At 71.9% G+C, this 53,881-nt stretch carries 62 protein-coding genes and 1 pseudogene (1 of these 63 cut by a window edge); 22 read left to right on the top strand and 41 right to left on the bottom strand.

Annotated features, from left to right (window positions below; genetic code table 11):
• Positions 1-894, top strand: an 894-nt coding sequence (locus AC07EG_RS27875; protein WP_478256159.1) for an MFS transporter, incomplete at its 5' end; no start/stop codon positions are given.
• A 37-nt stretch (positions 895-931) separates the two neighbouring features.
• On the opposite strand, the gene AC07EG_RS27880 is transcribed toward AC07EG_RS27875, so the two are convergent.
• The 4 genes from AC07EG_RS27880 to AC07EG_RS27895 form a co-directional block, all read right to left on the bottom strand.
• Positions 932-1,300, bottom strand: a complete 369-nt coding sequence (locus AC07EG_RS27880; RefSeq protein ID WP_478256160.1) for a hypothetical protein — start codon at positions 1,298-1,300, stop codon at positions 932-934.
• Positions 1,301-1,411: 111 nt separating this feature from the next.
• The gene (locus AC07EG_RS27885; protein WP_478256161.1) at positions 1,412-1,984 is read right to left on the bottom strand and encodes a serine hydrolase; all 573 of its coding nucleotides are present in this window, start codon (positions 1,982-1,984) and stop codon (positions 1,412-1,414) included.
• Positions 1,951-2,631, bottom strand: a complete 681-nt coding sequence (locus AC07EG_RS27890) for a serine hydrolase domain-containing protein (RefSeq protein ID WP_478256162.1) — start codon at positions 2,629-2,631, stop codon at positions 1,951-1,953. Before AC07EG_RS27890 ends, AC07EG_RS27885 begins: the two co-directional genes overlap by 34 nt.
• Before the next feature lie 28 nt (positions 2,632-2,659).
• Positions 2,660-3,484 carry a DUF4097 family beta strand repeat-containing protein gene (locus AC07EG_RS27895; RefSeq protein WP_478256163.1) on the bottom strand — a complete coding sequence of 275 codons (825 nt, stop codon included), beginning with the start codon at positions 3,482-3,484 and terminating at the stop codon, positions 2,660-2,662.
• A gap of 271 nt (positions 3,485-3,755) precedes the next feature.
• On the opposite strand from AC07EG_RS27895, the pseudogene AC07EG_RS27900 reads away from it, so the two are divergent.
• The 5 genes and pseudogenes from AC07EG_RS27900 to AC07EG_RS27920 all read left to right on the top strand — a co-directional run.
• Positions 3,756-4,715: pseudogene (locus AC07EG_RS27900) on the top strand (D-isomer specific 2-hydroxyacid dehydrogenase family protein); the annotation flags it as partial.
• Positions 4,712-5,740 carry a D-alanine--(R)-lactate ligase gene (gene vanA / locus AC07EG_RS27905; protein ID WP_478256164.1) on the top strand — a complete coding sequence of 343 codons (1,029 nt, stop codon included), beginning with the start codon at positions 4,712-4,714 and terminating at the stop codon, positions 5,738-5,740. The pseudogene AC07EG_RS27900 and the gene vanA, both read left to right, overlap by 4 nt.
• Positions 5,737-6,345, top strand: a complete 609-nt coding sequence (gene vanX, locus AC07EG_RS27910; protein ID WP_478256165.1) for a D-Ala-D-Ala dipeptidase VanX — start codon at positions 5,737-5,739, stop codon at positions 6,343-6,345. Before vanA ends, vanX begins: the two co-directional genes overlap by 4 nt.
• Before the next feature lie 22 nt (positions 6,346-6,367).
• Positions 6,368-6,832, top strand: coding sequence for a GNAT family N-acetyltransferase (locus tag AC07EG_RS27915; RefSeq protein WP_478256166.1), 465 nt, complete (start codon positions 6,368-6,370; stop codon positions 6,830-6,832).
• The gene (locus AC07EG_RS27920) at positions 6,829-7,941 is read left to right on the top strand and encodes a UDP-N-acetylglucosamine--N-acetylmuramyl-(pentapeptide) pyrophosphoryl-undecaprenol N-acetylglucosamine transferase (RefSeq protein WP_478256167.1); all 1,113 of its coding nucleotides are present in this window, start codon (positions 6,829-6,831) and stop codon (positions 7,939-7,941) included. The genes AC07EG_RS27915 and AC07EG_RS27920 overlap by 4 nt, the downstream gene beginning before the upstream one ends.
• Here the strand turns inward: AC07EG_RS27920 and AC07EG_RS27925 are convergent.
• Positions 7,921-9,039, bottom strand: a complete 1,119-nt coding sequence (locus tag AC07EG_RS27925; protein WP_478256168.1) for a sensor histidine kinase — start codon at positions 9,037-9,039, stop codon at positions 7,921-7,923. The two genes, AC07EG_RS27920 and AC07EG_RS27925, sit on opposite strands and share 21 nt — an antisense overlap.
• Positions 9,032-9,712 (bottom strand): response regulator transcription factor, encoded by a 681-nt coding sequence (locus tag AC07EG_RS27930; protein WP_478256169.1) that lies wholly within the window; start codon positions 9,710-9,712, stop codon positions 9,032-9,034. Before AC07EG_RS27930 ends, AC07EG_RS27925 begins: the two co-directional genes overlap by 8 nt.
• Positions 9,713-9,798: 86 nt before the next feature.
• Between AC07EG_RS27930 and AC07EG_RS27935 the strand changes: the two genes are divergently transcribed.
• From AC07EG_RS27935 to AC07EG_RS27955, 5 genes are all read left to right on the top strand, one after another.
• On the top strand, positions 9,799-10,281 hold the full coding sequence (locus tag AC07EG_RS27935) for a M15 family metallopeptidase (protein ID WP_478256170.1): 483 nt from the start codon (positions 9,799-9,801) through the stop codon (positions 10,279-10,281).
• Between the two features lie 53 nt (positions 10,282-10,334).
• Complete coding sequence (locus AC07EG_RS27940) at positions 10,335-10,745, top strand: YciI family protein (protein WP_478256171.1); 411 nt, start codon at positions 10,335-10,337, stop codon at positions 10,743-10,745.
• Positions 10,746-10,751: 6 nt separating this feature from the next.
• Complete coding sequence (locus AC07EG_RS27945; protein ID WP_478256172.1) at positions 10,752-11,936, top strand: RNA polymerase sigma factor; 1,185 nt, start codon at positions 10,752-10,754, stop codon at positions 11,934-11,936.
• 311 nt (positions 11,937-12,247) lie between these two features.
• On the top strand, positions 12,248-13,087 hold the full coding sequence (locus tag AC07EG_RS27950; protein ID WP_478256173.1) for a DUF4097 family beta strand repeat-containing protein: 840 nt from the start codon (positions 12,248-12,250) through the stop codon (positions 13,085-13,087).
• A gap of 20 nt (positions 13,088-13,107) precedes the next feature.
• Positions 13,108-14,331 carry a cytochrome P450 gene (locus AC07EG_RS27955; RefSeq protein WP_478256174.1) on the top strand — a complete coding sequence of 408 codons (1,224 nt, stop codon included), beginning with the start codon at positions 13,108-13,110 and terminating at the stop codon, positions 14,329-14,331.
• 54 nt (positions 14,332-14,385) lie between these two features.
• On the opposite strand, the gene AC07EG_RS27960 is transcribed toward AC07EG_RS27955, so the two are convergent.
• From AC07EG_RS27960 to AC07EG_RS27980, 5 genes are all read right to left on the bottom strand, one after another.
• Positions 14,386-14,775 carry a hypothetical protein gene (locus AC07EG_RS27960; RefSeq protein WP_478256175.1) on the bottom strand — a complete coding sequence of 130 codons (390 nt, stop codon included), beginning with the start codon at positions 14,773-14,775 and terminating at the stop codon, positions 14,386-14,388.
• A gap of 62 nt (positions 14,776-14,837) precedes the next feature.
• Positions 14,838-16,292 carry an alpha/beta hydrolase gene (locus tag AC07EG_RS27965; RefSeq protein ID WP_478256176.1) on the bottom strand — a complete coding sequence of 485 codons (1,455 nt, stop codon included), beginning with the start codon at positions 16,290-16,292 and terminating at the stop codon, positions 14,838-14,840.
• 127 nt (positions 16,293-16,419) lie between these two features.
• The gene (katG, locus tag AC07EG_RS27970; RefSeq protein ID WP_478256177.1) at positions 16,420-18,696 is read right to left on the bottom strand and encodes a catalase/peroxidase HPI; all 2,277 of its coding nucleotides are present in this window, start codon (positions 18,694-18,696) and stop codon (positions 16,420-16,422) included.
• A 23-nt stretch (positions 18,697-18,719) separates the two neighbouring features.
• On the bottom strand, positions 18,720-19,145 hold the full coding sequence (locus AC07EG_RS27975) for a Fur family transcriptional regulator (RefSeq protein ID WP_478256178.1): 426 nt from the start codon (positions 19,143-19,145) through the stop codon (positions 18,720-18,722).
• A gap of 65 nt (positions 19,146-19,210) precedes the next feature.
• Positions 19,211-19,816 (bottom strand): TetR/AcrR family transcriptional regulator, encoded by a 606-nt coding sequence (locus AC07EG_RS27980; protein WP_478256179.1) that lies wholly within the window; start codon positions 19,814-19,816, stop codon positions 19,211-19,213.
• 22 nt (positions 19,817-19,838) lie between these two features.
• On the opposite strand from AC07EG_RS27980, the gene AC07EG_RS27985 reads away from it, so the two are divergent.
• Complete coding sequence (locus tag AC07EG_RS27985) at positions 19,839-20,315, top strand: SRPBCC family protein (RefSeq protein ID WP_478256180.1); 477 nt, start codon at positions 19,839-19,841, stop codon at positions 20,313-20,315.
• Here AC07EG_RS27985 and AC07EG_RS27990 read toward each other — a convergent pair.
• From AC07EG_RS27990 to AC07EG_RS28010, 5 genes are all read right to left on the bottom strand, one after another.
• Positions 20,297-21,145, bottom strand: coding sequence for an alpha/beta fold hydrolase (locus AC07EG_RS27990; RefSeq protein ID WP_478256181.1), 849 nt, complete (start codon positions 21,143-21,145; stop codon positions 20,297-20,299). The two genes, AC07EG_RS27985 and AC07EG_RS27990, sit on opposite strands and share 19 nt — an antisense overlap.
• 8 nt (positions 21,146-21,153) lie before the next feature.
• Complete coding sequence (locus tag AC07EG_RS27995; RefSeq protein WP_478256182.1) at positions 21,154-22,386, bottom strand: beta-ketoacyl-[acyl-carrier-protein] synthase family protein; 1,233 nt, start codon at positions 22,384-22,386, stop codon at positions 21,154-21,156.
• Positions 22,383-22,616, bottom strand: coding sequence for an acyl carrier protein (locus tag AC07EG_RS28000; RefSeq protein WP_478256183.1), 234 nt, complete (start codon positions 22,614-22,616; stop codon positions 22,383-22,385). Before AC07EG_RS28000 ends, AC07EG_RS27995 begins: the two co-directional genes overlap by 4 nt.
• 201 nt (positions 22,617-22,817) lie before the next feature.
• Positions 22,818-23,366 (bottom strand): dihydrofolate reductase family protein, encoded by a 549-nt coding sequence (locus tag AC07EG_RS28005; RefSeq protein WP_478256184.1) that lies wholly within the window; start codon positions 23,364-23,366, stop codon positions 22,818-22,820.
• 31 nt (positions 23,367-23,397) lie between these two features.
• Positions 23,398-24,129, bottom strand: coding sequence for a helix-turn-helix domain-containing protein (locus tag AC07EG_RS28010; RefSeq protein ID WP_478256185.1), 732 nt, complete (start codon positions 24,127-24,129; stop codon positions 23,398-23,400).
• 221 nt (positions 24,130-24,350) lie between these two features.
• On the opposite strand from AC07EG_RS28010, the gene AC07EG_RS28015 reads away from it, so the two are divergent.
• Positions 24,351-25,013, top strand: coding sequence for a DUF4097 family beta strand repeat-containing protein (locus AC07EG_RS28015; protein ID WP_478256186.1), 663 nt, complete (start codon positions 24,351-24,353; stop codon positions 25,011-25,013).
• Here the strand turns inward: AC07EG_RS28015 and AC07EG_RS28020 are convergent.
• Positions 24,994-25,101: a hypothetical protein gene (locus tag AC07EG_RS28020; protein ID WP_478256187.1), complete on the bottom strand. Its 108-nt coding sequence runs from the start codon at positions 25,099-25,101 to the stop codon at positions 24,994-24,996. The two genes, AC07EG_RS28015 and AC07EG_RS28020, sit on opposite strands and share 20 nt — an antisense overlap.
• 183 nt (positions 25,102-25,284) lie before the next feature.
• Between AC07EG_RS28020 and AC07EG_RS28025 the strand changes: the two genes are divergently transcribed.
• The gene (locus AC07EG_RS28025) at positions 25,285-25,734 is read left to right on the top strand and encodes an RDD family protein (RefSeq protein WP_478256188.1); all 450 of its coding nucleotides are present in this window, start codon (positions 25,285-25,287) and stop codon (positions 25,732-25,734) included.
• Here the strand turns inward: AC07EG_RS28025 and AC07EG_RS28030 are convergent, their stop codons facing one another.
• The 9 genes from AC07EG_RS28030 to AC07EG_RS28070 form a co-directional block, all read right to left on the bottom strand.
• Positions 25,735-26,385 (bottom strand): response regulator, encoded by a 651-nt coding sequence (locus AC07EG_RS28030; protein ID WP_478256189.1) that lies wholly within the window; start codon positions 26,383-26,385, stop codon positions 25,735-25,737.
• Positions 26,385-27,572: a sensor histidine kinase gene (locus AC07EG_RS28035; protein ID WP_478256190.1), complete on the bottom strand. Its 1,188-nt coding sequence runs from the start codon at positions 27,570-27,572 to the stop codon at positions 26,385-26,387. The genes AC07EG_RS28030 and AC07EG_RS28035 overlap by 1 nt, the downstream gene beginning before the upstream one ends.
• A gap of 7 nt (positions 27,573-27,579) precedes the next feature.
• On the bottom strand, positions 27,580-28,029 hold the full coding sequence (locus AC07EG_RS28040; RefSeq protein ID WP_478256191.1) for a hypothetical protein: 450 nt from the start codon (positions 28,027-28,029) through the stop codon (positions 27,580-27,582).
• Positions 28,030-28,081: 52 nt separating this feature from the next.
• Entirely contained in the window at positions 28,082-28,621 is a 540-nt protein-coding gene (locus AC07EG_RS28045; protein WP_478256192.1) for a hypothetical protein, read from the bottom strand.
• The gene (locus tag AC07EG_RS28050; protein WP_478256193.1) at positions 28,618-29,190 is read right to left on the bottom strand and encodes a TetR/AcrR family transcriptional regulator; all 573 of its coding nucleotides are present in this window, start codon (positions 29,188-29,190) and stop codon (positions 28,618-28,620) included. Before AC07EG_RS28050 ends, AC07EG_RS28045 begins: the two co-directional genes overlap by 4 nt.
• A 39-nt stretch (positions 29,191-29,229) precedes the next feature.
• Positions 29,230-29,778: a hypothetical protein gene (locus AC07EG_RS28055; RefSeq protein ID WP_478256194.1), complete on the bottom strand. Its 549-nt coding sequence runs from the start codon at positions 29,776-29,778 to the stop codon at positions 29,230-29,232.
• Between the two features lie 157 nt (positions 29,779-29,935).
• Positions 29,936-30,178 (bottom strand): hypothetical protein, encoded by a 243-nt coding sequence (locus AC07EG_RS28060; RefSeq protein ID WP_478256195.1) that lies wholly within the window; start codon positions 30,176-30,178, stop codon positions 29,936-29,938.
• Positions 30,175-31,254: a terpene synthase family protein gene (locus tag AC07EG_RS28065; RefSeq protein WP_478256196.1), complete on the bottom strand. Its 1,080-nt coding sequence runs from the start codon at positions 31,252-31,254 to the stop codon at positions 30,175-30,177. Before AC07EG_RS28065 ends, AC07EG_RS28060 begins: the two co-directional genes overlap by 4 nt.
• On the bottom strand, positions 31,251-33,023 hold the full coding sequence (locus AC07EG_RS28070) for a 1-deoxy-D-xylulose-5-phosphate synthase (RefSeq protein ID WP_478256197.1): 1,773 nt from the start codon (positions 33,021-33,023) through the stop codon (positions 31,251-31,253). The genes AC07EG_RS28065 and AC07EG_RS28070 overlap by 4 nt, the downstream gene beginning before the upstream one ends.
• Positions 33,024-33,343: 320 nt before the next feature.
• Here AC07EG_RS28070 and AC07EG_RS28075 point away from each other — a divergent pair, with 320 nt between their 5' ends.
• Genes AC07EG_RS28075 through AC07EG_RS28085 form a run of 3 tightly spaced genes read left to right on the top strand, consistent with a single transcriptional unit; the run spans position 33,344 to position 36,089 of the window.
• Positions 33,344-34,441 carry a polyprenyl synthetase family protein gene (locus AC07EG_RS28075; protein ID WP_478256198.1) on the top strand — a complete coding sequence of 366 codons (1,098 nt, stop codon included), beginning with the start codon at positions 33,344-33,346 and terminating at the stop codon, positions 34,439-34,441.
• Positions 34,442-34,449: 8 nt separating this feature from the next.
• Positions 34,450-35,115 (top strand): ABC transporter ATP-binding protein, encoded by a 666-nt coding sequence (locus tag AC07EG_RS28080; RefSeq protein WP_478256199.1) that lies wholly within the window; start codon positions 34,450-34,452, stop codon positions 35,113-35,115.
• Positions 35,112-36,089, top strand: coding sequence for an ABC transporter permease (locus tag AC07EG_RS28085; protein ID WP_478256200.1), 978 nt, complete (start codon positions 35,112-35,114; stop codon positions 36,087-36,089). Before AC07EG_RS28080 ends, AC07EG_RS28085 begins: the two co-directional genes overlap by 4 nt.
• Before the next feature lie 5 nt (positions 36,090-36,094).
• Here AC07EG_RS28085 and AC07EG_RS28090 read toward each other — a convergent pair whose 3' ends face one another.
• The 11 genes from AC07EG_RS28090 to AC07EG_RS28140 form a co-directional block, all read right to left on the bottom strand.
• Positions 36,095-36,598 (bottom strand): bifunctional nuclease family protein, encoded by a 504-nt coding sequence (locus tag AC07EG_RS28090; protein ID WP_478256201.1) that lies wholly within the window; start codon positions 36,596-36,598, stop codon positions 36,095-36,097.
• A 138-nt stretch (positions 36,599-36,736) separates the two neighbouring features.
• On the bottom strand, positions 36,737-37,618 hold the full coding sequence (locus tag AC07EG_RS28095; protein ID WP_478256202.1) for a hypothetical protein: 882 nt from the start codon (positions 37,616-37,618) through the stop codon (positions 36,737-36,739).
• 9 nt (positions 37,619-37,627) lie between these two features.
• Positions 37,628-38,980, bottom strand: a complete 1,353-nt coding sequence (locus tag AC07EG_RS28100; protein ID WP_478256203.1) for a DJ-1/PfpI family protein — start codon at positions 38,978-38,980, stop codon at positions 37,628-37,630.
• A 4-nt stretch (positions 38,981-38,984) separates the two neighbouring features.
• Complete coding sequence (locus AC07EG_RS28105; RefSeq protein ID WP_478256204.1) at positions 38,985-39,380, bottom strand: hypothetical protein; 396 nt, start codon at positions 39,378-39,380, stop codon at positions 38,985-38,987.
• Positions 39,381-39,486: 106 nt separating this feature from the next.
• Positions 39,487-40,143 carry a response regulator gene (locus AC07EG_RS28110; protein ID WP_478256205.1) on the bottom strand — a complete coding sequence of 219 codons (657 nt, stop codon included), beginning with the start codon at positions 40,141-40,143 and terminating at the stop codon, positions 39,487-39,489.
• Entirely contained in the window at positions 40,140-41,231 is a 1,092-nt protein-coding gene (locus AC07EG_RS28115) for a sensor histidine kinase (RefSeq protein ID WP_478256206.1), read from the bottom strand. The genes AC07EG_RS28110 and AC07EG_RS28115 overlap by 4 nt, the downstream gene beginning before the upstream one ends.
• 66 nt (positions 41,232-41,297) lie before the next feature.
• Positions 41,298-41,837, bottom strand: coding sequence for a helix-turn-helix transcriptional regulator (locus AC07EG_RS28120; protein WP_478256207.1), 540 nt, complete (start codon positions 41,835-41,837; stop codon positions 41,298-41,300).
• A 422-nt stretch (positions 41,838-42,259) separates the two neighbouring features.
• Complete coding sequence (locus AC07EG_RS28125; protein ID WP_478256208.1) at positions 42,260-43,945, bottom strand: DUF885 domain-containing protein; 1,686 nt, start codon at positions 43,943-43,945, stop codon at positions 42,260-42,262.
• A 346-nt stretch (positions 43,946-44,291) separates the two neighbouring features.
• Positions 44,292-44,945, bottom strand: a complete 654-nt coding sequence (locus AC07EG_RS28130; protein WP_478256209.1) for a hypothetical protein — start codon at positions 44,943-44,945, stop codon at positions 44,292-44,294.
• Positions 44,942-45,295, bottom strand: coding sequence for a PadR family transcriptional regulator (locus AC07EG_RS28135; RefSeq protein ID WP_478256210.1), 354 nt, complete (start codon positions 45,293-45,295; stop codon positions 44,942-44,944). Before AC07EG_RS28135 ends, AC07EG_RS28130 begins: the two co-directional genes overlap by 4 nt.
• A 33-nt stretch (positions 45,296-45,328) precedes the next feature.
• Entirely contained in the window at positions 45,329-45,946 is a 618-nt protein-coding gene (locus tag AC07EG_RS28140; protein WP_478256211.1) for a response regulator transcription factor, read from the bottom strand.
• A 23-nt stretch (positions 45,947-45,969) separates the two neighbouring features.
• On the opposite strand from AC07EG_RS28140, the gene AC07EG_RS28145 reads away from it, so the two are divergent.
• Positions 45,970-47,052: a sensor histidine kinase gene (locus tag AC07EG_RS28145; RefSeq protein WP_478256212.1), complete on the top strand. Its 1,083-nt coding sequence runs from the start codon at positions 45,970-45,972 to the stop codon at positions 47,050-47,052.
• Here the strand turns inward: AC07EG_RS28145 and AC07EG_RS28150 are convergent.
• Together AC07EG_RS28150 and AC07EG_RS28155 are read right to left on the bottom strand one after the other, a co-directional pair.
• Positions 47,015-47,761, bottom strand: coding sequence for a polysaccharide deacetylase family protein (locus AC07EG_RS28150; protein WP_478256213.1), 747 nt, complete (start codon positions 47,759-47,761; stop codon positions 47,015-47,017). The genes AC07EG_RS28145 and AC07EG_RS28150 overlap by 38 nt on opposite strands.
• Before the next feature lie 47 nt (positions 47,762-47,808).
• The gene (locus AC07EG_RS28155; RefSeq protein WP_478256214.1) at positions 47,809-48,372 is read right to left on the bottom strand and encodes a helix-turn-helix domain-containing protein; all 564 of its coding nucleotides are present in this window, start codon (positions 48,370-48,372) and stop codon (positions 47,809-47,811) included.
• A gap of 20 nt (positions 48,373-48,392) precedes the next feature.
• Between AC07EG_RS28155 and AC07EG_RS28160 the strand changes: the two genes are divergently transcribed.
• Both AC07EG_RS28160 and AC07EG_RS28165 read left to right on the top strand, forming a co-directional pair.
• The gene (locus tag AC07EG_RS28160) at positions 48,393-48,920 is read left to right on the top strand and encodes an N-acetyltransferase family protein (RefSeq protein ID WP_478256215.1); all 528 of its coding nucleotides are present in this window, start codon (positions 48,393-48,395) and stop codon (positions 48,918-48,920) included.
• Between the two features lie 47 nt (positions 48,921-48,967).
• The gene (locus tag AC07EG_RS28165) at positions 48,968-49,393 is read left to right on the top strand and encodes an SRPBCC family protein (protein ID WP_478256216.1); all 426 of its coding nucleotides are present in this window, start codon (positions 48,968-48,970) and stop codon (positions 49,391-49,393) included.
• On the opposite strand, the gene AC07EG_RS28170 is transcribed toward AC07EG_RS28165, so the two are convergent.
• Positions 49,390-51,042: a RecQ family ATP-dependent DNA helicase gene (locus AC07EG_RS28170; RefSeq protein ID WP_478256379.1), complete on the bottom strand. Its 1,653-nt coding sequence runs from the start codon at positions 51,040-51,042 to the stop codon at positions 49,390-49,392. The two genes, AC07EG_RS28165 and AC07EG_RS28170, sit on opposite strands and share 4 nt — an antisense overlap.
• A 104-nt stretch (positions 51,043-51,146) precedes the next feature.
• On the opposite strand from AC07EG_RS28170, the gene AC07EG_RS28175 reads away from it, so the two are divergent.
• Together AC07EG_RS28175 and AC07EG_RS28180 are read left to right on the top strand one after the other, a co-directional pair.
• Positions 51,147-52,202, top strand: a complete 1,056-nt coding sequence (locus AC07EG_RS28175) for a carboxylate-amine ligase (RefSeq protein ID WP_478256217.1) — start codon at positions 51,147-51,149, stop codon at positions 52,200-52,202.
• A 2-nt stretch (positions 52,203-52,204) separates the two neighbouring features.
• Entirely contained in the window at positions 52,205-53,179 is a 975-nt protein-coding gene (locus tag AC07EG_RS28180; RefSeq protein ID WP_478256218.1) for an iron-containing redox enzyme family protein, read from the top strand.
• Here AC07EG_RS28180 and AC07EG_RS28185 read toward each other — a convergent pair.
• On the bottom strand, positions 53,172-53,881 hold the 3' portion of the coding sequence (locus AC07EG_RS28185) for a HemK2/MTQ2 family protein methyltransferase (RefSeq protein ID WP_478256219.1). It continues 13 nt past the right edge of the window; 710 of the gene's 723 nt are visible here — the last part of the coding sequence; its start codon lies beyond the right edge, outside the window; it ends in the stop codon at positions 53,172-53,174. The genes AC07EG_RS28180 and AC07EG_RS28185 overlap by 8 nt on opposite strands.

Raw genomic sequence — 53,881 nt, forward strand, 5'->3', positions numbered from 1 at the left:
GCCATCGCGTTCGCGGTGGGCACGACCGAGACGGTCCACGACACCTGCGCGCAGTCGATCGTGCCGCAGCTGGTCGGCCGTGAGCAGCTGGCCAGTGCGAACGGGCGCCTGTTCGCCGCCGAACTGACCGCCAGCGACTTCCTCGGCCCGCCGCTGGCCGGACTGCTGGTGACCGCGGGCGCGCTGACCGCCTTCGCCACCCCGGCCGGGCTGTGGCTGGCGGCGCTCGGGGCGTTGTTCCTGGTGCGCGGTTCGTTCCGGCCACCGAGGCAACGGCCGTCGACCCTGCGTGCCGACATCGCCGAAGGACTGCGCTTCCTGTTCCGCGACCGGGTGTTGCGCACGATCTCGGTGATGGTGGGCGTGTTCAACTTCGCCGACAAGGCGGTGTTCGCCGTGCTCGTGCTGCACGCGGTCGGCCCCGGTTCGGCGATGGGGCTGTCCGAGCGGGCGTTCGGGTTGCTGCTGACCGGCATCGCCGCGGGCGGGCTGCTCGGCTCGTTCGCCGCCGCCTGGGCCGAGCGCGTGCTGGGGCGGGTGTGGTCGCTCGGGCTCGGGTTCGCCGCGAGCGCGGTCATGCTCGGAATGCCCGCGGTGAGCACGAACCCGTACGTCGTCGGCGCCGCGTTCGTGCTCGGCGGTACCGGGCTGGTGATCTCCAACGTGGTGCTGGTGTCGCTGCGCCAGCGCCTGACCCCGGACCACCTGCTCGGCCGGGTCAGCAGCGTGCACCGGCTGCTGGCCTGGGGCACCATGCCGCTCGGCGCCGCCGCGGGTGGCCTGCTCGCCCAGTGGGCCGGGCTGCCCGCGACGTTCGCGGTGATGGCGGCGCTGACCCTGTTGCTGCTGCCCGGTGTCGCGCGCCTCCGCCGAACCGGCACGGGAACGCCCTGATCGGCGAGCACGGTGACGTGCTCGCCGATCAGGGGGATCAGCCGACGAAGACGAACGACGAGGCGCGGTCGCCCCAGCCGCGTTCGTGCAGGTTCCGGTGCTCACCCACCCCGAAGACCTGGGCACTGCCCTTGCCGGCGAGGCCGTCCCACAGCTGGATCGGGTGCTCGAGCCGCATGGACGACATGATGTTGTCGAAGCCGATCAGGTTGATGCAGCCCGTGTGGTGGGCGTCGTAGGAGAACTGGCCACCGCTCGGGTCGAGGTTGATGTGGTTGAAGCCGTGGAACTTGGGCGCGGCCGGCGAGACGTCGCCCGCCGTCGCGGGCGTCGCCATGGCGGTGACGGCGAGCGCCGCGCCGCCGAGCGCCATCAGCGACTTCCTGAACGCTTTTTTGGTGGACATGGGCGTGCATCCCTCCAGCGGAAGGGTCACCGGTGCCTGTGGGCACCCGGCTGGCGCGAAACTACCCATGCCCGGTGGCGTCGCGACGGTTACAGCGGCGGCTGAACCGCGTCACCCGAGGCAGTCGCGGACGGCTCGGGTCAGGTTGTTCGCTCGTGGGTCGTCCGGCCGGAAGTTCCAGAGGTTGGTGGCGTAGCCGAAGCCGACACGGGCGTCGACATCGGCGAAGCCGACCGAGCCGCCGGAGCCCGGGTGGCCGAACGAGGCCGGGCTGAGCATGGGGTAGGGCGGGCAGGCCCGCCAGAAGCCCAGTGACATGTTGAACGAGCGGTCGGCGGGCACGGCCACCCCTTCCGGGAGGCCGTGCATGGGCGTGCCGGCGGTCTGGACCTCCGTCGCCGTGGTCACGGTTTCCGGGGTGAGCAGCCGGTGCCCGTCGACGTCGCTGACGGTGGCGGCGTACACGCGGGCGATCGAGTGCGCGTCGGCGACCATGTTGGCGGCCGGGAACTCCGCGGCCCGCCATGCGCGGGTGGTGAAGTAGTCGGCGCTGGTGAAGGCGCCGCCGAGTTCACCGGCGCGCATCGCGACCGAGCCGGGGCTGTACAGGGCGGTGACCCAGGCGGTGACCGTGTCCTCGTCCAGCCCGGTCACCGCGACCATCCCGGCCAGCAGCTCCTCCACGCTGAACGGCGCGTCGGAGTGGATGGTGGCACCCGGTCCTCGTGCTGCTCGGGCAGCCCGATCCAGGCGCTGAGCCCGAGCGGGCGGGCCACCTCCTCGGCGAAGAACGTGCCGAGCGACCGGCCGGTGATCCGGCGCACGAGTTCGCCGGCCAGGAACCCGTAGGTGTTGGCGTGGTAGCCGTGCTCGGTGCCCGGCTCCCACAGCGGCTCCTGCGCCTCGAGGGCGCGGATGACCGGGTCCCAGGCACACGCCTGCTCGAAGGTCAGCGGCCCGTCGACGACCGGCAGACCGGCCTGGTGCGAGAGCAGCCAGCGCACCGGGATGTCCTCCTTGCCGGCGGCGCCGAACTCCGGCCAGTAGCGGGCCACCGGGGCGTCCAGGTCCAGGTCACCGCGCTGCACCAGCAGATGGGCGCAGATCGCGGTGGCGCCCTTGGTGGTGGACGCGACCTGCGTGACGGTGTCCCGGCGCCACGGCCGGTTCGCCTCCTGATCGGCCAAGCCGTCCCACAGGTCGACCACCAGGCGGCCGTCCGCGTAGACACTGCACGCCGCGCCGACCTCGCCGGGGCCGTCGAAGTTCGCCCGGAAGGCGTCGGCAACCCTTTCCCAGCCCGGCGCGACACCGCTTTCTTGAGTCGTCATGGTCAATCCTTTCGGGAATTCCGGTGCATCAGGCAGCGGGCTGGATGACGATGTCGTCGAGCCGGGTACGGGCACAGATGACTGCTTTCTCGCCGGATTCGTCCGTCGCGGGCAGGGAATTGCGCACGACACCCTTCTTGCTGCCGGCGTCGACCGAAGCGGCGGTGCCCGCGCTGACGCCCACCTCGATGCCGCCGGAGGCGTTGGTCAGCTCCACCCGGCCGCGGGTGATCCGGCCGATCCGGATCGGGCAGTCGGCTGCTTCGGCGGTGACCCCGCCGTCGGCGCGGCCGATGTCGAAGCGGCCGCTGGAACCGCCCAGTTCGACGTCCGACCGGGCGTGGCCGATCCAGACCTCGCCGCGGCCACCCGCATACCGGACCGCGCCCTCGGCCTCGCCGATCCGCAGCCCGGCCGCACCGCCGTCGATGTCGGCGGGCCCGGCGATGTGGCCGACCTCGACGCCACCGGCCGAGAGGTTCCCGCGAAGCGCGGCGATGCGGTCCAGCTGGATCCGCCCCGACGCGAGGTTCAGCTCGCAAGCCCCGAACGCGCCCTCGGCGTGCACGTCGGTCCACGCCGTGTTGAGCACCAGGCCGGAACCGGCAGGCAGCTCGATCGTGATCACGACAGAACCGTCCTTTCGGCCCGGCTTGGTGGTCTTGACCGACAGCTCCCCGGCGGCGAAGCCGACCTCGGTCTTCTCGGCCACCTTGACGTCCGACTTGTCCGTGCTGTCGACGGGCTCGACGTGCACCACGGTGTCCGGCCGCTCGCTCGCGACGACCCGCACCCGGGCACCCGCGGTGGTCAGGGTGGCGGTGATCGGCTCCGGCGTGGCGAAAGCACCCATGATTTCTTCCCCTTGCTGCGTGGTGTGGTTCGTTGGTGCGACTACGTTCGCCGCCCGGGCGGACACGGGGCTGACACGGCTCGGACACCGGCGGGACGGGCGGGCACCGCCGGTGTCAGCCGGGTTCCTACTGGTCGGTAACTTATTGGGGGCATATCGGAAACCGCATACGGAGCGGCAACGCCGGGGCGTTTTGACTGGCGGCATGAGCTACCGCGAACCGGCACGCACGGCGCCGGAGTCCTGGTCCTTCGCCACCGTGCCGGGCACGGGGATCACGGTCTACGGGTGCGAACCGGACGAGGCCGCCCTGTTCCGGGAGCTGGCCCCCCGCTTCGGGGTGCGGCCGACCGTCGTCGAGGACGCGGTGTCCGAGGCCAACGCCGCGCTGGCGGCCGGGAACCGGTGCGTCAGCGTGGGGCACAAGGCACGGATCACCGACGGCACCCTGCTCGCGCTCAGCCGGGCCGGCGTGCAGTACCTCTCCACCAGGAGCGTCGGGTGCAACCACCTCGACGTGGAGTACGCGAGGAGCGTCGGCATCTCCGTGGGGACCGTCGCCTATTCGCCGGACAGCGTGGCCGACTACACGCTGATGCTGATGCTGATGGCGGTGCGCGACGCCAAGGCCACCATCAGGCGCACGGACGCCCACGACTACCGGCTCGGCGACGAACGCGGCAAGGAGCTGCGCGACCTGACCGTCGGGGTCGTCGGAACGGGACGCATCGGCGCGGCGGTCGTGGACCGGCTGCGGGGCTTCGGCCCCCGCGTCCTGGCCTACGACATCCGCCCCGGGATCGACGCCGACTACGTTCCCCTCGACGAACTGCTGCGGCGGAGCGACATCGTCACGCTCCACACCCCGCTCAACGCCGGCACCCACCACCTCCTCGACCGCCGGCGCATCGGAAAGCTGAAGCGCGGCGCGTATGTGATCAACACCGGGCGCGGTCCGCTGCTGGACACCGAAGCCCTGGTGGCAGCGCTGGAAAACGGCACCTTGGGCGGTGCGGCGCTCGACGTGCTCGAAGGCGAGGACGGCATCTTCTACGCGGACCACCGGAACGAGCCCGTCGGGAGCGAGCTGCTGCTGCGGCTGCAGGAGCTGCCGAACGTGATCATCAGCCCGCACACCGCCTACTACACCGACCACGCACTGGCCGACACGGTCGAGAACTCCATCGTCAACTGCCTGGAATTCGCGAGCAGAAAGCAGCACTGGATATGAAGATCGGCATCATCTTCGGCGGGAGTTCCGAGGAGCACCCCGTCTCCGTCAAATCCGCGCGGGAGGTCGCCAAGCACCTCGACACCGACAAGTACGAACCGTTCTGGATCGGCATCACCAGGAACGGCGCGTGGCTGCTGTGCGACGGGCCGGACGAGGGCTGGGAGAACGACGGCCGCCCGGTCGTGCTCTCGCCGGACCGGACCGTGCGCGGGCTGCTCGCACTGGGGCACGGGAAGTTCGAAGCGCTCAGCCTGGACGTCGTACTGCCCGTGCTGCACGGCAAGCTCGGCGAGGACGGGGCGGTGCAGGGGCTGCTGGAACTGTCCGGCATTCCCTACGTCGGCTGCGACGTGCAGAGTTCCGCGCTGTGCATGGACAAGTCGCTGGCGTACGTGGTCACCGGCGCCGCGGGGATTCCGACGCCGGAGTTCCGGGTCGTCCCGGCGAACGAGAACGTCGACCCCGCATCGCTCACCTATCCCGTCTACGTGAAACCGGCCCGATCGGGTTCGTCGTTCGGGGTCAGCAAGGTGACCAGCGAGGAGGAACTGCCGAGCGCGGTGGAAACCGCGAGGCAGTACGACTCGAAGGTGCTGATCGAAGAAGCGGTCGCCGGCAGCGAGGTCGGGTGCGCCGTCCTGGGCAACGAGCTGGAGCTGATCGCGGGGGAGGTCGACCAGATCACGCTGTCCCACGGATTCTTCAAGATCCACCAGGAAAGCGATCCCGAAAGCGGTTCCGAGAACTCGACGATCACCGTTCCCGCGGACCTGCCGGCGCAGACCCGATCGCTGGTCCGGGAAACGGCCAAGGCCATCTACCGCGCCCTGGGCTGCTCCGGCCTGGCCAGGGTGGACCTGTTCCTGACCGAGGACGGCACGGTGGTGCTCAACGAGGTCAACACCTTCCCCGGCATGACCTCCTACAGCCGTTACCCGCGGATGATGGCGGCCGCCGGGCTGCCGCTCGGTGAAGTGCTCGACCGGTTGGTGTCGCTGACCCTGACGGGGAAATTCCGGTGAACGGGGATTTCGCCTTCGTGGACGAACTGGTGCCCGGAATACGCTGGGACGCCAAATACGCCACCTGGGACAACTTCGTCGGCAAACCGGTGGACGGGTACGCGGCGAATCGCATCGTCGGCACCAGAGCGTTGTGCGCGGCGCTGGAAGGCGTGCGGGACAAGGCCGCATCCCTCGGCTTCGGCCTGCTGCTCTGGGACGGCTACCGCCCGCAACGGGCCGTGGACCACTTCCTGCACTGGTCGCGGCAACCGGAGGACGGCCGGACGAAGCTGCGGCACTACCCGCACCTCGACAAGGCCGAGATGTTCGAAAAGGGTTACGTGGCGAGGAAATCGGGCCACAGCCGGGGCAGCACCGTCGACCTGACGCTGTACCACCTGGCCACCGGTGAACTCGCGCAGATGGGCGGCGACCACGACCTGATGGATGCGATCTCGCACCACGGCGCACCCGGGGTGACGCGGGCCGAAGCGGAGAACCGCCGTCACCTGCGTTCGATCATGGAGGACTGCGGGTTCCGCGCCTACGAGCGCGAGTGGTGGCACTACACGCTGGAGGACGAACCCTATCCGGACTCCTACTTCGATTTCCCGATCGCGTAGCCGAACTCCGGTGAGGAAGGGCATGCAGATACGACCGGCTCACCCCGCCGACGCCGCGGCCGTGAACGAGCTGCTGGACCAGCTGGGCTATCCCCAGCAGAGCACCGCGGGCACGGCGGCCCGGATCCGGGAGTGGGACGGAGATCGCACCGGCGCGGTCTACGTGGCCGACGCCGGTGGTGAGCTCCTGGGCCTGATCGCGGTGCACACCTGCCCGTTCTTCGAGCGCGCCGGCTCCTGGGGGCGGATCGTGGCGCTGGTCGTCGCCGGGCGGTTCCGCGGCCGGGGCGTCGGCGGGCAGCTGGTGACCGCGGCGGAACTGTTCGCCGCCAGCCGCGGCTGCCTGCGCATGGAGGTCACCAGCGCGGACCGCCGCCAGGACGCCCACGGGTTCTACCGGCGCCGCGGTTACCTCGACCAGGGCGGGAGTTCCTCGCGGTTCCTGCGTGAACTGGCCGAGCCCGCACGGCGGGGGGAGCGGGCGTGACGGCACCACGCGTCGTGGTCGCCGGTGGTCATTCCGCCGGGCACATCGAGCCGGCGATGAACTTCGCCGACGCGCTGCGCCGCCTCGACCCCACCGCCGAGGTCACCGCCCTCGGCACCGTCCGCGGCCTGGACACCACGCTGGTCCCGGCCCGCGGCTACCCGCTCGAACTCATCCCGCCGGTGCCGCTGCCGCGACGGCTGGACCGGGCCCTGCTGGAGACACCGGGCAGGCTGCGCGACGCGGTGCTGGCGGCCGGGGCGGTGCTCGACCGCGTGCGGGCCGAGGCCGTGGTGGGGTTCGGCGGTTACGTGGCCGCCCCGGCCTACCTCGCCGCCCGGCGGCGGAACCTGCCGATCGTGGTCCACGAGGCGAACGCCCGGCCGGGGGCGGCCAACCGGCTGGCGGCCCGGATGACCCGGCACGTGTTCACCGCCACGCCGGGGGTCCGGCTGGCGAACGCCTCCGCCATCGGGATCCCGCTGCGGCCGTCGATCACCGGCCTGGACCGGGCCGCGCTGCGCGGTCCCGCCCGGCAGCGGTTCGGCCTGCGCCCCGGCGGGCCGGTGCTGCTGGTCACCGGCGGTTCGCAGGGGGCGGGCACGATCAACGCCGCGGTCTCCGGTGCGGCCGCGGCGTTGCGGGCGGCCGGTGTGCAGGTGCTGCACATCACCGGTCCGCGGCACACGGTCGAGGTGCCCGGCGGCGAGCCGCCGTACGTGGTCGTGCCCTACGTCGACGAGATGCGCTACGCCTACGCCGCGGCCGACTTCGCGCTCTGCCGCTCGGGGGCGATGACCTGCGCCGAACTGGCCGCCGTCGGCCTGCCGGCGGCTTTCGCCCCGTTGCCGTTACGCGGCGGGGAGCAGCGGCTGAACGCCGAGCCGGTCGTCGCGGCCGGTGGGGCGTTGCTGGTCGACGACGGCGACCTCGATCCGGCCTGGGTGGAGACGGTGCTGCTGCCGGTGCTGACCGATGCGGAGCGGGTGGCGGCGATGTCGGCTCGTGCGCTGGCGGCCGGTGCTCCTGACGCGGGTGACGTGCTGGCTCGGCACGTGCTCACCGCGGTCACCCGGAAGCGCTGGGCGTCATCGGCTGGTGCGCGGTGACGCGATGGGCAGTTCGACCGTGACGCGGAGCCCGCCGGCGGCTCGGTGCGAGAGGGTGAGGGTGCCGTCGTGGGCCTTGGCGATGCTCCGGACGATCGCCAGGCCGAGGCCGACCCCCGCGTGGTCGTCGCGGACGCGCCGGGTGCCGCGCTGGAAGGGCTCGACGAGCGTGGAAACCAGCTGCGGTGAGAGCTTCTGGCCGGTGTTCTCGACGGTGAGCACCACGGTCCTGGCGTGGACGCGGGTGGTCACCCACACGGTCCCCCGTTCAGGCAGGTTGTGCACGATCGCGTTGTGCACGAGGTTCGTCGTCAGCTGCAGCAGGAGCGCGGGTGAACCCGTGGCCGGGGCGATGTCGCCGGAGGTTTCGATGGTGACGCCGCTCTTCTCGGCCAGCGGGAGCAGCGTTTCCGCGGCTTCTTCGGCGATCAGGGACAGGTCGACCCGTTCCCGGGTGAACGAACCCTGGTCGGCGCGGCTGAGCAGCAGCAGCGCTTCGGTGAGGTCGATCGCCCGGGTGTTGACGAAGTGGAGCCGTTCGACGAGTTCGCCGGCGTCCCGGTCCGGGTCGTTGCGGGCCACGTCGAGCAGGGTCTGCGTGATCGCCAGGGGAGTGCGCAGTTCGTGCGAGGCGTTGGCCGCGAACCGCTGCTGTTCGGCGTTGTGCGAGTCGAGCCGCGCGAGCATGGTGTCGAAGGCGTCGGCGAGTTCCCGGAACTCGTCCTGGCGCCCTTCCAGCTGGATCCGGTGGGACAGCGAACCGTTCGCGGCCAGCCGGGTGGCGTTGGTGATGCGCGTGAGGGGCGCGAGCATGCTGCCCGCCAGGATCCAGCCGCCGACCAGGCCGAACAGCAGCAGCACGACCAGCACCACGGCGACCTTCGGGCCGAAGGCGCGCACCAGGTCGGTGCGGTCGGGCACGTGCGGTGTGCCCGGCCTGCTCCAGTCACCGCCCTGGGGGAGGTAGATCTGCTCGGGCACGTACCGCAGCAGGTACACCCACACCACGGCGAGCAGCAGGGCACCGGCGACCATGAGGAACCCGGCGTAGCTGAGGGTGAGCTTGAGGCGGACGCTGAGACCGGGCGCCCTATCCACGGTCCCCGCCGGGGGCGGTGCCGATGCGGTAGCCGACGCCGGGCACGGTGGCGATGAGCCACGGTTCGCCGAGGCGTTTGCGCAGGGCCGAGACGGTGATGCGCACGGCGTTGGTGAACGGGTCGGCGTTCTCGTCCCACGCCCGCGCCAGCAGTTCCTCGGCGCTGATCACCCCGCCCTCGGCGGCGACGAGGACTTCGAGCACGGCGAACTGCTTCCTGGTGAGCGCGATGTAGCGCCCGTCGCGGAAGACCTCGCGGCGGAACGGGTCCAGCCGCAGGCCCGCGATCTCCCGCACCGGCGGCCTGCTGTGGGCGCGCCTGCGGTCGAGCGCCCGGAGCCGGAGCACGAGTTCCCGGAGTTCGAACGGCTTGGTGAGGTAGTCGTCGGCGCCGATGCCGAACCCGGAGGCCTTGTCGTCGATCCGGTCGGCGGCGGTGAGCATCAGGATCGGCATGCCGTCGCCGGAAGCGACGATGCTCTCGGCGATCTCGTCCCCGGACGGCCCGGGGATGTCGCGGTCGAGCACGGCGATGTCGTAGGCGTTGACGCTCAGCAGTTCCAGCGCGGTGTCGCCGTCACCGGCGATGTCGGCCGCGATGGCCTCCAGCCGCAACCCGTCACGGATGGCCTCGGCCATGTAGGGCTCGTCCTCGACCACCAGCACACGCATGCCCCGATGCTACGAGCGGGCGCATATCGGCGGCATATCGAAAACCGCGTACGGGACGGCAACACCGCACCGTCTTCTGTGGAGCCATGCTCAACAGCGAACGAATCCGCGTCCCCGGCAAGGCACACGGCGCTGTTCCCGATCCCGTGCCGGTCTTCGACGACCACACCCCGGCCGTGGTCAACCTCGATCCCGCGCTGCTCGGTGCGCTGCGCCGGGCGGCGGCCGACGCCGCGGCCGACGGCGTGCGGTTCTTCGTCAACGGCGGCTGGCGCTCCCCGGAGTACCAGGCGCACCTGCTCGAACGGGCCATCTCGAGGTACGGCTCGCCGGAGGAAGCCGCCCGCTGGGTGGCCACCCCCGGCACCTCCGCGCACGTGTCGGGGCAGGCGGTCGACATCGGCCGCGCCGAGGCCAGGGCGTGGCTGTCCGCGCACGGCGCCCGGTACGGGCTCTGCCAGATCTACCGCAACGAACCCTGGCACTACGAACTGCGCCCCGAAGCCGTCCACGGCGGCTGCCCGCCCATGTACGCCGACCCCTCGCAGGACCCGCGGAGGTGGCGGTGACCCGCCCTTGAGGATTTCTCCGCCGGTGGTGTCGAATGGCGGCGAGGCCGTTCGTGGCCAAGGTGGGAGACCGGCAACGGGCCGGCCGCCGCTCACCGGAGGAGAACACCGTGAAGCAGTACCTGCTCGCCGTCCAGCTCGACGAAACGGTGCCGGAGCCCGAGGACGAGCTGCGGGAGCAGCTGGCGCGGACCACGAAGGTCACCGAGGAAATGCAGGCCGCGGGCAAGTGGGTGTTCGCCGGTGGCCTGCTGCCCTCGCACGCCAGCACGGTCGTGCGGCCCGGCAACGGCACCACCACGATGACCGACGGCCCGTTCGCCGAGACCAAGGAACAGCTCGGCGGGTTCTGGGTGATCCAGTGCGAAGACCTCGACGAAGCGCTGGCCTGGGCAGGCAAGTGCGCGCTGGCCTGCGCGCGCCCGATCGAGGTGCGGCCGTTCGACGGCATCGTCGAGGGCTGAGCGCGGATGGATCTCGACGCCGTCTACCGGGCCGAGTACGGCAAGTGCGTGGCCACGCTGACCCGCCTGCTCGGCGACCTCGGCCTCGCCGAGGAGGCGGTGCAGGACGCGTTCGCGGTGGCGGTCGGAAAGTGGGCGCAGGACCCGCCCGCCAATCCCGGCGGCTGGATCGTGACCACCGCCCGCAACCGCGCGATCGACCGCCTGCGCCGGGAGTCCACCCGGGAAGCCCGCCACGCGCAGGCGTTGCTGCTGCACCAGCCCGGCGAGCAGGAGGAGGCGGGACCGGTGCGCGACGACCAGCTCCGCCTGATCTTCACCTGCTGCCACCCGGCGCTCTCGCCGCTGGCGCAGACCGCGCTCACCCTGCGCCTGCTCGGCGGGCTGGAGGTGCCCGAGATCGCGCGGGCCTACCTGGTGCCGGAGGCGACGATCTCCCAGCGCATCGTCCGCGCGAAGAAGAAGATCCGGGACGCCGGCATCCCCTACCGGGTGCCCGGCGCGGCGGAACTGCCCGATCGGCTGCCGCCGGTGCTGACCGTGCTGTACCTGGTCTTCAACGAGGGCTACACCTCGACCTCGGGGGAGCTGCTGCGGACGGACCTGTGCCTGGAGGCGGTGCGCCTGGCGCGGGCGCTGGCCGGGCTGATGCCGGACGAGCCGGAGGTGCTCGGGCTGCTGGCGCTGCTGCTGCTCACCGAAGCGCGGCGGCCCGCGCGGGTGGGGCCGTCGGGTGAGCTGGTGGTGCTCGCCGAGCAGGACCGGTCGCGCTGGAACGCGGAGCTGATCGCCGAGGGGCACGAGCTGGTGCGCCGGTGCCTGCGGCGGGGACAGCCGGGCCCGTACCAGCTGCAGGCGGCGATCAACGCCGTGCACACCGACGGGCCCGCCACCGACTGGGTGCAGGTGCTCGCGCTCTACGACCAGCTCCTGCAGCACACGCCGACGCCGATCGTGGCGCTCAACCGCGCGGTCGCGGTGGCCGAGGTGCACGGCCCGGCGGCGGCACTGGCCGTCGTCGGCGAACTGGACCTGCCGGGGTACCACCTGCTGCCGGCCACCCGGGCGGACCTGCTGTCGCGCCTGGGCCGCACGGCGGAGGCCGTCGCCGCGTACGACGAGGCGATCGCGCTGGCCACCAACGAAACCGAGCGGGCGTTCCTCCAGGCTCGGCGCGCCGGCTCGCTCTAGCCGCCCAGTCCGCGGGCGAATCCAGGGCGCAGTCCGGGTCCTCGGTCTCGCCGGGCTCCGGGTGGCGGTCAGCCGGTTGTGCATTTCGGACCGCTTCCCGGCTCCGACCCCCTCGGCGCCAGTTCTGTGCCACATTGGCACCAGCCTGATGCTCGTGATCTCTACCCCGCTGGCCAGCGGAAACGACCCTTTCGGAAGGCTATGGCTCATTTGACATCGTCGTGGCACTTGAAGTGGTGCCAAGACAGTGCCATGATGGCGTCATGCGGGCCGGGGAGGTGACCCCCGGCCTCAGGCCGAAAGGACAGGACATGCCCTCCTACGACACCCCCGGGCCGATCGTCGCCCACCTCGAACCCGGTGTCGGCAACGTGCGCGTCGTCGCCGGCGAGCGCGCCGACACCGTCGTCGACGTGCGGCCGAGCGACGAGAGCAACGCCTCCGACGTGCAGGCCGCCCAGGACACCCGAGTGGCGTTCTCCGGCGGAAGGCTCACGGTCAAGGGCCCGCGGGCGCACCCGCTGGACTTCTCCGGTGAATCGAGGTCGATCGAGGTGGTCGTCGAACTGCCGGCGGGGTCCCGCGTGGAAGGCAGCACCGGCCTCGGCAACCTGCACGCCACCGGCGAACTCGGCGCCTGCCGCTACCGGTCCGGCACCGGGCACATCCAGCTGGAGCGCACCGGTGAGCTGCGTGCCCGCACCGCGGCGGGCAACGTGCTCGCCGAGCGGGTGACGGGCGACGCCGAGGTCGACACCAGCTCCGGGCAGGTGCGGCTCGGTGCGGTCGGCGGCGCCACCGTGGTGAAGAACGCCAACGGTGCCACCACGATCGCCTCCGCCGGTGGCCCGGCGCGGGTGCGCAACGCCAACGGCGACATCACCGTCGAGCAGGCGGGCGCCGGGGTCGATGCCAAGTCCGGACTGGGTTCGGTCCGCGTGCTCGACGCCGTGCGCGGCACCCTCACCCTCGAAACCTCGCTGGGGGAGATCGAGATCGGCATCCGCGAGAGCAGCAGGGCGAGCACCGACACCAAGACCGGCTTCGGCCGCGTCCGCGACAGCGTGGGCGGCGGGGCGGCGACCGGTTCCGACGCCGTCGACGCGCACGCCCGCACCACCTGCGGCGACATCACCATCCGCCCCAGCTGAAACCCCGGAAAGGGAAATCGATGACTGAAGCGGTGCCCATCCCGAACGGCCTGCCCGTCGAACGGGACGTCAGCCCGTTCGAACCACCCAGCGGAATCAGCGAGCTGCGGGAAACCCGGCCGGTCTGCCCGCTCGTTTTCCCCGACGGCCACGAAGGCTGGCTGGTCACCGGCTACGACGCCGCGCGGCAGATGCTGGCCGACACCCGGTTCAGCTCCCGGCAGGACCTCGGCATCATCCACGTGCCGTACCAAACCCCCGGTATGCCCGAGCAGACCGAACCGTCGCCGACGGAACCGGGGCTGTTCATCGCGATGGACCCGCCGGAACACGGCCGGTTGCGCAAGCGGCTCACCGGCGCGTTCACCGTCAAGCGGATGAAGCAGCTCGAAGCGCACATCGTGGAGATCACCGAGCGGCAGCTGGACCACCTGGCGAGCCTGACCCCGCCTGCCGACCTGGTCGCCGAGTTCGCGCTGCCGGTGCCGTCGCTGGTGATCTGCGAACTGCTCGGGGTGCCCTACGCCGAGCGGGACAGCTTCCAGGCCCATTCCGCCCAGTTCATGGTCCGCGACCAGACGCTGGAGGAGAAGATGGCCGCGGTCGGCGGCATGATGGGTTACCTGAACGAGCTGGTCACCCGCAAGCGCGCCGAACCAGCCGACGACATCCTGTCGGACCTGGCCCGCCAGGACGACCTCAGCATCCAGGAACTCGTCGGTGTCGCCTTCCTGCTGCTGCTCGCGGGCCACGAAACCACGGCGAACACGCTGGCGCTGGGCACCTTCGCGTTGCTGGAGCACCCGGACCAGCTGGCCGAACTGCGGGCGGACCCGGAGTTGCTGCCCAACGCCGTCGAGGAACTCCTGCGCTACCTGTCCGTCGCGGACGTCTTCCTCCGCTACGCCGCCGAGGACCTGGAACTGGGCGGGGAGACCATCCCGGCGGGCTCGACCGTGGTGGTTTCGCTGCTGGCCGCCAACCACGATCCCCGGCGCTTCGACAACCCCGGCACGCTGGACATCCACCGTCCGGCCCGCGGGTTGCTGTCCTTCGGCCACGGCGTGCACCAGTGCCTCGGCCAGCAGTTGGCCCGCATCGAAATGCGGGCCGGGCTCGAGGCGTTGCTGCGCCGCTTCCCGGATCTCGAACTCGCCGTTCCCGCGGGCGAGGTGAAGCTCAAGACCGACATGAACATCTACGGGGTGCACGAGTTGCCGGTCCGCTGGACGAAGACCGCCTGACCCGCGGGTGCGCGGCACCACCCGGCACCGTGCGGTGCCGGGTGGTCCACGGGCTCACCGGGTGCGGGTGACCACCCAGATGTCCGCGTTGTAGTTGAACGGCTGGCAGGTCCGCCGCGGCGCGGTCTGCGAGTACATGTAGGGGTCGTTGGGCAGCTTGTACTGGATCAGCGAGTCGTGGTCACCCGCGCAGTAGGAGTGCACGTTCCGGCCGACCGGACTGTTGTAAGTGCCGCCGTCGACGTAGCAGATGCCACCGATGCTGTTGGTGCCGTGCCAGGCGTTGGCGAGTTCGGTGGGGTTCATGCTCGCGCACGAAACGGGCCGGGTCATGGTGCCGACGTCACTCGCCGAAGCCACGAAGCCCGAACCGCCGATCGCCGCCACCGAGGCGGCCAGCACACCGGCCGTGCGCAGTGCTCGTTTTCTGGTCAAAGTGGTCATGTGGATGGACATTAACCGTCGAAATTGTCACACTGCCGGACTTTCACGAGCGGTTGAAGGGCTCAGGCCGGTTCCGCGGCGCAGAAGAGATCACGGGCCGGGCGTTCGCCCTTGGTCAGGAAAACCGTGACGGTCTCCTCGGCGCACTTGTTCCCGCCGAGCACGTAGGTCCCGTGACCGCCCTGGTCGGCGGTGACCATCCTGGCCCGGTCGCCGAGGGCCCGCCGCATCCGCTCGGCCCCGGCCAGGGGGGTCGCCGGGTCGCGGGTGTTCTGCGCCAGCAGCACGTTCGACGGGCCGCGGTCACCGACCCGCACCGGCGGTTCCGCGGGCTCGGAACGCCAGAACGCACACGGCCGGATGTTGGCCGCCGCCGCGCCGAACTTCGGGTGGCGGTGCCGGTCCACCTCGACGTCGACCAGGTACGAGCCGATCGAGCGCGACCAGCGGGAATCGTTGCAGATGGTGTAGAGGTGGCTGGACAGGTAGTTGTCCAGGTCCTGCGCCGCGGCCGGGATCGGGGGCAGCGGCTGGCCGGTGTCCAGTGCCCGCCAGTACTCGGCCAGCAGCGGGAACTGGCCGTCGCCGTAGGTGAGGCCGAAGCTCAGCAGGCGGAACGTGGCGCCGTCGACGCCCTGCACCGCGGCCCGGTCCAGCCGGGCGGCCAGGTCGAAGTACTTGGCCTCCACCTGCTGCTCGGTGCCGCCGAGGCCGTATTCGGGACGGGCGGCGGCGAACCTGGCGAAGTCCGGGAACCGCTTTTCGAAGCCTTGGCCGAACAGGCGGCTGGCCGTGGTGTCCAGTCCGGCGGGCACCACGTTGCTGTCGAGCACGATCCGGTCGCTGCGCTCCGGGAACAGCGTGGTGTAGACCGCGCCGAGGTGGGTGCCGTAGGAGTAGCCGAGGTAGGACAGCTTCTCCTCGCCCAGCGCCTCCCGCAGCCGGTCCAGGTCACGGGCGGCGTTCGCGGTGCTGGTGTGCGGCAGCATGAACGCCGTCTCCGACGCCGCGCACTGCTCGGCGACCTTCTTCGCGTTCTGGGCCTGTTCCAGCACATCGCCCGGGTGGCGGGCGTACGGCGGGATGTTGCCCCGCAGTTGCTGTTCCGGCGTCAGGTCGCAGGTCACCGGCGTGCTGCGGCCGACCCCGCGCGGGTCCAGCCCGATGATGTCGTAGCTGTCCAGCACGTCCTGCGGCAGTCCGAGGGTGGCGAGCAACGCCGGGAAGTCCAGCCCCGCCCCGCCCGGACCGCCGGGATTGGTCAGCAGCACCCCCCGGCGCTTCTCCGGATTTCCGCTCGCCAGGCGGGAAACGGCGATTTCGATCCGCCGCCCGTCCGGATCGCGGTAGTCGAGCGGCACCTCGAGCGTCGTGCACTGCAACGACAGGGCGCCGGCCTCCTCGGGGCAGGCGCTCCACCGGAGGCCGGTGGTCTCCTCGGCGAGCGCCGGTGTCAGTGCCAAGGCCGGTGCCGCGGTCACCAGCACGGCGACGGCGGCGGCGAGGGCTTTCCGCATGTTCCCTCCTGGGTTTCGGTACCCGCCCGAGTAGAAACCGTGCCGGTGCGGCACGGTCAAGGGGAAACAGGGGGAACACCGGACGAGCCCGGCCGGAAGGACCGGCCGGGCTCGTCGCGCGGAGGGATCAGGCGAGGTCGAAGCGGTCGAGCTCCATCACCTTGGTCCACGCCGCGACGAAGTCGGCCACGAACTTCTCGCGGGCGTCTTCGCTGGCGTAGACCTCGGCGAGGGCCCGCAGCTGCGAGTTGGCGCCGAAGATGAGGTCGACCGCGGTGGCGGTCCACTTCACCTCGTCGGTCGCCGCGTCGCGGATCTCGTACACGTGCTCCTCGGACTCCGAACCCTTCCACCGGGTGCCCGGCGAAAGCAGGTTGGTGAAGAAGTCGTTGGTGAGCACACCGGGCCGGTCGGTGAGCACCCCGTGCGAGGTGCCACCGGTGTTGGCCCCGAGCGAGCGCAGCCCGCCGACCAGCACGGTCATCTCGGGCGCGGTCAGGTTCAGCATGTAGGCGCGGTCGACCAGCAGGACCTCGGGCTGCAGCTTCTCCCCGGCCCGCAGGTAGTTGCGGAAGCCGTCGGCACGCGGCTCCATCACCTTGAACGACTCGACGTCGGTCTGCTCCTGCGACGCGTCGGTGCGACCCGGGTGGAACGGCACGGTGGTCTCGACGCCGGCGTCACGCGCCGCCTTCTCGACCGCGGCCGAACCGGCCAGCACGATCAGGTCCGCCAGCGAGATCTTGGCCCCACCCGCGTTGTTGAACTCCTGCTGGATGCCCTCGAGCTTCTCCAGCACCACCGCGAGCTGCTCCGGCTGGTTGACCTCCCAGTTGCGCTGCGGCTCCAGGCGGATCCGGGCGCCGTTGGCCCCACCGCGCTTGTCGGTGGACCGGAAGGAGGCCGCCGCGGCCCAGGCGGTGGAGACCAGCTGGGCGGTGGTCAGCCCGGAGTCGAGCACCTTCGCCTTGAGCGCGGCGATGTCCTCGGCGCCGACCAGCTCGTGGTCGACCGCGGGCACCGGGTCCTGCCACAGCTGCGGCTCGGCCACCCACGGGCCGAGGAAGCGGCTGACCGGGCCCATGTCGCGGTGCAGCAGCTTGTACCACGCCTTGGCGAAGGCCAGCGCGAACTCGTCCGGGTGCTCCAGGAAGCGGCGCGAGATCTTCTCGTACGCCGGGTCCACGCGCAGCGCCAGGTCGGTGGTGAGCATGGTCGGCCGGTGCTTCTTCTCCGGGTCGTGCGCGTCCGGGATGATCGCGTCGGCGTCCTTGGCGACGTACTGCTTCGCGCCACCGGGGCTGGTGGTCAGCTCCCACTCGTAGCCGAACAGGATCTCGAAGAAGCGGTTGCTCCACTGCGTGGGCACGTCGGTCCACGTCACCTCGAGCCCGCTGGTGATGGTGTCGGCGCCCTTGCCGCTGCCGTGGGTGCTCAGCCAGCCGAGGCCCTGCGCCTCCAGCGGGGCGGCCTCCGGCTCCGGGCCCACGTGGTCGTCGGCGACACCGGCGCCGTGGGTCTTGCCGAAGGTGTGCCCACCGGCGATGAGGGCGACGGTCTCCTCGTCGTTCATCGCCATCCGGCCGAAGGTCTCCCGGATGAAGTGGGCGGCCGCGGCCGGGTCCGCGTTGCCGCGCGGGCCCTCCGGGTTGACGTAGATCAGGCCCATCTCGGTGGCGCCGACGTCGGCCACCATCTCGGTGTCGCTGACGTAGCGCTCGTCACCGAGCCAGGTGTCCTCGGGACCCCAGAAGATCTCCTCGGGCTCCCAGACGTCCTCGCGGCCGAAGCCGAAGCCGAAGGTCTTGAAGCCCATGTCCTCCAGCGCCACGTTGCCGGCCAGCACCAGCAGGTCGGCCCAGGAGATCTTCTGGCCGTACTTCTGCTTGACCGGCCACAGCAGGCGGCGGGCCTTGTCCAGGTTGGCGTTGTCCGGCCAGCTGTTCAGCGGGGCGAACCGCTGGCCGCCGTCACCGGCGCCACCGCGGCCGTCGTGGATGCGGTAGGTGCCGGCGGAGTGCCAGCTCATGCGGATCATCAGGCCGCCGTAGTGGCCGAAGTCGGCGGGCCACCAGTCCTGCGAGGTGTGGAGCACCTCGGCGATGTCCCGCTTGAGGGCCTCGACGTCGAGCTTCTGGAACTCCTTGGCGTAGCTGAAGTCCTCGCCGAGCGGGTTGCTCTTCGACGAGTGGGCGTGCAGCACCGACAGGTCGAGCTGGTTCGGCCACCAGTCGCGGTTCGAGCGGGGACGGCCGCCCGTCTTCGGGGTCGGCGAGCTGATCGCGGGGTTCTCGCTCTCGCTGCCGTGCGCCGTCACCGAGTCGTGGGCGACCGGGCAACCGGCCGCCGCCTTCTGGTCCACGCCCTGTGCGCTGGCGGGGGCGTTGTCCTGGGTGGCGCTCATCTACTTCCTTCCGAACTGGCGGATCATTGGGCAGTGCGATCGGCCGCGCAGTCGGGGCAGGTGCCCCAGAACACGACCTCCGCCTCGTCGATCGCGAAACCGTGATCGTGCGAAGCGGTGAGACAGGGTGCCTGTCCGACGGTGCAGTCCACGTCCTCGATGGCACCGCAGGAACGGCACACGACGTGGTGGTGGTTGTCACCCACCCGGCACTCGTAGCGGGCGGTCGCGCCGGCCGGCTGGATGCGCCGCACCAGCCCGGCGTCGGTGAGCGCCCGCAGCACGTCGTAGACCGTCTGGTGCGAAACCGTGGGGTGCTCGGCCCGCACCAGCGCGATCGCCGTTTCGGTGTCGACGTGCGGGTGGTCGCGCAGCGCGGCGAGCACCGCCAGCCGGGGGCGGGTCACGCGCAACGAGACGGCCCGCAGCTGCGCCTCGAAGTCGGACATCACGCCGCGACCCTAGAACGCTTTCTGGAATGAGTCAAATTTGGCCAGGAGGTCCCCGGCCCCGATCAGGCGAGCCCGAGCGTCCTCGCCGCGTGGTCCAGCCAGGCCGCCAGGAACCGCTCCGGGGCCACGCCGCCCGGGGTGCGGCCGATCAGGGCGTCGAGGATCGGGTAGTAGGTCAGTGACGAGAGCAACACCGCGGCGGTGGCCTCCGGGTCCTCCACAGTGGACCCGCCCGGATCGCGCAGCGTGGTGATCCACCGGGTGCACTCGCGGTAGAGGTGGTCCAGCACACCCTGCCACATCCGCTCGAACAACTCCGGGAAACCGGTGAACTCGCGGATCATCAGGCGGATCAGGTCGCGATCGGTGTCCATCACCGCCCACACCACCCCGGCCATCAGCCGGAGCGCCGCGCGGGGGTCCGCGGGCAGTTCACCGAGCGCCTCGGCGTGCTCGTGCGCCATGCGCTCCAGGTTGCGGTGCACGGCGTGCTCGAGCAGCGCCCGCTTCGACGGGAAGTGCTTGTACAGCGCACCCGAACCGGGGGAGAGCCCGCAGGCGACCTGGATGTCGGCCACCGAGGTGGCGTCGTAGCCGCGGGTGGCGAACTGCCGGACGGCCTCGTCGAGGATGCGTTCCCTGGTCACGCCGGGGGTAGTTCTCGCCATGGAAAGAGAGTACTCTCTTACTATGGTTCGAGTGACGGTGGAGCGGGTGGTGCGGTGCGCACCCGGGGAGTTCCTGGCACTGGTCATGGACGCCGAGCGGTACGCGACGGTGGACGCCAAACTGGGCCGCATCGACTGGGTGCGCTCGCACGGCCACACCACCGACTTCCGGTTCCGCTCGCGGCTGCCGGGGCTGCCGGGACCCGGGTTGGCGGTGGTCTCCCGGATGCGGCTCACCCCGGGGGAACGGGTCGACGTCGCCTACGCGCCGCCGCCGCACAACCGGCTCGTCCGGCGCCTCTCCCGGTTCGCCGCGAGCTTCGTGTGCACCCCGGTCAGCGAGGGCACCCGGGTGACCCGGACGATCGAGATCGGTTTCCCCCGGGTGCTCGGCTTCCCGGCCGAAGCCGTGCTGCGGCGCACGCTGCGCCCCGACGTGGAACGCGAACTCGACGGGGCGAAGGCGCTGCTGGAAGGGCCTCAGCCGGCCAGCGGCTGATCGGTGAAGTAGCGGGCGGCCAGGTCGGCGACGTCGTCGGCGCGTTCGAGCACCACCCAGTGGTCGGCGTCGGCGATGGTGCGGAAGTCGCTGCCCGGAATGGTGGCGGCGAACCGGCGCTGCCGTTCGGCCGAGGTGATGGTGTCGTGCTCCCCGCTGAACACCAGCGTCGGCACCCCGGCCAGCCCCCCGTCGAAGCACGGGCCACCGGCCAGCGACCGCCGCAGGTAGTCCATCAGGTGCGGCACGTGCACCGCGCCGTGCAGCATCGAGCGCCGGACGTACCGGTACACCAGTGACCGCTGCGGGACGTGGCGGCTTTCGTCGAGGCACAACTGCATTTCCGTGGACACCGTGGCGAACTCTTCCACCTCGCCCCGTTCCAGGTGCTCCGCCGCCCGGCGCAGCTCGTCCATTTGCGACGGACTGGTCTCCGACACCACCCCGCCGAGGACCAGCCGCGCGATGCGGTGCGGATTCCGTTGCGCGCAGGCGAAAGCGAGTTCCGCGCCGTAGGAGTACCCGAACAGGTTGACCCGCGCCACGCCGAGCTCGTCGAAGAGGTCGTCGAGGATGCCGTCGAGCGCGGCCCCCATCAGTTCGTTGCCCGCCCCGGCGGGCAGCGGGTCGGCGGTGCCCATCCCGGGCAGGTCCGCGGTGATCAGGCTGGTCAGCGGGGTGATCCGGTCCTCCATCCGCGGCCAGCCGTGCATGCCCTGCAACCCGCCGCCGAGCACCACCACCGGTTCGGTGCGCGGCTCCGGCTGGTGCAGCAGGCGGTAGCGGTAGTGCGTGTTCCCGACCGCGAGCGGCCGGACTTCCTCGTACATGGTCGGTTTCAGCAATCCTTGGTCAGCACGAGAGCGGCGTTGTGGCCGCCGAACCCCATCGACGTCTTGACCGCGCACTCGACGGCGGCCGGCCTGGCTTCCTTGGCCACCACGTCGATCGGGACGCGGACGTCGCGGGTGCGCAGGTTGGCCGTCGGCGGCACCAGCTGGTGTTGCAGGGCCAGCACGGTGAGCGCGGTTTCGATGCCACCGGCGGCGCCGAGCGCGTGCCCGGTCCTGGCCTTGGTCGAGCACACCAGCGGCTGGTCGCCGAGCACCCGCTCCAGGGTGGTGGCTTCGATCAAGTCGTTCATCACGGTGGAGGTGCCGTGGGCGTTGACGTGGCCGATGTCGGCCGGTGCGACGTCCGCGTCGGCCAGCGCGGCCCGCAGCGCGCGCTCGACGCCTTCGCCCTCGGGTTCCGGGGCGACCGCGGCGTAGGCGTCGCTGGACGCGCCGTAACCCGCGATCCCCGCGCGGACACGGGCTCCTCGCGCGAGGGCGTGCCCGGGACGTTCGAGCACGACGAGACCGGATCCCTCACCGATGACAAAACCGTCGCGGTCGGCGTCGAACGGGCGGCAGGCGGTGGCCGGGTCGTCGCGGCGGGTGGACACCGCGCGCAGCTGGCAGGCGCTGGCGACCAGCAGCCGCGAGCACACGGATTCGGCACCACCGGCGATGGCGATGTCGCAGGCACCCGAGCGCAGCAGCTGCAGCGCGGTGCCGATGGCGACCGTGCCCGAGGAACACGCCGTGGAAACGCACAGGCTCGGCCCGCGGGCACCGAGGTCGAGGCAGACGCTGCTGGCGGCGCTGTTGACCGTGGTCATCGGCGCCAGCTTCGGCGACACCCGGCGGGCGCCCTTTTCGGCGAGCACGGTGCTCTGCTGGTCGTAGAAGGGGAGACCGCCGTGCGCGGAACCGATGACCACGGCGACGCGATCACCGTCCCACTGCGCGGGGTCCAGTCCCGCGTCCGCCACCGCCTCACGCGCGGCGAGCACCGCGAGCTGGGTGAACCGGTCCATCATCCGCAACGCCGGCACGCCCAGCAGGGCCGCGGTGTCGAGGTCGTCGATGGTGTACATGAAATCGCAGGGCAGGCCGTCCAGTTCTTCGAGGTGGCGCACCGCCGGTGCCCGGCCGGGCCGCGTCACGTCCCGCCAGGTGGCGTCGGCGCCGACCCCGGCCGCGGTGACCAGGCCCAGCCCGGTGACCGCCGCGGTCCGCGCCGTCACGCCGCGAGCTTCTCGCCGATGACCGTGGCCAGCTGCCCGACCGTTTCCCGCGAGGTGAGCTGGACGTCCTCCAGATCGATCAGCAGGCGCTCCTCGACGAGCACGCGGAGTTCTTCCAGGGCCAGGGAATCCATGCCGAGGACACGCAGCGGGACCTCGGGTCGCACGGCGAGGGGTTCCACGCCGAACTTCTCGGTCAGCAGGGCGGTGATTTCGGCGGTGATGGTCACTTCTTCGCAGCTCCAGGTTCGCGGGGCACGGGTGTTTCGCGCGCAGCGACCGGCTCGTGGTCCGGTGCCGGCGATCCACCCTTTATACGTGCCGACTCCGCGATTGCCAGTTTCTTAGCTCCATGGAGTGAATCCGGAGAAATCCCGGAAACCGATATCACCATTCCCCGATTTTCCCGCCGGGCATTTCCGCGGCGGGTTTCAGCGCAGCACGCGGTAACGCAGGTGAGTGGACGGATCGCCTTCGATCAGCCGGGTGCGCCGCAGCCGGATGCGCCCGCCGAGGTCGTCGAACAGCCGGGTGCCCGCACCGAGCAGCACCGGTTCCAGGTGCAGGTTGAGTTCGTCGACCAGGCCCAGCCGCAGCGCCTGGTTCGCCACGTCGGCCCCGCCCATGATGTGCACGTTCTTCTCCCCGGCCGCCCCCTTGGCCCTGGCGATCGCGGTTTCCACGTCCGGCACGAAGGTGAACGTGGTTTCGCCCGCCACGCGCACCCCGCGCGGGCGGTGCGTCGGCACGAACACCGGCATCCGGAACGGCGGGTCCTCACCCCAGCCGCGGGTGTGGGCGTAGACCCGGCGCCCGGCCACCACCGCGCCCGCCGCGGCGAACGCCTCCTGGACCATCCACCGCTCCCCGCCGGGGCGGATGGAGTCACCGGCGCCGCCGAGCGGGTTCTCCACACTGGGATCCGGCCCGGTGATGTAGCCGTCGAGCGACATGGACAGGCTGATCTCGACCACACCCATCGACCGATTACACCACGCGCCGGGCGCCCGATCACTTTCGATCTTGAGGGATTTCCGGTTCGGTGTAAAGGATCTCGCGAGCCTGTTCCGCGGCGCGGGTGATGCTCTCGCCGACGAAGTCGACGAAGCGGGCGATGCTCTCGAGCCGGTTGGCGGCCGGGGTGCCGTGGCCGAGCACGGTGACACCCCGCCGCGCGGTCTCGGCGAGCCGCGCGTGGGACCGGGCGGCGGAAATCATCGACTGGTACCAGACGTCGTTGTCGGCGAAGTAGCGCTCGCGACGGCGTTCGTCGCGTTCCCGGCGGATCAGGCCCTGGCTTTCCAGGAACGCCACCGCCTTGGACACCGACGCCGGGCTGACCTGGAGGTGCCGCACCAGTTCGGCCGCGGTGAGGCTGCCCTCGTCGGTGATGATCAGGCAGGTCAGCACCCTCGCCATCATCTTCGGCAGGCCCTGCTGCATGAACAGGCCGGTGAAGGTCTCCTCGTACTCGAGCACGGCTCCGGCGTCGCGCCCGTGGGCGAGCGGGGCCGCGGTCCCGCCCCGCGGTGTGGTGCGCCGCCGCCGGTGGGCGCGGCGTTCGGTGGCGTGGTGGGCCAGGTCGGCGCGGTAGGCGGTGGGGCCGCCGTTGCGCATCACCTCCCGCGTGACGGTCGAGGTGGGCCGGTCGAGCCGCCGGGCGATCTCGGCGTAGGCGTGGCCGTCGGCCAGGCCCAGCGCGATCTGCCGGCGTTCCTGCTGGGTGAGCCTGCCTCCGGGCACGCGGCCTCCTCGGGGTAGCGGGAGGCCGCAGCATAGCGTTCACCCTCGGCTCATTGCAATGCTGGAGAGCTGGCAATGTTGCGTTGAATTCGTACCCATTGCAATGCTGTCTAAGCTCTGAGCTGTTTCTTTGCTGCTAGAACGCAATGAAGTAGTTGCCCAGATCGAGAACGCAACGTAGCGTTTTCAATATCGGAAACAACAAGCCAAGGAGCAGGGACATGCCGGAGTTCACCACCACCGCCCCGATCACCGCCGTTCTGGACCTCCCCGCCGGGCACGTCCGGCTCATCGCCGCGGACCGGGCCGACACCAGGGTCGAGGTCCGGCCCGCGGACGCTTCGAAGAGCCGCGACGTCAAGGCGGCGGAGCGGACCACCGTCGACTACGGCGACGGTGTGCTGCGGATCGTGTCCGCGGCGAAGAACCAGCTGCTCGGGCCGTCCGGGTTCGTCGAGGTGACCGTGCAGCTGCCCGCCGGTTCCCGCGTCGATGGCAAGCTGGCCGGGGCCGGTCTCCGGGGCGTCGGCCGGTTCGGGGAGGTCGCCGTGGAAGGCGCGCACGGCGAGATCAAGATCGACGAAGCCGCAAGCGCGCGGCTGTCCGCGCTCGCCGGTGACGTGACGGTCGGCCGTCTCACCGGGCCCGCGGAAATCAGCACCGGCAAGGGCGACATCAGGATCACCGAGGCGGTCCGGGGCACGGTCGTGCTGCGCACCGAAATGGGCGATGTGACGGTCGAGGCCGCCGCGGGCGTCTCCGCCTCGCTCGACGCCGGTACCCCGTACGGCCGGATCCACAATTCGCTGAAGAACGCCGGTGCGCCCGGATTGACGATCCACGCCACCACCGGCCACGGCGACATCACCGCCCGCAGCCGCTGAAAACCACGGGAGGCGCCACCGCCGGTGGCGGCGTCTCCCGCGGTTGACCGCTGCGGCGGCCGACGGTGTGCAGGATGAGCAGGTCCATGCCCGGGAACCGGCGCCCTCGCGCCGGATCCGCGCGTTGGCCCGGATGTTCACCCGCCGTTGGTAACACTGGGAAAGGACATGCCGGTGAGCTCCGTTCACCGGGGACTCCCAGCGGTGACTCCAGCCGCGGCCCGGGCGCGGGTGCTTCTCGATTCCTGACCGGCTCCCCTATGCTGCCGCCATGTCCGGCGAGGTGGACCGCCCGGTGCTGCGGCGGTACGCGCAGTACGTCATCGACCGGGTGCTGGTCGTCCTCGGCTCGCTGCTGGCCACCCTGCTCGCCGCGGCGCTGGCGCTGGGTTTCCTGTGGCTCACCCGCGGTCCGGTGGAGGTCCTGTGGTTGCCGCTGGTGGTGCTGGTGGCCAGCGCGCTGGGCGGTTCGCTGCTGGTGGACGTGTGGTTCCCGCACCGCCGCGGTGGCGCCACCCCGGCGATGCGGTGGCTGGGCCTGCGGGTGGTGACCCTGCGCGGGAACCAGCCGCAGCTGCGGGCACTGCTGCTGCGCTGGCTGCTGATCAGCGTGGACGACCTGTTCTTCGGCCTGGTCGGCGCGGTGCTGATCGCCCTCACGCCCCGGCGGCAGCGGCTGGGTGACCTGGTCGCCCGCACCGTGGTGATCCGGGTGCGGTGATCAGCGCAGCAGGCCGCGCTGCCAGGCCCAGATGGCGATTTCGGTGCGGTTGCGCACCTCCAGCTTGCTCTGCACGCTCGCCAGGTGCGTTTTCACCGTGGACAGCGAAACCCCGAGGTCCGCGGCGATCTCGTTGTTGGTCCGGCCGCGGGCCACGGCGAGCACCACGTCGGACTCCCGCTCGGTCAGCGGGGTCGCCACCGGCTGCGCCCGCCGCCGCAGGTTCTCGGTGAACCGGGCCAGCAGCCGCACGGTCACCGCCGGGGACACCATCGCCTCCCCGTTGGCCGCCGCCCGCACCGCCTCCACCAGCAATCGCGGCCCGGCGTCCTTGAGCAGGAACCCGCAGGCACCGCCGAGCAGCGCGGCGTAGACGTTCTCGTCGGCGTCGTAGGTGGTCACCACGACCACCCGCAGCGGATCGGCCACCGCGGGCCCGGCCAGCTGCTCGGTCGCCCGCAGCCCGTCCACCTTGGGCATCCGGATGTCCATCAGCGTCACGTCCGGCCGCAGGCGCCGCGCCAGCCGGACCGCGGCTTCGCCGTCGGCGGCCTCGGCGATCACCTCGATCTCCGGTGCGGCGTCGAGCACCAGCCGGAAACCGGTGCGCACCAGCGTCTGGTCGTCGGCGACGAGCACCCTGATGGTCATCAGATCCCCCGGGAGAGCAGGACGAACGGCTGGTCCTCGGCGCCCAGCGGCAGCCGGGCGGTGACCAGCCAGCACCGCTGGGGAGCCGGTCCGGCGTGCAGGCTGCCGCCGAGCATGGTGACCCGCTCGGTCATCCCGACGATCCCGAAACCGCCGGGTGCGCCGCCCGGCTGCCCGGGAACGCCGTTGTTGCGCACGGCCACGACGAGTTCGTCGGCCTCGACCCGGGCCGACACCACGACTTCGGTGGCGTCCGGGGCGTGCCGCCGGACGTTGGTGAGCGATTCCAGCACCACCCGGTGCACGGTGGTGCCCAGTTGCGGGGGAACACGCAGCTGGTCCAGTTCCTCGGCGATCTCGACCGCGGCACCGGTGCTCGCGGCGGCCCGCACCACGTCACCGAGCGCGGTGTCCGGCGCGGGCGGCACGTGTTCGGTGTCGCGCAGCATGCCCACCAGCCGCCGGGCCGCGGCCAGCGCTTCCCCGCCCGCCTGCTCGATCTCCCGGTAGACCTCGGCGTGCTCGGTGGGGTGCCGGGCCTCGGTGAGCGCGCGGGCCGCCTGCACCCGGACGACGATGCCGCTGACGTGGTGGGCCACCAGGTCGTGCAGTTCCCTGGCCAGCTGGAGCCGTTCGTGCGTGCGGACCCGGTGCAGCACGGCGCGCTGGCGGCCGTCGGCGTCCCGCAGGATCAGCCCGACCCCGAGGCAGGCACCCCAGTACGCCGCGGCCCCCACGCCGAGCAGCGCCTCGGCCGCATCGGTGCCGTAGCGCAGCAGGGGCGCGGCGATCATCACCGCGCCCAGCGCCACCGCCAGCCCCGCCGCCCGCACCGGCACCAGCCGACGGCACGCCGCCGCGGTGAGCACCCCGGCGGCCACGACCTCGGTGAGCACCGGCTGGTTCCGGCCGGTGCCGGCGAACAACGCCACGGCCGTGCTGATGGCGGACAACGCCGCCACCGCACCGCCGAGCACCCCGATGTGCCGCGGGAACCGGCGGCGCAGCACGCTCAGCACCGCCATCGCCGGACCGGCGGGAGCCAGGAAACCGGTCAGCGCCCCGGCCAGCCCGGCGTCGACCGGCGCCCGCAGGCCCAGCACGAGGTCACCGGCCGTGGCCGCCACCAGCGCGGCGAGCTCGGTGCCGAGCACCCCGCGCCGGGCCGTGGCACCCGCTGCGCGCATGGGGGCATCATCCAGCAGGGGTGCCGGCGCGGGCGAAGTGGGCGTTCGACGGCGGCAGGTAGCTGAACACCACCCCGAGCACCGCCACCCCGCAGCTGAGGTAACCGGCCCAGGTCGCCGGCGTGGCCAGCAGGGAACCGAGCTGCAGCAGGGTGAGCACGGTCAGCGTCACCCGCGCCCAGTTGCGCCCGGCCTTCAGCTTGAACGCCAGCCACAGGTAACCGAGCACCAGCACGGCGACCACGGCGAGCGCGAAGCCCTGCCCGATGGTGACCGCCTGGTCGAGCCGGTCGCCGGTCAGCGCGGGATCGCCGGTGCGCAGCTCGCTGGCCAGTTCGTCCCTGGACGACAGGATCAGCACGCCACTGGCGATCGAGGTCAGGGTGGCGGCGAGGAAACCGAAGAACGCGACGAGAACGGTGGTCGGCGGGTTCGCCCGCAGTGCTTCAGTGGTCATGGCCTACACCTTGGTCCGGCTCCGGAGCCGTGGCAGCGCAACCGATCCCCGCCTAGTACTTTCGGCCGAGGCCGGACTCCGGCAGCAGGTGCGCGAGCAGCAGCTTGAGCAGCAGCAGCGGCACGAACCAGGCGAGCACGGCGGGCACCGGGGCGAAACCGGTGACCGCGGTCAGCGCCACCGCGGTCACCGCGAACGCCACCGGCCGGCGCAGCGAGTCCTCGGTGAGCACCACCAGGACCGCACCGGCGAGCACCGCCCCGTAGACCACCGCGGCGGTGGTCCACGAAAACCCGGGCACCACCAGCGCCAGGACGAAGGGGTGCGCGTGGGCCGCGACAAAACCCAGGTGGTGCGCCCTGGTGCGACCGGGGCGGTGGAACCAGCGCTTGGCGGAACCGGTGGCGTTGACCACGGCGCCACCGAACAGGTCGAAACCCAGCACCACCACGACGACCACGGCGAGCGCGGGCAGCCCGGCGTCCAGCGCGAGCACCGAGACCAGCGCCGCGCCGGCGGCCGCCGCCCCGAAACCGGCGGCCACCTCACCCCGGGACGCGCCGGGGGCGATCAGCCGGTCCACGACGGTCATCGGCGCACCCCGTGCAGGCACAGGTCGACCACCGGCCCGGCGAGCGCGGTCAGCGGCACCGCGGGATCGGCCAGCCACTGCACCAGGCAGCCTTCGAGCACGCCAACGACCACGGCGGCGTGCGCCTCGCCGACCCCGTCCCGCAGCTCCCCCGATTCCCCCGCCTCCGCGAGCAGTTCCGCGACCACGCCGCGGTGTTCGCGGTACACCGCGGCCATGTCCAGCGGCGGCCCGGCCGACCACAGGTCCAGCAGCACCCTGGCGTGGTCGGCGTGCTCGGCCAGTTCCGCCAGCGTCGACCGCAGCAGCGCGGCCAGCCGCTCCAGCGGGGGACCCGGCTGCCGTGCCGCGGCGAGCGTGGCGGCCGAGCGGGCCGCGTAGTCCTCGAACACCGCGGCGAGCAACGCCTCCCGGCTGTCGAAGTACAGGTACACGCTGCCCTTGGCGACACCCGCCTCCGCCGCCACGTCCTCGACGCGCGACGCCGGGAAACCCTTCCGCGCGAACACCCGAACCGCCGCATCCAGGATTTCCCCGCGCCGCGTCGCCCGATCCACCCTCTTGGCCATGCCGCAATCATGACTGACTGGTCAGTCATAACGCAAGGCTCAGCCGAAGGAGGACCCGCTCACCCGGTAACCACCCCGCTCGACCGGCAGGAACGGGATGGCGCTGTTGCACATCAGCGTGTCCTCGGCGAAACCGCCGGTGCTCCAGCTCCAGCCGATCAGGTCCGGCCCGCGGGCGCTGTCCCGCACGCTGACCCCGACCCGCCGTCCGACCAGCTCGGTGCCCGGCGGGGCGGCGGGGAAGTCGATCCGCTCGATCACCCCGGTCACCACGCCCTGCCCGGCCGCGGCCAGCACGCAGTCCACCCTGGCCTCGAAGTCGGCGAACAGCCGCCCGTCGGGGTAGTGGTGGGTGACGTGGAACCGGCCGGAGTGCACACCCGCCGCCGACATCCGGCCGTCCACGGTGAACCGCACCGGATCCCCGTTCTCCCCCGGCAGCTTCGCGTCCGCGCTGCCGGCCACGCGCACTCCGCCCGACCCGGCCGCGGCCACCAGCCCCGGCTCCGCCGCCGCCGCGGTCATGGTCGTGGCCGTGGCCGCCGCGACCGCCAGCGCGGCCAGCCCGATCTTCGTTCCCCTGCGCACTTCCCGTGCTCCTCCCGGTCGGTGGATCGCCTGTGTGCGGTCCACCCTCGCCGGATCCGCGCCGGAATCCTTCCCCCGGCGGGGGGAAGCAGCTCACTCCGGGGCGGGAGAGCGGGGGGCGGGAGAGCGGGGCGCCACCGGGGGCGCCCCGCCCTCGCTAGGGCAGCAGGCCGGTCGCCCCCTCCTTCACCACCAAGGTGCTCTGAAGGCACATCCACTGGTCGCGGTCCCACTGCCCGGCCCACTCGCCGGCCACACCCGCGGCCTGGCACAGGTGGGCGGACCCGAATTCCCGGTACTCCGCCCAGCCCGCCGGCGACTGGGCCGAAGCGATCGCCGGACCAGCCGCGGCCAGGGCCATGGCGGTGAGCACGAGAACACGGGCGAAGGTGCGGTTCATGTTTTCTCCTTGTGGTGTGAATCGGTCGAACACAGGCGCCACCACCAGCTGATCGCCGGAATGGGCGGTGGCGTGGAATCGCTGTCGCGCGGACGGCCGCACCAGCCGGGGTGCGGCGCCGGGCGGCCGTAGTCGTGGTACCTCGGCACGTTCAGCGCCCAGTCGTTGTTGCCGCGGATGGCGTGGCCGAGGCAGTCCAGGTAGCACCGCAGCGCGTCGCTGCCGTCCAGCCCGGCACGCGTGCGCAGGAACAGGTCCATCACCCGGTCCCGCAACGCATACGCCTCGTCCATCGCCCGCTCGGCGGTCCAGCCGTACTGGGCGCGCAGCACGTTGACGAGGTTCTGGTCGGTGTGCTGCTCGTCGCTCTCCTTCCGGTGGGAATGCAGGTCGTTGTCCCACGAGGCGATCAGGTTGGCCATCTCGGTGACGGCCCGCACCCGCGGGGAGTCCATTTCCGCGGCCGGGACCTCCGCGCCGTTGGCGATCTCCAGCATCGCCAGCGTCGGCGGCCCGCCCGAACTGCCCAGCCGCATCGCGGTGTACTCGGCCAGCGACGGCATCCGCCCGCTCGCCCGGTTGGCGATCTGCCAGGCCACCGCGAACAACCAGGCGCGGTGCGCTTCCTGGAACCGCCGCACCTGCACCGGCGTCGCGCAGACCTCGAACCCGCGGCCGATGTCCTGCAGCGCCGCCACGTACGGATCACCGCCGGGCACCGGTTCCCACGGGGTTTCCAGTGCCCGCTGCAGCGTCCCCGCCATGGCCAGGAACGCCGCCGGGTCCGCGCTGTAGGCACCGCTGTCGCACCGGGCGTCGTCGAAGGCGAAACCCCAGTACACCCAGTGCGCGGTGACCTGGAGGTGGCTGGTGATGCCCGCCGGGGCGAACCGCGCGTAGAACTCCGCGCTGCGGGTGCCGATCACCCGGGCCCGTTCCTCCTGGCCGCGGTAGAAACCGAAGTGGTCGATCCACTCGATCGCGCGTTGCTCCACCAGCTCCGCGTCGGGGTGGATGGCGGGGGGAATGGGGCAGTAGAACGGCCGCAGCGCGAGGTTCTCGTCCAGGGAGGTCATGCGTTCCCCCTCGCGCGGGTGGCGCGCCACAACCGGCTGATCGACGTGGCGAGCCCGGCGGCGTCCAGGCCGTGTTCGGCGAGGATCGCCGAGCGGGAGGCGTGGGCGAGGTACTTCGGCGGCAGGCCGAGCGCGTGCACCGGCACCGGGCACCCCACGTCGGCGAGCAGCTGGGCGAGACCGGTGCCGAAACCGCCGGTGCGCACGCCGTCCTCCGCGGTGACCACCAGCCGGTGCCCGGCCGCCAGCCCGGCGACGGCCGGGTCGAGCGGGTGCACCCAGCGCGGATCGCACAGGGTCACCCCGATGCCGAGGGCATCCAGCGCCACCGCGGCGCCGTACCCGGCCGAGGCCAGCGGCCCGGCGGTCACCAGCAGCACGTCCGGCCGGCGGCCGCGCCACAGCACGTCGAGCTCGCCGTGCCGTTCCACCACGGGCAGTTCGGCCGGCGCGGACCCCTTCGGGAAGCGGAGCGCGGTGGGCCCGGTGGTGGTGCCCACCGCCTGCTCCAGCAGCGCCTCCAGGGCCGTCGCGTCCCGTGGCGCGGCCACGCGCATCCCCGGCACCGCACGCAGCAGGGCGAGGTCCCACATGCCGTGGTGGCTGGCGCCGTCGTCCCCGGTGACCCCGGCCCGGTCCAGCACGAAGGTGACCGGCAGCCGGTGCAGCCCGACGTCCATCAGCACCTGGTCCAGCGCGCGGGTCAGGAAGGTGGCGTAGACCGCCACCACCGGGTGCCGCCCGCCCAAGGCCAGCCCGGCGGCCGCCGCGACCGCGTGCTGCTCGGCGATACCCACGTCGACCACCCGCCCGGGAAAGGCCTCCGCCAGCGGCAGCAGCCCCGTGGGCCGCAGCATCGCCGCGGTCAGCGCGACCAGCTCCGGCCGGGCGGTGGCCAGTTCGAGCAGCCGCGCCCCGAACACCGAAGTCCACTTCGGACCCGAAGCGGGCGGCCCCGGCGCGCCGACGGTGTGCAGCCGGTCCGCCTCGTCCAGTTCCGCGGGCTCATACCCCCGGCCCTTCACGGTGACGCAGTGCACCACCACCGGCCTGCCGAACTCCTTCGCCCGCCGCAGGGCCCGTTCCACCGCCGCCACGTCGTGGCCGTCTACCGGGCCCAGATAGGGGAAACCGAGGACGCGGAAGAGGTTCGGGCCCGCCCCGGCGGTGTCGCGCAACCCGGCGAGGTGCCGCCCGACGGCCCCCACCGTCGGATCGTAGGAACGGCCGTTGTCGTTCAGCACGATCACCACCGGCCGGTCCGCGGTGGCCAGGTTGTTCAGCGCCTCCCAGCACAGGCCGCCGGTCAGCGCGCCGTCCCCGACCACGGCCACCACCGGCCGGCCCGCCCTGGCCAGGCCGTCGGCGTAGGAGAGCGCGGTGGACGCGTGCGAGTTCTCCACCAGGTCGTGCGGCGATTCCGCACGGCTCGGATAACCGGACAACCCGCCCGCCCGCCGCAACGACGGGAATGCCCGGACGCGGCCGGTGAGCAGTTTGTGCACGTAGCTCTGGTGACCGGTGTCGAAGACAATTCGCTCACGCGGGCTGTCGAATACCCGGTGCAGTGCGATGGTCAGTTCCACCGCCCCCAGATTCGAACCGAGGTGCCCGCCGGATGCGGTCACCACGTGCACCAGGAAATCGCGTATTCGCGCGGCCAGCTCAGCCAATTCCCCAGGGCGGGCGGCCCGCAGCACGGCGACCGGATCGGGGCTTTCCAGCAACGATCCGGCGTCGAGGTCCACCGGGCGAAGGGGCGCGCTCATGGCAATTCCTCCAACCGCCCGCCACAACGGCGCGCGGAATGACTTTTTCGCAAAGGGGATCTCCGGCGATGCCGGTCCGCTCACGGTGCCTGACCGGGGACCGGTGGTTCAAGACCGCCGCTGATGTTCAGCCCGTACGGGTGGCAAGTGTTTCGTGGGCGGCGGTCACCGTTACCGGTGACGACGGCTGCGTCGCGCTCCGGTGGTGCGGTACAAATGTTCCGGCCCGGCGAATGACGCGCCGGCCGGAATACCACCGCTGCCATTCACCGGTGCGGTGCGGACGCCAGCATTCACGCGGATCCCCTCAAGGAGCGGACATGTCAGCCGAGCAAGTCGTCAGTGCCTTCCCGCGGCCGCGCCGGCCACCGGCCGACGCCTCCTGGGTGCGCACCGGGGTCGACCACGCGCTGGCGGACTACCTCCAGGCGCAGGCGGACCGCTCGGCCGATCGCTGCGTGCCGCCGCTGATCGCGGTGATCGCCGACTTCCTCGCCGGGGGCAAGCGCTTGCGCCCGGTGTTCTGCCACTGGGGCTGGGTCGCCGCGGGCGGCCGGACCGGCGACGAAGCGGTGCTCGCCGCCGGCGCGGGCCTGGAACTGTTCCACACCTTCGCCCTCATCCACGACGACGTGATGGACCGGTCGGCGCTGCGGCGCGGGAAACCGACCGTGCACGAGGTGCTGGCGACCCGGTTCCGCGACGGCGAGCCCCCCGCCGAGGCCCAGCGGTTCGGCATGAACGCCGCCATCCTGCTCGGCGACCTCTGCCTGGCCTGGGCCGACGACCTGCTGCAGCACGCAGCCGCCACCCCCGGCTGCTCGCCGAGGGTCCAGCCGCTGCTGCACGACATGCGCACGGAGGTGATGGTGGGCCAGTACCTCGACCTCGACGGGGAGGAGATCACCGACCCGCTGGCGCACAGCTGGCGCACCATCGGCTGCAAGACCGCCGGATACACGGTGGAAAAACCGCTGCAGCTCGGGGCCGCGCTGGCCGGCGCCGACGACGACCTGCTGCGCTGGTGCAGCGCCTACGGCAGGCCACTGGGGGAGGCGTTCCAGCTGCGCGACGACCTGCTCGGCGCCTTCGGCGACGTCGCCGTCACCGGCAAACCCGTGCTCGACGACTTCCGCGAAGGCAAACGAACCGTGTTGATGGGCCTGACCTGGGAACGAGCCACCCCGCGGCAGCGGGAGGTGATCCGCGCCCGGCACGGCGACGAGCACCTCGACGAGGAAGGCGCCGCCGAACTCCGCGCGGTCATCCGGCAGACCGGCGCCGAGAACGCGGTGCGCGAGCTGATCACCGCCAAGGCCGGTCAGGCGAACCGCCTGCTGGAGCGGGCGGACCTGCCGGAACCGGCGGCGGCCGCACTGGCCGAACTGGTCGGCCTGGTCACCGGGCGGGTGCGGTGAGCGGGGGCATGGCAGGCGGCTCCGGGCAGGTGCTGCGCGCGGTGAACCTGCACAAGTCCTACGGCTACCGCCCGGTGCTGCGCGGGGTGGACTTCGGCCTGCGCCGCGGTGAACTGCTCGGGGTGCTGGGGGAGAACGGGGCGGGCAAGTCCACCCTGCTGCGCGTGCTGGCCGGTGTGCTGCGCCCCGACCGCGGCGAGGTGCGCTACCAGGGCAGGCTCGGCTACTGCCCCCAGCACATCGTGGTCAACAACGAACTGACCGTGACCCAGCACCTGCGTTACTTCCAGTGCGCCTACCACGTGGAAAACCTCAAGCACGCCGCCGAACTGCTCGAACGGCTCGACCTGATGCGCTACCGCAACGCCAAGGCGGGCACGCTCAGCGGCGGCACCCGGCAGAAGCTGAACCTGGTGCTGGCGCTGATGCACGACCCGGACGTGGTGCTGATGGACGAGCCGTACCAGGGCTTCGACTGGGACAACTACCTCAACTTCTGGGAACTGACCACGGAACTGCGTGACCGGGGCCGCTCGGTGCTGGTGATCTCCCACATCGCCCACGACACCGAACGCTTCGACCGGCTGTACCGCCTGGAGAGCGGGCAGGTGGTGCCCTCCGGCCCCCCGGCAGGCGAAAACGGGGAGTGCACCGCGGTGGAGTGCGCGTCATGACCGCGGCCCCCGCCGTCCTGCGGCAGGCCAGGGCCCGGTGGACGGCGATGGCCGACGACACCAGCTGGCGGGCCGCGCTGGTGAAGGCCGTCGGTTTCGAAACCGCCCAGCACGCCAGGAACCGGCTGGCGCTGTCACTGGTGGTGTTCTTCATCCCGGCCTGGCTCGCCCTGGTCACCTCGATCCTCCCGGCCGCCCCGATCGACTTCCAGTCCAGGGTCACCGGCGAACTGGTCAACGTGCCCGCCAACGAGCTGGCGCTGATCTCGGCGGCGCTCAACGCGGTCACCCTGATCGTCGGCTTCATGATGTTCGCCGCCATGCGCCGCTCCAGCGAGTTCGACCAGCGCCTGGTGCTGGCCGGCTACTCCCGCTCGGGGCTGCTGCTGGCCAAACTGGTGGCGCTGGTGCTGGTGGCCGCGGTGGTCAGCGCCTACGCGGCGGTGTCGATGACCTTCTTCACCGACCCGCACCAGGGCGCGCTGCTGGCGCTCAGCCTGTTCTCCAGCGGCCTGACCTACGGCGGCATCGGCATCGTGCTCGGCGTGGCGGTGTCCACCGAACTGGCGGGCATGTTCGTCATCATCATGATCAGCCTGGTCGACGTGATGGTGCAGAACCCGACCATCAACCCCGGCCGCGACCAGGCGCTGGTGCAGTTCCTGCCCACCTACGGCGCCATGCAGAGCGGGGTCGCGGCCACCTTCACCGACGCCGCCAGCGCCGGTCACCTGCTGCTCGGCCCGATCTGGCTGGCGGTCTTCGCGGTGTTCGGCCTGATCGCCTTCTACGCCCGCACCCGCGACCACAGCAGGCACACCGACGCCCCGGCACCCGCCGTGCCCGCGGCGATGGTGACCCTGCGGACCATGCCCGACGGCACCATGCTGGTGGAGTCGCGCCAGGGACCGATCGTGCTGTGCTCGCACACCGACTGCGGCATCGAGCAGGTCTCCCTGCCCGGCGGCCTCTGACCGGGCTACCGCAGCCCGGGCGGCGGGTCGGTGAAGTCGTCGGGAGAGGCCTCGGCGAGCTGGTCGCGGAAATCGGCGACCTCCTGCTCGACGTCGGGTTCCTCCTCGTCGGCGAGTTCGAGGTCGGCCGCGGCCACGGCCAGCACGGTCTCGGCCACCTCGAGCGGCACCCCGGCCCGCACCCCGAGCGCCACGGCGTCACTGGGCCTGGCCGAGATGCGGGTGCCGTCGGCGAGCACCAAGTCCGCGAAGAACACCCCCTCGTCCAGCGCGGTCACCTCCACCCGCTGCACCCGGCGCCCGAACGCCTCGATCACCTGACCGATCAGCTCGATGGTGTCCGGCCGGGCGTGCTCGACCCGCTGGCACGCCTCGATCAGGGCACCCGCCTCCGGCGCACCGATCGAGATGGGCAGCCAGCGCCGGTCCCCGGCGATCTCCCGCAGCAACATCACCGGCGTCTCATCCGGCGGCAGGAGAGCCACTCCGTGCACGCGCACCGCGATCACCGCATCCACCCCGTTCCCGTGTCGGTCCCCACGGTTTACCCAGCCCGGCGGCCACCACTCGCCACATCCCCGGCTGAATGGGTCACATTTGCGCACCCACGGCAGCGCCACCTCAAGGACCGGTACGGGCGGTACCGCTCAGTTCGCGATCGCCAGGCTCAGCACCGCCTTGCCGGTGCCGACGGCGACGGCCTTGACCTCGACGCCGTTCATGATCGTGGCGCGGCCGGTGTTCAGCGGTGAGGTCATCGTGCCGCTCTGGAACTTGGCCCCGACCTCCATCACCCCATCGGCGATGGTGCGCACCTTGAGCAGGGTGAACCCGTAGCGCCGGGGCGCGGGCACCGTGGCACCGGGCGTGACCAGCACCTCGCACCGGCCGTCCCCGCAGGCGGACAGGTTCTCCCCGTCCTTGGCCGCGGGCAGGTCCACCGGCGCGGCCGACGGCGTGGCTTCGGGTTCCGCGACGGGACGGCACTTCTCGGCCTTCTCGTGGGCCTGTGCCACGGTGCCGTCCGCCGCCACCAGCGTGGCGAGGTCGAGCCCCTGCGGCTTCAGCGCCCCGAGCGCGGCGGTGGTCTCGCTGACGTACCCGCGCAGGACGTCGGCATCCGCGTCGTACCGGCCGGCGTACTCGTCCACTTTGGACCCGAGTTGCCCGGCGGCCTTGGTGTAGGCGTCGAGCAGTTCCGCGCCACGCGGGAACTCCGCCGGCTCCAGCGACGTGGTCTGGTAGTCCACGTTGTCCAGCAAGGTGTCCAGGGAACGCAGGTAGGAGCTGAGGTCCATGTCGGCGAACTCGTCACCGAGGTCCTTCGGCGGCTTCGGCGGCACGAGGAACACCTTGGTGGCGTCGCAGAACTTGTTCAGCCACTCCACCTGCTCCGGCGTCGGCGGGGGAGCGGGCGGGCTCGGTGGCGGCGGGGGCGGGCTCGCCGGTGCCGCCTGGTCCGGTGCGCCGCAGGCGGCGAGGCTGCACAGGACCAGGACCGCGGCACCGAGCCGCACGTTCTTCCGCATGGCCTCTTCCTACTCGCCGCTGCGGGGAGGGGTCTCGTTTCTGGCAGCTTCAGGCCGCCGGACCCGCCGCTTTCGCCGCCGGACCGCCAGGACTGCCGCCCCGGCGACGAGCACCAGCACCACCGGCAGGAGCGTGGGCCGCCACGGCCAGGCGGCGCCCTCGAGGCCGAGGTCACCGGCGGGCAGCTCCAGCACCTTCGCCGTCCACCGCGCGGTCGCCACATCGGTGTACTCCGCCAGGTCGCGCACCGCCACGTCGTAGGCGAACCCGGGCCGGTGGTGCACGTATTCGGGCGCCGGCCCGCCGGCGGGCGCGACCACCCCACCGGCGGCGGCACCGGGCACGAGCAGCCGATCCAGCTCCGGGGCGGCGGCGGCCAGGTCCGAACGCGGCAGGAAGGTCAGCCCGTGCCTCGACCGCACCGCACCGCCGTCCGCGGACAGCGCCAGCGTGCGGGCGGCGAGGGACTGGCCGCCGTGCGTGTCGAACACCGACGCCAGCTCGATCTCCCCGGTGCCTGCGGTGAGCAGCACACCGATCCGCGGCGGGTTCCAGGTGAACCCGGCGTTGACGATGGCGACCGGATCCGGCATCCCGGCTTCCGGGGTCACCGGTGCCGCGGTGTGCCGCCAGCCGACCGCCGCCGCGGCCTCGGCGGCGGCCTGCGCCCCGGCCAGGCGTTCGACCAGGTGCAGCGTGCCGTCGACCCCGGACAGGATGCCCGCGGTGGAGACGATGTCGCCGTCGTCGACGAAGCGCTGCCCCCGCACCCAGTTCACCGCCGGGTGCTCGGCCTCGAACGCGCCGATCCGCAACCAGTGCGCGGTGGCGGACCGCCCGCCGAGCAACCCGGCCGACGCCAGCACCCCCGCCCCGTTGCACACGCTGAGCAGTTGCGCGCCACCGGCGGCCTGCGCCCGCAGCCAGTCCGTGACCGGCGCCGTGCTGGGCTCCCCGACGTCGGGGAAAGCGGGCACGACCACCACGTCGGCCACGGGCACCCGGGCGGCCAGCTCGCCGAAGCTGAGGTCGGGGACCAGGTCGAGGCCACCGGTCAACGGCAGGGGCCGCCGCTGGGACGCCACCGTGTAGACGTTGAACCGGCCGGTCGCCGCGAGCACCTCGTACGGGGCGAGCACATCGGAGACCACGGCACCGCGGTCACCCACGACGACCACGGCGGTGGGCTTGGCGGGATCGTGCGCCACCGGCGTGACCGCGGGAACGGGCCGAGCCGGACCGGGTGCGTAGAGGGCGCCGAACGCGGCGAGCGCCGAGATGGCCGCACCGGCCGCCGGGACCAGCAGCACGGCGACCACCACGGCGAGCACCCGGACCGCGCGCCGGGCGAAGGTGCCCACGGGCTCAGTGCCAGTACTCGGCGCGGCGCCACAGCATGGCGGCCAGCATCAGCGGGAACATCAGCACGTGCCCGGCGACCATCACCGCCGAACCGGACAGCACACCGAACCAGTACGGCACCAGCAGCGCCGCGAACGGCAGGAACATCACCGCGGACATCTCCGCGGCACGCGGCCACGGGTGCCGCCGGACGAGCATCCACAACACCATCACCACGGTCATGTCGGTGGCCATCACCAGCGCGGCCACGTCCGGGCGCGCCACCCACGCGGCGGGCCACAGCGGCCCGAGCGCCACCATGCCGGCGAGCATGGCGACGACCATTTCCAGGTAGTGCCCGAGGAAGCGGGCGAGTTTCCGGTTCCGGCTCCTGGCCGGTCCGGCGGCGGCGGTTGTCATGACGGGGACCTCCGGTTCGCGGTGCTCTGACGCGATCGAGAATCCCCGCCCGGGGCCCCTCTGCCAGGTGCCGGAAGTCATGACCCGGGTCATGACCCGGACGTCCTCAGAGCAGCCCGAGGGCACGGGCCCGCAACGCGGCCTGCGTGCGGTCGCGGGCGCTGAGCTTGGCGAGCACGTTGGTCACGTGGTTCTTCACCGTGCCCTCGGCGAGGAACAGCGACCCGGCGATCTCCCGGTTGCTGTGCCCGTCGGCCAGCAGGCGCAGCACGTCGAGCTCACGGTCGGACAACGGCACCACCAGCGGCTGCGGACGCGCCGCGGCCGGCTCCTCGGGCAACTGCGCGAACCGGGCCACCACCTTCGCCGCCACCGACGGCTGCAGCACCGACTCCCCGCGCGCGGCCGCCAGCACCGCCTCCACCAGCCGCGCCGAGGACACGTCCTTGAGCAGGTAACCGACGGCCCCGGCCCGCAACGCGGCGAACACGTCCTCGTCGTCGTCGAAGGTGGTCAGCGCGATCACCCGGACCCCGGGCTGCTCGACGCGGAGCCGCCGTGTGGCGGCGACCCCGTCCAGCACGGGCATGCGCAGGTCCATCAGCACGACATCGGGCGCGAGTTCGGCGGCCCGCCGCAGCGCCTCGTCACCGTTGCCGGCCTCGCCGACCACCTCGATGTCGTCCCGGATGGCCAGCAGGGTGCCGAGCGCCTCGCGGAAGAGCGCCTGGTCGTCCACCAGCAGCACGCGGACCGGGCTCATGCGGGGACCTCCATGCTCAGCGTGCAACCCGTTCCCGGCGCGGGCTCGAAAGACACCCGCCCGCCGAGGCGCGCGGCCCGTTCCCGCAACCCCAGCAGGCCGAACCCCGGTGCCCGCCCGTCGACCGCCCCGGTCCCGTCGTCGCGCACCGCCAGCCGGACCGTGGCATCGGCGTAGTCGAGCGCGAGATCCGCACGGCTGGCGGCGGCGTGCTTGCGGACGTTGGTCAGCCCCTCCTGCGCCGCCCGGTACAGCGCCTCACGGGCCTCGTCCGGCAACGGCCGTTCGGTGCCGGAAATCGTGACATCGGTGGGCACCCCGGCCGCCGAGGTCTCCTCGGCCAGCGCGGTCAGCGCCTCGCGCAACGGCGGGACCGCCCGCGGTTCCCGCAGCGAACTGACCGACCGGCGGACGTCGGCCAGCGCGGCTTCGGCCTGCTGCTGGGCTTTCGCGAGCACCGCGTCGGCCCTGGCCGGATCCGCCTCCAGCACCGCCCGTGCCGCCTTGACCTGCATCTGCACCACGGTCAGCGCGTGCCCGAGACCGTCGTGGATGTCGCGGGCCACCCGGTTGCGTTCCTGCGCGGTGGCCAGCCGTTCGGCCTGCGCGGCGTAGTCCCGCAGCTGTTCGTGGGCCTCGGCCAGTGCACGCCGGGTCCGCTGCTCCCGCCGCAGCAGTTCGGTGATGACCGCGGCGAAGGTCACCGACGCGAACAACCCGACGCCCTCACGCACCGCCTCGTCCCAGGACATCCCCGCGTGCACGAGCGGCACCAGCAGGATCACCAGCACGGTGCCCGGCCGGGGGAGCAGCAGCACGCACTGGCTGACCAGCACCACGAAGAACAACGTGGCCCCCACCCCGGGATCGTGCGCGAAAACGGCATAGCCGAGCGGGAGCTGGAACACGACATACGCCACCGACCAGCCGAGCCGGTCCCGGCGGCGCACCCAGCCGAACCCCGCTGTGCCCACCGCGGTGAACACGGCACCGAACACCACCGCCCACACCGGTTCCCGCGACGCGAGCACCCCGACCACCAAGGTGAGGAACGCGCCACCGGTGAGCACCGCCAGAGCCCGGTTCATGGGGTCACTCTGAAGTGTCCGGTGCCCCTGGTCAACGGCGGGCGGCTCAGCCGGTCAACGCGGTGATCAGCTCGGCCCGGCCAGGCGCCCGGTCTTGCGGAACACCGTCCGGAGGTGGTCGTTGACCGTGTGCACGGGCAGGTCGAGCCGCCGGGCGATCTGCTTGGGCGCGGCGGCGTCGCGAAGCTGCTCGACGAGCTGCCGTTCCCTGGGCGTGCTGCCGTACCAGGCGCACACCGAGGGCAGCACCTGGCTCGCGATCGCCGCCTGGATGACCACGGCCAAGTCCGCCCCGGCACGCGCCGAAGCGGACAACCCGGCGAAAAACGACTTGCCGGTCCACGCCGGGGCGTCGTGCACCCGGCCGAGGAGCTCACGCCAGCCGAACGCGTGCGCGGTGGCCGAGCGGATCTCGTGGTCCGGCCCGAGCACGAGCACACCGGGCGGCGGACAAGCCGAGGCCGGGCACAGCGGCCCCGCGGTGACGTACCCGCGCAGGAACGCGATCAGCTCCGGAACCAGCCCGTGGAGCCGGTCGATCTCGTCGTCGCCGAACGACCAGCGCCCCCGGGCCCGCACCAGCGCCAGCGCCAGCGAACCCCACACCCGCGGCCGTCCCGCAGCAGCAGGCGCAGTTCGCTTCCGGCGCCGTACTCGGCCAGCAGCCGCCGCATCGCCCGGTGCCGCCGGCTGTCCCCGGAACCGGCCACGGCCACGGGCAGCGGCAATCGGGCGAGTTCACCCCACCGGCACGGGTCCTCCCCGGCACTGCACCCCCGCAGCAAGGCCCGCCCGGAGTCCGGCGCGTACCCGTGCCAGAAGGCGAACGAAGGAATGTTCATCCCCTGCCCCGGCCCGGTCCCGGACAGCCTGACGGCATCGTGTGGCACGACGGCGGCGATGGCCCGCGAGACCGCCGCCCCCATCTCGCCCCACGTCGCCCCGGCCGTCGCTCCACACGTCACCGCCGCGGTCAGTTGCCGCAGCCGCTGTCCCCCCGACCGGCACATGCGAGCGAGCAAAGGCCCTCACAACGCCCCCAGCTCCTCGGTCAGGTCGTCCAGCCCGAGCGCGCCCGCCGACAACGCGGCCATGTGCCACGCCTTCGCGTCGAACCCGGCGCCGTGCGCGGTGCGGGCGGCTTCACGGCCGGCCAGCCACGCCCGCTCACCCAGTTTGTAGCTGATCGCCTGCCCGGGACGGCCGAGGTAGCGGGTGATCTCGCTGTCGATGAACGAATCCGGTTCACTGCTGTGCGCGGCGAACAGTGCACGGCCCAGCTCCGGTGTCCAGCGCTGCCCGGCCCCGATCGGCGAGTCACCGGGAATCGGCAGCGCCAGGTGCATGCCGATGTCGATGATCACCCGGATCGCCCGGAGCAACTGCGCCTCCAGGTAACCCAGCCGCGCACCGGGCTCACGCAGGTACCCGAGTTCGTCCATCAGCCGCTCGGCGTAGAGCGCCCAGCCCTCGGTGCACGAGCTGACCGAGCCGATGCCCGCCTGGAACACCGACAGCCGGTCGCTGAGGTGCGCCCACTGCGCCAGCTGCAGGTGGTGCCCCGGCACACCCTCGTGGTACCAGGTGCTGACCAGGTTCCAGATCGGGAAGCTGGTGCGGCCCAGCGTGGGCAGGTAGGTGCGCCCGGGACGGCTGAACGACCGGTCCGGCCGGACGTAGTACGGCGCGGCCGCGCTGCCCGCCGGTGCCTCGTGGGCTTCCACCCGGCGAATCGGCTCGGCGAGTTCGAAGTGCGTACCGTCCAGCTCGCGGATGGCCTCGTCCATCAACCCCTGCAACCGCTCCAGCACGGCGGGCACCCCCTCGGCCCGTTCACCGTGCTGGTTCAGGTGCGTCATCGCCTCGGCCACCGACGCACCGGGCAGCACCCGCTCGGCTTCCTCGGCCAGCTCCGCACGCAGCCGGTGGAACTCGCCCCACCCCCACTGGTACGCCTGCTCCAAGTCCAGGTCCGCCCCGGTCCACTGGCGCGCGGTCACCCGGTACCGCTCCGCCCCGACCCCGTCCGGCGTGCCCTCGCAACGGGGCAGGTACTCCTCGGCCAGCCACCGGCCCAGCTCCCGCACGGCCGTCCCGGCCTGCCCGGCGGCCCGCTCCAGGTCACCGCGCAGCGAATCCGGCACCTCGGCCCGCGCGGCCAGCCCGGCGAACCAGCCACGCCCGTCCTCGGCCGCCGCCCAGTCGCCCAGCTGCCCGGCCACCGTGCGGACCTGACGCGGGGCCGCGGTGAGCCCGCGTTCCGCACCCACCCGCAGCGATTCGGTGTACGTCGCCAGCGCCGCGGGCACGTTCGCCATGCGCCGGGCGATCACCGCCCAGTCCTCGTCGGTGGCCGTCGGCATCATGGTGAACGCCAGCCTGCTCACGTGCACCGGCCCGAACAGGTTGGACACATCACGCAGGTGCTCACCCGACTCGCTGACGGCCAGGTTCGAACCCAGCCGCTCACGCAGCAGGCGTGCGCACCTCCGTTCGTCGGCGTCCTCCGGTTCCGCCGTGGTCAGCTCGCCCAGCGTGGCCAGCGTGCGCCGATCGAGTTCGTCACGGGCCCGTTGGCCGTCGGGGGAGAAGTCGGGCAGCCGATCCTCACCGGGACGCAACCCGGTCATCGTGCCGATGATCGGGTTCAGCTCGGCGAGGTCGTTGGCGTAGGCGTCGGCGAGGTCGCGGATCGCGCGGGCTGGTTCGGACATGCCCCCATCGTGGCAGGAAATGCCAAGTCCGTCGCACCCACCAGCCGGATCGGCCAACACCGGCGGCCCACCCCCTGGAACGAACCGGCAAGGCGACTGTCCACTGAGGACCAACGCTTCCACTTTGACGCGATTGCGCGGGACGAAGGTGTTCGACCAAGCCATACCGAACGGGCAGGTCCGCGAGTCCTCCGCTCGCCGCGCCTGCATCCGTGCGCGGCACCTGGGTGGCTGTGCTCACCCCGCTGGTACACCTCGGCTCCGTTCGCCAGTGGGCTCGCGCTGGTCCTTTGCTTTCGTCGCAGCCCGTTGACGTCGCGTAGACGGTCGCTTTTCTCCGCACGGTCTACATAGGCACCTCCACAGGTGGCCTGCTGCCCGCTGCTCGCCGGAACAACCAGGCCGAGCCGATGAACAGGGCCATGAAAAACCCGTTCAGCCCGACCAGTTCGAGCACCGACGTCGCCGGTGCTTCGTGTTTGCCCAGCACCAGCGCGATCACGGCGACCAAGCCCTGGGCGACCGCCGTGGCGACCAGGGCACGTGCCATACCCCTCGGGCGGAAACGGGCGACGAAGGCCCCGGCCACGCCCACGGCGAGCACGCCGAAGTACATCAGGTCGGCACGATCACCTTCGACACCGATGACCCCGACCGCACCCATGCCCCAGAGCAGGATCAACGCCGCCGCGAGCGCGACCCCGACGGCCGTGCGGTACGCCGTCTTCTGTCGTTTCATCATTTCCTCCGATATCGGGAATTCGGCCTGGAGGTGCCGGCTCCGCCAGGAAACGTCCGCGGGAAAACCCCGCACCATCCGCGACAGCACTCCGAGCGCGATCCGCCTCTCGCCCGTTCCGGCGGCGCGTTCGCAGGCGATGTGGTCGTGCAGGTCGGCATCGAGCTCGGCGATCCGGCGCTCGGCAGCCGGTGCGGGCAGGCCGCGGGTGTAGCAGCGCACCCACCTGGCCACCAGGGCAGCCATGCGTTCCGGGGTCATGCGGGCCCCGGGGCGATGCGCGGAACGGGCCGGGTGGCCCGCTCGGAATGGGCTTGGGCGGCCACTTGGGCTCCCTTCGTGGTGAGTTCGTACAGGCGTCGGCGTGGTCGCCCCTCGGCCGCGGCCGCGTCCTCCCAGGAGGAGGTGAGCAGGCCGAATTCCTCCAGTCTGCCAAGGGCTTTGTACAGAGTTCCGTGGCTCGTCAGCGCCGATGATCCGCTCTGCTCCCGCATGGTCTGCGCGAGCGCGAACCCGTGGAAGGTGTCCTGCCCGGACCGCGTGGTGGCCAACGCGGCGGCGAGGATTTCGATCTCGAGTGGCAGCAGGCTGCCCGGCTTCCGGCGCGGCATGGGGAGAAGTATAGGAAGATATCTTCCGATAAGTCAAGGGTGGCCGAGGAGGCGGCCGGCGCGGAGCGCGGCCTGGGTGCGGCTGGTCACGCCGAGCTTGGCCAGCACGTTGCCCACGTGCACCTTCACCGTGCGCTCGGCCAGCCCGAGCCGTTCGGCGATGTCGCGATTGGACAGCCCGGAACCGAGCAGTGACAACACATCCCGCTCACGCGGGGTCAGCCCGGGATCGCCGGTGCCGCACAGCGCCGCCGCCGCGGACGGGCTGATCACGGTCATGCCGTCGTGCGCCCCGCGGACCGCCGCGGCCAGTTCGGTCCCGGTGGCGTCCTTCAGCACGAACCCCGCCGCACCGTTCGCCAGCGCCTGCCGGATCTCGTGCCGCCGCCCGATGGTGGTCAGCATCAGCACCGGCGGGGGTGCGACCGGCCGGGCACGCAGGCGGCGCAACGCTTCCAGACCGTCCATTCCGGGCAGGTAGAGGTCGAGCAGCACCACGTCGACCGATTCCTCGGTGGTCTCCAGCAGGTCCAGCAGTTCCGCGCCACCGGCGCACTGCGCGGTCACCGTGATCCCCGGCTGCGCGGCCAGCACCATCGCCAGCCCTTCGCGGACCAGCGCCTGGTCGTCGACCACCACCACACGCACCATCGCTCACACATTACTGTCGGGACGTGGTCGGACGCCGTCGGCCGAGGTGGCCGGACCTCGGCATGATCCTGCTGGTCGCCCTGCTGTTCCTGGCCAGCGGCCTGGGTACCGGGAGCTGGCAGGCGCTGCTCGCGGCTGCCGCGCAGCTGCTGCCGCTGGCCGCCCGGCGACGGGCCCCCGGCGTCGTGCTCGCGGTCGTCGGTGCCGCGACCGTGGTGCAGCTGCTGCTGGGCCCGGCGCGCAACATCGGCTACGTGCCCGTCCTGCTCGGCCTCTACACCGTGGCCGCCATGCCCCGCCGTCCCGCGCGCTGGGGCGTCGCGGCGGTGGTCGCCGCGGTCGTGGCGCTGCTGATGGGTGAGGTCAAAGGTGTGGTGGACGGCACACTGCTGGCCTTGGTGGCGTTCGGGGTGGCGTGGACGATGGGCCTGGAACGACGACGGCACGTCGCCGACCGCACCCGCCTCGTCGAGCAACGCGCCCGCCACCACGTGGAACGCGCGGCCGCCGACCGCCGGGAACGCACGGCCCGGCGCCTGCACGACACGCTCGCCCACACCACGACGGTGATGCTCGTGCAGGCCGAGGCGTTGCGCGCGGCCAACGACCTCAGCGAACCCGACCGCGAGCGCCTGGACGCCATCCTCACCGCAGGCCGCGAAGCGCTCACCGAAGTCCGCCAGACCCTCCGCGACCTCGCCGACGACGACCAGCCCGGCGCTGCCTCCGCCGACCTGCCCGAACTGCTCGCACGCCTGCGTGCCGCCGGGCTGGTATTGCCGGACGAACCGATCCGCGTACCCGGCGAAGCGGGCGCCCTGGCCGACCGGGTGATCGCCGAGGCAGCCACGAACGCGCTGCGGCACGCCGGCCCCGGCACCCGCGTCCGGATCAGCACCGAGGTCCGCGACCGCGAACTGCACCTCGAAATCACCAGCGACCTGCCCGCCCACACCACGACGGGCACGGGCAGCGGCTTCGGGCTGGCGAGCGTGGCCGGTGAACTGGCCGAGCACGGCGGACGCCTGGAGTACGGCCCGCGCGGGCGGCACTGGGTCGTCCGCGCGGTCATCCCGGCGGACGCCCCAGCAGTTCCGAGACCGTGACGAACCGGTAGCCCGCCGCCCGCAGCCGCTCGACCAGCGGGGCCACGGCCTGCCTGCTCGTCGCCCGGCTCCCGTACATCGCGTGCAGCAGGATGATCGAACCCGGCCGGGTGTGCTCGGCGGCGTGGTCGACGATGCCGGTCGCGCTGGCGGCCACCTCGGCGTAGGAGTCCGGTTCGACGTCCCACATGATCGTGCGGCGCTGGTGCTCGGCGAGGTAACGCGGCAGCGCCAGCAGCTTCTTCCCGTTGGGCGGCCGGAAGGTGATCTCCCCGCGGTACCCGGTCCGCCGGATCAGCTCGTCGGTCCGCTCCACCTCCCTTGCCACCGTCTCCGGGGTGACGAACACCATCCGTTCATGGGAGTAGCTGTGGTTGCCGATCTCGTGCCCGGCCTCGGCGATCCGCGCCCCCAGTTCCGGGTATCGCTCCAGCTCACGGCCGGTCAGGAAGAAGGTGGCCGGAACACCGGCGGTGGCCAGGGCGCCGAGCAGTTCCCCGGTGCCCGCCGGATCGGGTCCGTCGTCGAAGGTCAGCGCCACGACCTTGTCCGGGGTTTCGACCCGGTGGGTGAGGCCACCGAAGAACTGGAAGGTGCGGGCGTTGACCAGGAGGTCGATGCCGTAGGCCGACGCCGCCAGCACGAGGGCGGCGACCAGGCCGATCACCACCCCCTTGCGGGCACGCGGCGAAGTGGGGAGAACACGCATGCGTGCAGGGTGTCCGCCGGTGCGACGTGGCGGAAGCGGCGTAGGTACTAGTACCTCGGCCTGCGGGGCCGCATGATCAACGCCGCGACGTGGTAGGCGCACGGATCCGGGCCGGGATTGGCGTAACCGTGCGGGGCGTCGGCGGCGAAGTACACCGAATCACCGGCGTCGAGCCGGTGCACCGCCTCCCCGACGGTGAGCCGCAGCACGCCCGACTCCACCACGACGTACTCGTGCGAACCGGGCGCGTAAGCCGGGAACGTCCCCGCGTCGCACCCGGCGGGCAGCTCGGTCTGGACCCATTCGAAGTTCACCCCGGGCACCACCGGGCTCAGGATCGTGCGCCGCCAGCCACCGGCCTCCTCGACGACGTCCTGCTCGGCGGCCCGCCGCACCACCACCCGCCGCGGAGTGGTGACCAGGTCGGCCAGCGGCACGCCGAGGCCGTCGGCGATTCGGGCGAGCACCACGATCGTGGCGGCCTTCTGCCCGCGCTCGACGGCGGACAGCATGCCCGCGCTCACCGACGCGGCTCCGGCGAGGTCCTGCAACGTCCAGCCGCGGTCGAGGCGCAACGCCTGCACGCGGAAACCCAGTTCGGTCAAATCCACCAATGCACTATAGTGCATTGATGTTCACCATGGAGAATGTACGGCCGGTGACCGAGGCCGATCTCGACGCGGTGGCCGCGATCTGCGCCCACTACGTCGAGCACACGACCACCACGTTCGAGACCGTGCCGCCGAACGCCGCCCAATGGCAGGAGAAGGCCGCCGACCTGCGCGAACGCGGGCTGCCGTTCCTGGTGGCCGAGGTCGGCACCACGATCGCCGGTTACGCCCACGCCAGCCCGTGGCGCGCCAAGCCCGCCTACCGGCACACCGTGGAAAACACCCTGTACCTGGCTCCCGAATGGACCGGGAAGGGCCTCGGCGGCCTGCTCCTCGACTCACTGATCGCGGCCAGCGCCCAAGCCGGGGCCAGGCAGATGATCGCCGTGGTCGCCGGCACCGGCGACCCGGCATCCGCCGCCCTCCACCGCTCCCGCGGCTTCACCGAAGCCGGCCTGCTGCGAGCGGTCGGCTACAAGCACGACCGGTGGCTCGACACCCAGCTCTTCCAGCTCGACCTCGGCGGACAGAGCTTCACACCGGCGTGAAGGTCAAGCCCGGTTTCAGGCACGCCGCGAACGGGGAATCGCGGGACATGACCGAATACGAACGGGAACGCACCATCCCCGCCCCGGCCGAGCAGGTGTTCGACCTCGCCGCCGACCTCCAGCACCTGGACAGCTGGCTCCCCGGCGCGGTGGCGGTCCACCCCGGCGAACCACCGGGGCTGGACGTCGAGGTCCACGCACCGGACCGCGACCTGCAAGCCCCCGGCGTGCTCAACGCCAGCCGCTCCCAGCTGCGACTGGAATGGGGACGCGAAGGCAGCCCGGACTACAGCGGCTGGCTGCAGGTCTTCTCCGCCGACGGCGGTACCTGCTCGGTGCTGCTGCACCTGTCGTTCCACGGCGACCACCCGGCGAACCACGGCGGCGACGCCGCCGACCGGGTGCAACGCGAACTCACCGAGGCACTGGACCGGCTCGCCGGCCTGGCGAAGGACAAACTGCCCACCGGCTAACCGGACTCCGCGCTGAGCAGGCCGTTCTCCAGAACGGCCTGCCGCGACAACGTCTTGTACCCGACCTCGTCGAACAACACGGTCAGCCGCTGCTCATCCGCGGCCAGCACGGCACCGCCACCCCATTCCGCGTGGCGAACCCGGTCGCCGACCGGGAACTCGCCGGCGGTGTCCACCGGCTGCGCCGACGCGGTCCCGGCCTCGCACGTGTCACACCGGCCGCACGGTTCGGGCAGCTGTTCACCGAAGTAGGCCAGCAGGTGACGACGGCGGCAGTCCGTGGTGTCGGCGTAGTCGCTGAGCAACCGGACCCGGGAGTGGATCAGCCGCTGGTGCCGCTCGGCCACCGCCACCGCCTGATCACGAGCACGCTCGACCGGCAACTCCGGATCGGCGTAGTCGAGATCGCCGGTCTCCGTGGTGGTCACCGCCCCGGCCTGTTCGAGCAGGTTCACCGCACGGGTACGCCGTGCGGCCGGAGCGTCGACCTCATCGCCCAGCTCGGCAGGCGACATGGGCTCCTCCTGCGACCGCAGCTCGCCCGCAACCGCTTCGACGGTCTCCTCCGGCGCCCCCGCGGTGGTCAGGAACCGCTGCACGCTCAGGTCCTCCGGCCGGTAGAACAACACGACCCTGGCGGGCTCGCCGTCCCGGCCCGCCCGCCCGATCTGCTGGTAGTAGGAGTCCAGCGAATCCGGCGCGGACGCGTGCACCACGAACCGGACGTCCGGCTTGTCGATCCCCATGCCGAACGCCGAAGTCGCCACGACGACGTCCAGCTCGCCGTCGCGGTACGCCTGGTGGACACGCGTCCGGTCGTCCCCGCTCATACCCGCGTGGTACGCCGCGACGCGCATCCCGGATCCCTCCAGCTCACCGGCGTAGAACTCGGTGTCGCGGCGGGTCGCCGTGTAGACCAGCCCACCCCGGGTGGCCGGATCCTCGTGCAACGAACGCACCTCGGCCAGCACGGCCGCCCGTTTGCCGTGGTCGTCGGTGCAGCGCCGCACCGCCAGGTGCAGGTTCGGCCGGTCGAAACTCGCCACCACCTCACGCAGCTCACGCAACCCCAGCTGACGCGCGATGTCCTCACGCACCGGCGGCGCCGCCGTCGCGGTCAACGCCACCACCCGGGGATGACCGAGCCGCTCGATCACCGAGCCCAGCCGCAGGTAGTCCGGCCGGAAATCGTGCCCCCAAGCCGACACGCAATGCGCTTCGTCGATGACCAGCAAACCGAGACCCAGCTCGGCCAGCTCCGCCACCACCTCGTCCTTCGCCAGCTGCTCCGGCGCCAGGAACAGATAGGCCGCCTCACCCGACCGCACCGCCTCCCAGGCCGCCCGCCGCTCCCGGGCGTTCAACGTGGAATTGACCGCGACCGCACCGGGCACCTCGTTGTCACCGAGACCCTTGATCTGGTCGTGCTGCAGGGCGAGCAACGGGGACACCACCAGCGCCGGGCCGTCGAGCAGCAGGGTGGGCACCTGGTAGATGGCCGACTTACCGGCCCCGGTGGGCAGCACGGCCAGCACATCGTGCCCGGCCATCACCGCTTCCATGGCTTCGAGTTGCTCGTCGTGCAACTGCGGCCAGCCGAACCGCTGCTCGGCGATCCGGCGCAACTCCGCGCTGTGCTCGTCGGTCACCGCGGTCAGGTACCACCAGAACCCGGCGGCAAACAGCGATCCCCGGTGGTCCAGCGCACTAGCCACAGCCGGTTCGATCGGCACGGCCGGGGTACCCGATGACCATGACCACCATGGGGGTCGAGGAGGAATTCCTGCTCGCCGACGCCGAACGCGGCAACTGCGCGCCGGTGGCCGACGCCGTCGTCCGCGCCGCCGCGAACGACGCGGTCCGGCGGGAACTGCGGGACACCCAGATCGAAGTGGCAACCGGAGTCTGCCGGACCGCCGGTGAACTCGAAGACCAGCTGAACGCCAACCGTGAACTGGTGGCGAAAGCCGCGGCCACGATCGGAACCGTACCGCTGGCCACCGGCACCCCCGCCTGGCCCGCACCCCCGCCGAACCCCTCGGAAGGCCGCGCGCGGCTGATCGACGAACGCTTCCGGGGCGTGGTCGACGACTACGAAGCCTGCGGTTGCCACGTCCACGTCGGCGTACCCGACCGCGAGCAGGCGGTGGCGGTGCTCAACCACGTCGGCCCGTGGCTGCCCAGCCTGCTGGCGCTTTCGGTGAACTCCCCGTTCCAGGCCGATCGCGACACCGGGTACAGCAGCTGGCGCATGGTGCAGCAGTCGCGCTTCCCCGGCTCAGGTGTGCCGCCGCGGTTCGCCGACCTCGGGGCCTACGAGGGTGAGGTCTCGCGCTTGGTGGACTGCGGCGTGCTGATCGACGCCGACATGAGCTTCTGGCTGGTCCGGCCCTCGGGCAAGTTCCCGACCATCGAATTCCGCACCGCGGACACCGCCGGCACGGTCGGCGAAGCGCTGCTGCAGGCACTGCTCGCCCGCGCCCTGGTCGAAACCGCCCTGGCCGAGCTGTCCGCCGGCCGGGAAGCAGCCGAGTTCTCGCCCCAGGTCGCGGCCGCCGCGGTGTGGGCGGCCGCGCGGTACGGCCTGACCGGCCAGGGCGTGGACATCCGGCTGGGACAGCCGAAACCCGCAGCGCTGCTGGTCGCCGAACTGCTGGTGCACGTCGGACCCGCACTGGAGGCCCACGGCGACCTGGCGCGGGTGCACCAGCTCGTCGAATGGGTGCACCAGCACGGTACCGGCGCCGAACGGCAACGGAAAGCCGGCCCCGCCGGGGCCTGGCGAATGCTCGACGTGACGAGGAGGTAGCGGTGGCTGTTCTGCCCACCGAGCGTGGCCCGCTGTCGGCCAAGGTGATCAACGCGCTCAAGGAAGGCCGGCGCGACGAGGACCTGGGCCGCGCGACGGGCGGCGACCCGTTCTCCGAGGACGTGCAACTGGCCCTGCACGTCTGCTACGAGCTGCACTACCAGGGCTGGGACGACGTGGACGCGGAGTGGGAATGGGACCCCGGCCTCCTGCGCTTCCGGGCCGGCCTGGAGCGCACCTTCCTCGACGGCCTGCGCTCGTCGGTGTCCGGTGGCGCCGACGTGACCGGTGAACTCGACGAACTCCTGGTCGAACCGGTCGACGGCTCCGGCGTCTCACACGTGCTGCAGGCTTCGGGGGAGTGGTGGCAGCTCAAGGAGTTCTTCGTGCACCGCTCGATCTACCACCTGAAGGAAGCCGACCCGCACGCCTGGGTCATCCCGCGGCTGCGCGGACAGGCGAAGGCGGCGCTGGTGGCCGTCGAATTCGACGAGTTCGGTGGCGGACGGGGCGACCGCCTGCACGCACAGCTCTTCGCGGACCTGCTCACCGCGGCCGGTCTCGACGCCGGTTACCTGGCCTACCAGGAGAACGCGCCCGCCGAAATGCTGGCCGTGGTCAACGCCATGTCGTTGTTCGGCCTGCACCGCAGCCTGCGAGGGGCGCTGGTCGGCCACTTTGCCGCCGCGGAGATCACCACCGGCCCGAGCGCACGCCGCATGGACGCCGCGCTGGCGCGATTGGACGGACCGGCCGCCTGCCGCCACTTCTACACCGAACACATCGAGGCCGACGCCGTGCACGAGCAGGTACTGCGCCACGACGTCATCGGCGACCTGCTGAAGCACGAACCCGAACTCGCGGCCGACGTGGTGTTCGGCATCCAGGCCACGGAGTTCCTGGAGGGGCGGTTCGGCGAACACCTGCTGTCCTCGTGGGCCGCCGACCGCACCTCGCTGCGGGCGCCGATCAGCTGACGGGAGTCCGATCGGCGCGGACCACAACCAGCTCCTCGAACTGCTGACCGGGCTCAATGAGCCCGGTCTCTTCGAGGTAGTCACGGCGCCCGCGCATCACCGGCCCGAACGGCTCCACACACCGCGCGGCGATGGACGCCTTCAACTCGCGCGCCCGCAGCAACTCCAGCGTCACCGCGGGATCACACACGTCGGAATGGACCATCAGCAGCGTGCCGTCCACATTGAGCAGATCGGGCGCACGCTCGCACAACGCGTCCACGTAACGGCGCCCATCCGGCCCGGCGTCCCAGGCACACGCCACCCCACGGCCGTGGTGACGCCGCGGATCAGCGGGCACATACGGCGGATTCGCGAGCACCACGTCGAAGCCGCCGAGAGCTTCGCACCTCGCGAGGTCACCGCGCACAGCCCGCAGCGGCAACCGGTTCAACCGGCCGTTGAGCCAGGCACTGGCCACCGCCCGGCGGCACCGGTCGACCGCCACCACCTCGGCCGCCCCGGCCCGCGCGGCAGCCATGGCGACGGCTCCCGAGCCGGTGCACAGGTCCAATACCCGCACGCCGGGGCGGAACCCGGCTTCGTGCAGGGCCCGGGTCAGCAGGCGGGTATCCGTTTGCGGGCGGTACACGCCCGGAAGTCGCACAAGTCGTCGCACTCCCGGGACATACCACCCGGAAACCGAATCAAACTCAGCCGCGT

This window comes from Amycolatopsis sp. NPDC045836 (genome assembly GCF_056431745.1).

Excerpts from the sequence above, each read along its gene's own strand:
- AC07EG_RS27880 (WP_478256160.1), bottom strand. The coding sequence starts at position 1,300 with ATGTCCACCAAAAAAGCGTTCAGGAAGTCGCTGATGGCGCTCGGCGGC.
- AC07EG_RS27890 (WP_478256162.1), bottom strand. The coding sequence starts at position 2,631 with ATGACGACTCAAGAAAGCGGTGTCGCGCCGGGCTGGGAAAGGGTTGCC.
- AC07EG_RS27895 (WP_478256163.1), bottom strand. The coding sequence starts at position 3,484 with ATGGGTGCTTTCGCCACGCCGGAGCCGATCACCGCCACCCTGACCACC.
- vanA (WP_478256164.1), top strand. The coding sequence starts at position 4,712 with ATGAAGATCGGCATCATCTTCGGCGGGAGTTCCGAGGAGCACCCCGTC.
- AC07EG_RS27915 (WP_478256166.1), top strand. The coding sequence starts at position 6,368 with ATGCAGATACGACCGGCTCACCCCGCCGACGCCGCGGCCGTGAACGAG.
- AC07EG_RS27930 (WP_478256169.1), bottom strand. The coding sequence starts at position 9,712 with ATGCGTGTGCTGGTGGTCGAGGACGAGCCCTACATGGCCGAGGCCATC.
- AC07EG_RS27935 (WP_478256170.1), top strand. The coding sequence starts at position 9,799 with ATGCTCAACAGCGAACGAATCCGCGTCCCCGGCAAGGCACACGGCGCT.
- AC07EG_RS27945 (WP_478256172.1), top strand. The coding sequence starts at position 10,752 with ATGGATCTCGACGCCGTCTACCGGGCCGAGTACGGCAAGTGCGTGGCC.
- AC07EG_RS27950 (WP_478256173.1), top strand. The coding sequence starts at position 12,248 with ATGCCCTCCTACGACACCCCCGGGCCGATCGTCGCCCACCTCGAACCC.
- AC07EG_RS27955 (WP_478256174.1), top strand. The coding sequence starts at position 13,108 with ATGACTGAAGCGGTGCCCATCCCGAACGGCCTGCCCGTCGAACGGGAC.
- AC07EG_RS27960 (WP_478256175.1), bottom strand. The coding sequence starts at position 14,775 with ATGACCACTTTGACCAGAAAACGAGCACTGCGCACGGCCGGTGTGCTG.
- AC07EG_RS27965 (WP_478256176.1), bottom strand. The coding sequence starts at position 16,292 with ATGCGGAAAGCCCTCGCCGCCGCCGTCGCCGTGCTGGTGACCGCGGCA.
- katG (WP_478256177.1), bottom strand. The coding sequence starts at position 18,696 with ATGAGCGCCACCCAGGACAACGCCCCCGCCAGCGCACAGGGCGTGGAC.
- AC07EG_RS27975 (WP_478256178.1), bottom strand. The coding sequence starts at position 19,145 with ATGTCCGACTTCGAGGCGCAGCTGCGGGCCGTCTCGTTGCGCGTGACC.
- AC07EG_RS27980 (WP_478256179.1), bottom strand. The coding sequence starts at position 19,816 with ATGGCGAGAACTACCCCCGGCGTGACCAGGGAACGCATCCTCGACGAG.
- AC07EG_RS27985 (WP_478256180.1), top strand. The coding sequence starts at position 19,839 with ATGGTTCGAGTGACGGTGGAGCGGGTGGTGCGGTGCGCACCCGGGGAG.
- AC07EG_RS27990 (WP_478256181.1), bottom strand. The coding sequence starts at position 21,145 with ATGTACGAGGAAGTCCGGCCGCTCGCGGTCGGGAACACGCACTACCGC.
- AC07EG_RS28005 (WP_478256184.1), bottom strand. The coding sequence starts at position 23,366 with ATGGGTGTGGTCGAGATCAGCCTGTCCATGTCGCTCGACGGCTACATC.
- AC07EG_RS28015 (WP_478256186.1), top strand. The coding sequence starts at position 24,351 with ATGCCGGAGTTCACCACCACCGCCCCGATCACCGCCGTTCTGGACCTC.
- AC07EG_RS28020 (WP_478256187.1), bottom strand. The coding sequence starts at position 25,101 with ATGGACCTGCTCATCCTGCACACCGTCGGCCGCCGCAGCGGTCAACCG.
- AC07EG_RS28025 (WP_478256188.1), top strand. The coding sequence starts at position 25,285 with ATGTCCGGCGAGGTGGACCGCCCGGTGCTGCGGCGGTACGCGCAGTAC.
- AC07EG_RS28030 (WP_478256189.1), bottom strand. The coding sequence starts at position 26,385 with ATGACCATCAGGGTGCTCGTCGCCGACGACCAGACGCTGGTGCGCACC.
- AC07EG_RS28035 (WP_478256190.1), bottom strand. The coding sequence starts at position 27,572 with ATGCGCGCAGCGGGTGCCACGGCCCGGCGCGGGGTGCTCGGCACCGAG.
- AC07EG_RS28040 (WP_478256191.1), bottom strand. The coding sequence starts at position 28,029 with ATGACCACTGAAGCACTGCGGGCGAACCCGCCGACCACCGTTCTCGTC.
- AC07EG_RS28045 (WP_478256192.1), bottom strand. The coding sequence starts at position 28,621 with ATGACCGTCGTGGACCGGCTGATCGCCCCCGGCGCGTCCCGGGGTGAG.
- AC07EG_RS28050 (WP_478256193.1), bottom strand. The coding sequence starts at position 29,190 with ATGGCCAAGAGGGTGGATCGGGCGACGCGGCGCGGGGAAATCCTGGAT.
- AC07EG_RS28060 (WP_478256195.1), bottom strand. The coding sequence starts at position 30,178 with ATGAACCGCACCTTCGCCCGTGTTCTCGTGCTCACCGCCATGGCCCTG.
- AC07EG_RS28065 (WP_478256196.1), bottom strand. The coding sequence starts at position 31,254 with ATGACCTCCCTGGACGAGAACCTCGCGCTGCGGCCGTTCTACTGCCCC.
- AC07EG_RS28070 (WP_478256197.1), bottom strand. The coding sequence starts at position 33,023 with ATGAGCGCGCCCCTTCGCCCGGTGGACCTCGACGCCGGATCGTTGCTG.
- AC07EG_RS28075 (WP_478256198.1), top strand. The coding sequence starts at position 33,344 with ATGTCAGCCGAGCAAGTCGTCAGTGCCTTCCCGCGGCCGCGCCGGCCA.
- AC07EG_RS28080 (WP_478256199.1), top strand. The coding sequence starts at position 34,450 with ATGGCAGGCGGCTCCGGGCAGGTGCTGCGCGCGGTGAACCTGCACAAG.
- AC07EG_RS28085 (WP_478256200.1), top strand. The coding sequence starts at position 35,112 with ATGACCGCGGCCCCCGCCGTCCTGCGGCAGGCCAGGGCCCGGTGGACG.
- AC07EG_RS28095 (WP_478256202.1), bottom strand. The coding sequence starts at position 37,618 with ATGCGGAAGAACGTGCGGCTCGGTGCCGCGGTCCTGGTCCTGTGCAGC.
- AC07EG_RS28105 (WP_478256204.1), bottom strand. The coding sequence starts at position 39,380 with ATGACAACCGCCGCCGCCGGACCGGCCAGGAGCCGGAACCGGAAACTC.
- AC07EG_RS28110 (WP_478256205.1), bottom strand. The coding sequence starts at position 40,143 with ATGAGCCCGGTCCGCGTGCTGCTGGTGGACGACCAGGCGCTCTTCCGC.
- AC07EG_RS28115 (WP_478256206.1), bottom strand. The coding sequence starts at position 41,231 with ATGAACCGGGCTCTGGCGGTGCTCACCGGTGGCGCGTTCCTCACCTTG.
- AC07EG_RS28125 (WP_478256208.1), bottom strand. The coding sequence starts at position 43,945 with ATGTCCGAACCAGCCCGCGCGATCCGCGACCTCGCCGACGCCTACGCC.
- AC07EG_RS28130 (WP_478256209.1), bottom strand. The coding sequence starts at position 44,945 with ATGACCCCGGAACGCATGGCTGCCCTGGTGGCCAGGTGGGTGCGCTGC.
- AC07EG_RS28135 (WP_478256210.1), bottom strand. The coding sequence starts at position 45,295 with ATGCCGCGCCGGAAGCCGGGCAGCCTGCTGCCACTCGAGATCGAAATC.
- AC07EG_RS28140 (WP_478256211.1), bottom strand. The coding sequence starts at position 45,946 with ATGGTGCGTGTGGTGGTGGTCGACGACCAGGCGCTGGTCCGCGAAGGG.
- AC07EG_RS28150 (WP_478256213.1), bottom strand. The coding sequence starts at position 47,761 with ATGCGTGTTCTCCCCACTTCGCCGCGTGCCCGCAAGGGGGTGGTGATC.
- AC07EG_RS28160 (WP_478256215.1), top strand. The coding sequence starts at position 48,393 with ATGTTCACCATGGAGAATGTACGGCCGGTGACCGAGGCCGATCTCGAC.
- AC07EG_RS28165 (WP_478256216.1), top strand. The coding sequence starts at position 48,968 with ATGACCGAATACGAACGGGAACGCACCATCCCCGCCCCGGCCGAGCAG.
- AC07EG_RS28175 (WP_478256217.1), top strand. The coding sequence starts at position 51,147 with ATGACCACCATGGGGGTCGAGGAGGAATTCCTGCTCGCCGACGCCGAA.